Source organism: Amycolatopsis sp. NPDC058278, assembly GCF_042881395.1.
Taxonomy (GTDB): Bacteria; Actinomycetota; Actinomycetes; order Mycobacteriales; family Pseudonocardiaceae; genus Amycolatopsis.
Genome location: NZ_JBHVXZ010000004.1, coordinates 114,273 through 169,699, shown reverse-complemented (window position 1 = coordinate 169,699; position 55,427 = coordinate 114,273). Strand labels below are relative to the sequence as shown.

The window sequence follows — 55,427 nt, the reverse complement described above, 5'->3', positions numbered from 1 at the left end:
GTTCCTCGGCTCCTTCATCAAGCGGGTGGCCGCGGGACTGGCGGCCACCGCCTGATCAGCGTGTTACTCTCCCTGGGAGAGTGAGGAGGCACGCCGTGGGGCCCGATCCGTACGACCGCAACTGCCCGACCCGCCAGCTGCTCGACCGCATCGGCGACCAGTGGACGGTGCTGATCGTCGGCGCGCTCTCCGGGGGCCCGCTGCGGTTCACCGAGATCGGCCGCCGGGTGGACGGGATCTCCCAGAAGGTGCTGACGCAGACCCTGCGCAGCCTGGTCCGCGACGGCATCCTCACCCGCACGGCGTACCCAACGATCCCGCCGAAGGTCGAGTACGAACTGACATCACTGGGGCGCGACCTGTCCGAGCCGCTGGACGTGCTGGACCGCTGGGCCCGGCGGCACATGTCCTCGGTCCAGGAGGCCCGGGACGCCTACGACGCGGAGCACACGCCCGCCTCCGCGTAGTCACCCCGGCTGGACAGCTCCTGGACATTCCGTTCCGATCCGGGATCTGCCGCCCCGTCCGCGGGGACACTGTCGCGGTGCTCAACGAGACCGTGCCCGCGCCGGGCTGGGGAGTCGTTGCCGTCACCGCGTTGTTCGCCTTCGCGGTGTCGCTGACCTCGGTCGTCACGCCGCCCAGTGGCCGGCGGAGCCTCCTGCGCAACGCCAACGTCCTGGGCACCCTGTTCCACGAAGGCGGCCACGCGGTGGTGGCGCTGCTGGTGGGCGGCGACGTCTCCCGCGTCAAGATCGACAGTGCCGAAGGTGGCACCACGTGGTCGGGCGGCCATGCGGGCCTGGCCAGTGTCCTGGTCGCCGCCGCCGGCTACGCGATGCCGCCACTGGCCGGTCTGGGTGCGGCCGCCCTGCTGCACCGCGGGCGCGTCTCGGCGGTGCTCGTGCTGACCCTCGTGGCGTTGGTGTTCCTCCTGCTGCTCGCCCGGGATCTGCGCACCTTGATCATGATCGTCGCCGTGGGCGCGCTCGTGTACGCGGCCCTGCGCTATGCCCCGAGCTGGCTGCGCACCGCCATCGCCTACACCGAAGCTTGGCTGCTGCTGACCAGCGAGCTCGCCGGCGTGCGTGTGCTCGTCGTGAACCGCAAGAGCAGCGGGTTCTCCGGCCGCACGGACGACGCCGCCAAGCTGGCCAAACAGACCAAGATGCCGTCGCCGCTGTGGATCGGCGGGTGGTTCCTGCTCAACGGCTGGGCGATCTGGCACGCCGCGCCGCTGCTGTTTCGTTAGCGGGCCACCAAACCCGCCTCGTGGGCCAGCAACCCCGCCTGGGTCCGGTTCGCGCAGTCGAGCTTCACGAGCATCCGCGAGACGTAGCTCTTCACCGTCGCCTCGGCCAGGTGCAGCCGGGCGGCGATGTCCGCATTGGACAGTCCGGAACCAAGGCAGGCCAGGACGTCCCGCTCCCGCTCGGTCAGGCCCGCGGTCCGCCGCCGGGCGTCTTCGCCGCGTTCCCGGCTGTCCGAAGACAGCGCCACCAGCCGTCGCGCCGCCGACGGCGAGAGCACCGTGTGGCCGTCCGCGGCCACCCGGACCAGGCCGATCAGGTCCTCCGGGGGCGTCGACTTCACCAGGAAGCCCGCCGCGCCCGCCCGCAGCGCCCGGATCACGTAGGTGTCCGCGTCGAACGTCGTCAGGGCGACCACCGCCGGCGGGTCGGGCAGCGCCGTGATCCGCGCGATGGCCGTCAGCCCGTCCACGCCCGGCATCCGCAGGTCCATCAGCACCACGCGCGGCCGGTGCCGGACCACGGCCTCGACGGCTTCGGCGCCGTCGGCGGCCTGGGCGACCACTTCGATGTCGGCCGCCGAACCCAGGATCGTGCGCAGGTGCGCGCAGACCATCGGTTCGTCATCGACCACGAGCACCGGGATCACAGTGCGTGCCTTCCGCCGTCGGGACGTAGGCGGGCAGTATCGCACCGACCCGGAACCCGCCGCCGGGTCGCGGGCCCGCGTCGAAACGCCCGCCGACCAGTTCCACGCGCTGTCGCAGCCCGGCCAGGCCGGCCCCGGACCCGCTGTCCGCCAGCGCCGGGTCCGGCGGGTGCGCCGCCGCCGTGTTCCCCACCGAGACGTCCAGGCCGCCCGGGTGGTAGCGCAGGGACACCGTCGCCGACGCGCCCGGCGCGTGCTTGCGCACGTTCGTCAGCGCCTCCTGCACGAGCCGGTACGCGGTGCGCGCGACGGTGGGCGACACCTGCGCCGGATCGCCGTCCACCACGAGGTCCGTCGCCACCCCGACCGACCGGGACTCCTCGACCAGCCGGGCCGGATCGCCGGGCTGGTCCGGGCTGAGCGTCCGCGGCCCGGTCTCGGCGCCGTTGCGCAGGACGCCGACGAGGTCGCGCAGCTCGTCCAGCGCCAGCGCGCCTTCCCGGCGGATGTCCTCGGCCGCCGTCCGCGCCGCCGGGTCGGCCGACGTCACGCCGAGCGCGCCGGCGTGCAGCACCATCAGGCTGAGCCGGTGCGTGACGACGTCGTGCATCTCGCCCGCGAGCCGTCGCCGCTCCGCCGCCCGCGCCTGCTCGGCGAGCAGGTGCTGCTCGCGTTCGGCGCGTTCCGCCCGGTCGCGCAGGGACTGCAGCAGCTGCTTGCGGGCTTCGGTGTAGAGCGTGATCGCGACCGGCAGCGCGGTGCTGAGCAGCCCGAACGGCGTGGTGGCCCAGCTCGGCGCCCACGGCCGCATGGCCACGATCGCGAGGATCCCGGCCAGCCACAGCACGGTCCGCCGGTCCAGCACCCGCACCGCCTGGGCCAGCAGCACCGGGGTGATGGTCGGCACGGTCGTGAGCGCGATCGGGTGCACCGGCACGAGCAGCCCGGGCGCGAACAGGTCGGAGGCGAGCATCGCGAACGCCGCCACCGTGACGAGCCCGGCCACCAGCGCCGGGAACCGGAACAGCAGCACCAGCGAGAGGTCGCAGACCACCTGCAGCACCAGCCCCGCCGCCGGGCCGAGCACGCCGGTCGTCCGCTCGCCGAGGAACTGGTAGAAGACGTTGAGCCCGGCGAACGCCACCGCCGGCAGGAACAGCCAGAAGGCGTCGGCGCGGCTGGGCCACATCGGCGGCCGGGTGCGGTTCACGCGGCCACGGTAACGGCAGGCCAGGGCCCCCGCCCCGGATGCGCAACCAAAGTTGCGCCGGGCCGCCGGGGTGCGCAACGTTCGTCGCCGCGAACACCCTCCTCGTCCGGTTTCGCGGCGCCCCCGGAACCGGTGGACTGGGCACACACGACGAGGGACGGAAGTGAAATGAGCGAGCTGTCCTTACCCGCCCGGGCATACCTGCTGGCGTGCGACACCGGGCGCAACCGGCTGCCGGACCGGGAGCGCGTGGCGCAGCTGGTCCGGGCGGCGGCGCTGACGGACCTGGTGCTGCGCGGCCGGCTCACCGACGACGGCGGCCGCCCGGCGGTCGCCGGCGCCGGGGCCACCGGTCACCTGGTGCTCGACGACCTGCTCGCCGAGCTGGCCGCCGAACCGCACCGGAAGTGGCGCGCCTGGGTGCGCCGCGGCGCCCGCGGGACGCTGCAGTCCCTGGAGGCCCAGCTCGACGCGGCGGGCGTGATTTCGCTGCGGACGTCCCGCGTCCTGGGCCTGTTCCCGCGCCGCCGTCCCGAGGTCCGCGACGCGGCGACCGCGGCCGCGCTCCACGACCAGGTGGCCGCGGCCGTGCGGAGCGATGCGCCGGTGCCCGCGGACGTCGCCGCCTTGACGTCGCTGGCCGCGGCGGCCGAGCTCGGCGCGGTGCTCCCGCGCGGCGAGCGGCGCCGGCACCGCGAGCGGCTCGCCCGGCTGGAGGAGCAGGCCGGCGCCGCGGTCCCGGCCCTGCGCAAGGTGATCCGCGAACTCCAGGCGGCCCGCGCGGCCGCGATCTCCGCGGCTTCCGGCGGCGGAGGAGGCGGTGGCTGACGTCGTGTCGACCTCCTGATCACGCGTGTCGACCCCGGGATCACGCGTGCCGGCCCTTCCCGCACACGCCGGCTGTGCGCGGAGGGTCGGCACGCGTGATTGAGGAGCCGGCACGCGTGATCGGCGGGACGACACGGTCAGGGGGTGAAGAGGCGGTCGAGGTAGTAGTCCACTGTGGAGATCGCCTCGGCCGGGGTGCGGTGGCCCATCAGGATTTCCGAGCCCTGGGAGTCGGCGATCGCCCAGAGCAGGGCGGCCTCGGTCGCCGGGTCGGCCGACGCGGCGACCTCGCCCGCCTCCTGGGCCTGGCGGACCTGGCCGGCGAAGAAGGCCAGGAGTTCCGGCATGCCCTCGCCGAAGGCCTTCGCCATCGCCGGGTCCGCGACGGCGCGGATGAAGTACGCGACGCCGATCAGGAAGTCGGCTTCGCTGTCGGGGTCGCGCGGCAGGATCTCCACCAGGCACGCGCGGAGGATCGACCGCGGGGTCGGCGGTCCCTCGGCCAGCACCTTCGCGGTGATCCGCTCGCTGCGGAGCTTGTGGCGGTGCTCGAGGGCGTACCGCAGCATTTCGTCCTTCGTCTTGAAGTAGTGCTGGACCGACCCCATGGACATCCCCGCTTCGGCCGCGACCTGGCGCAGGCTGACGCCTTCCAGCCCGGCGCGGGTCGTCAGCCGCTGCAGCGCCTCGGCGATCTGCACCCGGCGCTGCTCGTGATCCACCTGTTTCGGCACGCCCGCTCCCGTTGTCATGCGATCGCATTGCGAAAACCTGGGTTCCGCCGTTACGATGCGATCGCATTGTAAAACAACCTCGGGGGGTGTCCGGTGGAGACCGGAGAACTACGGCTGCGGCCACCGCGCCACGCGCTCGACCGCCGCGCGATCGCCTGGTGGCGCACCCAGGGAGCGCTGGCGTTCGCGCCTGCCGTGCTCGTGCTCGGCGGCCTCGGCCTGCTGCTCCCGCCGGCCGTGTTCTGGCTGCTGGTCCCGGCCGCCGTGGTCGCCGTCTTCGGTGCGGCCTGGTGCGCGGTGCTGCCGCGGTGGTGGTTCGGCCTGCACCGCTGGGAGGTGACCGAAACGGCCGTCTACGTGCGCTCGGGGTTCCTGTGGCAGGAGTGGCGGGTGGCCCCGTTGTCGCGCGTCCAGACGGTCGACACGCTGCGCGGCCCACTCCAGCAGCGGTTCGGCCTGGCGACGGTCACGGTGACGACGGCCTCGGCCCGCGGCGCGATCCGGCTCCGCGGCCTCGACGCGCAGCTCGCGGCCGAGGTGGCGGAGCGGCTGACCGAGCGCACGGACGCCATCCCGGGGGACGCGACATGAGCCCCTCCGCGGCCGGCCCGGCGCACGTCCACCGCGACCCGGGCGGCTGGCGCCGGCTCGACCGGCGCACCCTGGGTGTCACCGCGATCCTCATGGCGGGCGTCGCCGTCTCCGCCGGCACCCCGATCGCCATCGGCACCCGATCGCTCTGGCTCCTCCCGGCCGCCGCGCTCCTCGTCGGCGCGGGCGTGCTCGCCGAGTACGTCCGCTGGCGGCACACCCGGTTCCGCTGCACGGCCGAGCGGCTCGAAATCGAGTTCCGGTTCGCCGTCCACACCCGCAAATCCCTGCTCCGCGAACGGATCCGCAGCGCCGACCTGACCGCCAACCCGCTGCACCGCGCGTTCGGCGTCGCCGCGCTGGCCATCGGCACCGGGCAGCAGGAGAAGATCACCCTCTCCCCACTGGCCAGGGCGGACGCCGAAGCCCTGCGCGCCGAGCTCCTGCACCGGCTCCCGGATCAGGCCACCGAGGACGGTCCACTCGCGACACTCGATCCGCGTTGGATCCGTTACGCACCGGTGTCTTTCGTCGCGCCGGCACTCGGCCTGGCCGCGTTCGGGACCCTGTTCAAGGTCGCGGACTGGTTCGGGGCAGGCGGCGGGCTGCTGAAGTGGCTGCTCGACCTCTTCGGCGACCTGCCGCTGACGGCGAGCATCCTGCTCCTGCCGGCACTGGCGGTGGTCGCCGGCGTGGCCGGTGCCGTGGGCCTGTTCACCGAGATGTGGTGGCACTACCGGCTGGACCGCGAACCCGGCGGGACCCTGCGCGTCCGCCGCGGGCTGTTCACCACCCGCTCGACCACCGTCGAAGAACGGCGCCTGCGCGGTATCGAACTGGTCGAGCCGCTCGGGGCCCGGCTCGCCGGTGCCGCCCGGGTGGACGCCATCGCCACCGGCATGGAGCGCGACGACGACAAGACCGAGTCCAAGACGCTCTTGCCCGCGGCGCCGCGGGCGGTGGCGCACGGCGTCGCGGCGAAGGTCCTTGGCGAGCGCATCGACGCGGTCGCGCTGGTGCCGCACCCGGTGGCGGCGCGCGGACGGCGGCTGCGCCGGGCGTCGGCGGCCGTGCTGGCGCCGGTGCTCGTCCTGCTGCTGCTCGGCACGCTGCTCACCGACGTCCTGCTCGTGCTCGGCGGGGCGCTCGCCGTCGTGGCGCTGCCGGTGGCCGTCCTGCTCGCCCTGGACGCCTACCGCGGCCTCGGGCACGGCTCGTGCGGCCGCTACCTGGTGCTGCGCGCGGGTTCGGTCCGGCGGAGCACGGCCGCGCTGACGCGGGACGGGGTGATCGGCTGGACCGTGCGGCAGTCGGTGTTCCAGCGCCGTCGCGGGCTGGCCACGTTCACCGCGACCACCGCGGCGGGCACCGGCGCCTACGCGATCCGCGACGCCGACGCCGCCGAAGGGCTCGCCTTCGCGGTCGAGGCCGTCCCGGGGGTGCTGGCGCAGTTCGCTTCGGTGCCCGCCGAAGCGACGCGGGCCTAGGTTCGGGGCATGGACGAATTCCGTGCCCTGCACGTCCCCGGCTCCCCACTGCTGCTGCCCAACGCGTGGGAGTTCGGCGTCGGCGCCTTCCTCGCCGCGCAGGGCTTCCGCGCCCTGGGCACGACCAGCCTCGGCGTCTCGGCGGCGGTGGGGGAGCCGGACGGGGCGCCGTCGACGCGTGACGCCACCGTCGCCCTCGCCGCCCGCCTGGCGCGGCTGGACGCGCTCGTCAGCGTCGACATCGCCGACGGCTTCGGCGCGGACCCGGCCGCGGTCGCCGATCTCGCGGCCGAGCTGGCCGACGCGGGCGTCGTCGGCGTCAACCTCGAAGACGGCCGGGCCGACGGCTCGCTGGCCCCGGTCGACGTCCAGTGCGCCCTGGTCGCGGCGGTCAAGGAGCGGGTGCCCGGCCTGTTCGTCAACGCCCGGACCGACACGCACTGGGCGGGCGACCGCACGATCGCCGAAGCCGAGCGGCGGGTGCGGGCGTACGCGGCGGCGGGCGCGGACGGCGTCTTCGTGCCCGGTCTCGCCGAACCGGCGGACGTCGAGCGCATCGTCGGCGTCGGCCTGCCGCTCAACCTGCTGTTCCAGCCCGGGAAGGGCACCGTGGCCGCGCTGGCGGAGCTGGGCGTCGCGCGGGTCAGCCTCGGTTCGCTCCCGTACCGGATGGCCCTCGCCGCCGCGGCCGAAACGGCGCTGGCCGTGCGCGACGGCCGTGAGCTGCCGCTGAGCCCACCGGCCTACGCCGACGTCGCCGCGCTGCTGCCGTAAATTCGGGTGAACCGGCCCGGCCCGATCTGCTTGGCTCGGGGCATGCGTGCCTTCGGAACCGACTTCGCCGCCCCGTCCGGATACCTCAACACGCCCAGCGTGGGCATCCCGCCCGCGCCGGTGGCCGAGGCCGTGGCCGAATCGGTGGAACGCTGGCGGACCGGGGCGACCCGGCCGGGGGAGTTCGACCAGTACGTCACGCGGGCGCGGGCCGGGTTCGCCCGGCTGCTCGGCGTCGAACCCGGGCGCGTCGCTAGCGGCGCGTCGGTCTCGCAGCTCATCGCCAACGTCGCCGCGGCGCTGCCCGCCGGCACCCGCGTGCTCACCGCCGAGGGCGACTTCACCAGCGTGACGTTCCCCTTCGCGGTGCATCCCGGCGTCACGGTGACCGAGGTGCCCCTGGACGAGCTGCCCGCGCGGGTCGAGGGGCACGACGTCGTCGCGGTGAGCGTCGTCCAGTCCGCCGACGGCCGGATCGTGGACCTGCCGGCGTTGCGGGCCGCGGCCGAGGCCGCCGGGGCGGCGGTGCTGCTCGACGCGACCCAGGCGGCCGGCTGGCTGCCGCTGGACGTCGCCTGGGCGGACTGGGTGGCCGGGGCGGGCTACAAGTGGCTCGGCTCGCCGCGCGGCAGCGCGTGGCTCGCGGTGCGGCCGGACGCGCAGGAGCGCACCCGCGCGGTCGCGGCGAACTGGTACGCGGGGGAGAACCCGTGGGCCACGGTCTACGGCCTCCCGCTGCGCCTGGCCGGCGACGCCCGCGCGTTCGACCTCTCGCCCGTCTGGCTGGCCCAGGTCGGCTCGGCGGTGGCCCTGGAGTACTTCGCCGGCCTCGACCTCGCCCAGGTCCAGGCGCACAACGTCGGCCTCGCGGACACGCTGCTGGAGAAGCTGGGACTGCCGCCGCGCGGGTCCGCGATCGTGGCGCTCGACGGCGACCCGGCCCGGGTCGCCGAGGCGGGCATCGTGTCGAGCGTCCGCGGCGGCCGGGTGCGGGTCGGCTTCCACCTCTACAACACCCTTGACGACGTCGAACGCGTCTTACCCGCATTCGAGTGAACCTGCGAACGCGCGTGAACTACCGTATGACCCCGTGGTTGGTGCGCATTTCACCCCAGGCCCGTCCGACACGGCCCCGCTGGGCGCGGTGCCCCCGCAGCCCCGGCCGCCCGTGCCGGGGCCGCCGGCTCGCAACACCCGGTCCCTGCTGCTCAGGGGAGCCGGGCTGGTCGCGATCGCCGTCGTCTCCGGGCTGCTGTGGTTCCTGATCCGGCACGACTCGACACCGGACCAGCCGGTCGCGCAGCCGCCGGCGCAGAACACCGGGAAGTTCAAGTTCACCCTGGTCGCGGGCCCGGCGAAGACGACGGATTGCGTCGAGAAGTCCTACGGCAAGACGAAGGCCTTCTTCCAGGACACGCCGTGCCAGTCGCTGGTCCGGGCGCTGTACACGACGGAGTCGGGTGGTGCGAAGGCGCTGGTGTCCGTGGCGCTGGTCGGCATGCCGGACTCGGCGAAGGCGAAGGCGCTCAAGGCACTGACCGAGCAGGACGAGACCGGCAACGTCACGGACCTGGTGAAGGACAAGACGTTCGCCGACGCCGGCACCCCGAGCGTGAGCGGCACGGACGCGGCGTACGCGTCGAAGGTCGAGGGCACGAACACGACGATCGTGCTGGCCGACTTCTACGCCAAGCACAAGGACAAGGACCTGATCGAGAGCATCGCCGACGACGCCCTCCGCCTGTCGGCCGACCTGCACTCCTGACCCGGGCGCCCGCTGCCGGGCGCCCGGACCGGGAGGATCAGCCGTTCTGGCCGGGCATGGCGATCGCCACCGGCTTCTCGCCCGCCTCCGCCCGCCAAGGTGTGCCGCGCCGCGACGCCGCCACCAGGGCGTGCAGCGCCGTCGTGCGCAGGCCGGCGTCGTCGGTGTGGTCGATCACCGCGAGCCACGCCGACGCACAGTCCGCTTCGGCCGTCGCCACCACCTGGGACGCCGACTTCGCGTCCGTCACCGGGGTCTTCGGCACGTACGCGGCCTCCGGCGCCACCGGGGTCGCCCCGGCCGCCGAGAGCGTCGTCTGCAGGTAGTCGCGGCGCAGGGCGTGCTCCGCCGCGCCGCTCTTCTGCGCGTCGCCGAACTCGCCCGGCAGGAACGCGCTGACCAGCCCGTACACCCACATCGCCGCGTGCTCGGCCGCCAGGGCCATCTGCAGCGGGTCCACCGCCTCCGGGGGCACCGCGCCGGCCGGGACCGTCCCCACCTTCGGGGCGTCCTCGCCCGGGCCCAGCGCGGGGGCGGTGCGCTGCAGCGCCGCGCAGCCCGCCGCCACCGCCGCGACCAGCCCGGCGCGGTAGCGCGGCAGCCCGCCGACGAGGTCTTCGGCCTGCTTGCGCGCGGCCGCCAGCCGCTCCTTCAGGCCGCCCAGCGCCGCGGGGGCCGGTGGCGCCGCGGACGGCGAAGGCTTGGGCCGGTTCAGCCGGTCCACTTCGGACTTCAGCGCGGCCGCGTGGGCCGCGCGCGCGTCGGCCAGCTGGCCGGCGATGTCGGCGTCCGCGCCTTTGGCCAGCGCTCGCGCGGCGTCGGCGTCCGCCTGGGCGGCGGCCAGCAGCGGCTGCAGCGGGTCGGGGCTCTCGTCGTAGCCGGGTCCGCAGGCGGCGAGGGGAACGGCCAGTGCGGCCAGCGCCCCCGCGCGGAGGGCGGCACGACGGGTCAGCTCGGTCGATCTTCCGGTCACGCCGCCCCATCCTGCCAGGCCCCGGGGCGGCCCCGCCGCTCGCGCGGGCCGAGCGGGCGACCGGATAAGCTGGTCCACCACCGACCCGCGTACCCCGACCCGAACCAAGGAGAGCCCCACGTGCCAGGAGAACTCGCCAGCCGGCTTCAGCCGATAGTGGCCGAAGCCGTCACCGCCGCGGGTTTCGACCTCGACTCGTTCGAGGTCCAGCAGGCCGGCCGGCGCCAGCTGGTCAAGGTCGTCGTCGACTCCGACGACGGGGTCGGGCTGGACGAGATCGCCGAGATCAGCCGCACGGTCTCGGCGACGCTCGACGAGAACGAGCACGTGCTCGCGAGCGCCTACACGCTGGAGGTCACCTCGCCGGGCCTCGACCGCCCGCTGACCCAGCCGCGGCACTGGCGGCGGGCGCGGTTCCGCCTGGTGAAGGTCAGCCCGGCGGAGGGTGCGCCCTTCGTCGGCCGGGTCGGTCACGCGGGCGAGGACGCCGCCCGCGTCCTGGCCGGCGGCAAGCTCCGCGACGTCCGCTACGCCGACGTGGCGAAGGCGGTCGTGGAGATCGAGTTCAAGCAGCCGCCCGCCGAGGACCTGAAACTGCTCGAAGACGACGCGTCCGGCATGATCGCTGCCGGTCAGGCCAAGACGGAGAAGGGGTCGAAGTGAACGTCGACATCGCCGCGCTGCGGGCGATCGAACGGGACAAGGACATCCCCTTCGAAACGGTGATCGAGGCCATCGAAACGGCCTTGCTCACCGCTTACAAGCACACCGAGGGCCACCAGCCGCACGCCCGCATCGACATCGACCGCAAGACGGGCCTGGTGCGCGTGCTCGCGCACACGCTGACCCACGACGGCCAGGTCGACGAGGAGTGGGACGACACCCCCGAGGGCTTCGGCCGGATCGCCGCCACCACCGCGCGCCAGGTCATCCTGCAGCGGCTGCGCGACGCCGAGCACGAGAAGACCTTCGGCGAGTTCTCCACCAAGGAGGGCGAGATCGTCGCCGGCGTCATCCAGCGCGACGCCCGCGCCAACGCGCGCGGCATGGTCGTGGTCCAGGTGGGTGACACCGAGGGCGTGCTGCCGTCCGGCGAGCAGGTCGCCGGGGAGTCCTACGAGCACGGCAGCCGGATCAAGGCGTACGTGGTCACGGTGTCGCGCAGCAACCGCGGCCCGCAGATCACGCTCTCGCGCTCGCACCCCAACCTGGTGCGCAAGCTGTTCGCGCTGGAGGTGCCGGAGATCGCCGACGGGACGGTCGAGATCGCCGCCGTGGCGCGCGAGCCGGGGCACCGCACGAAGATCGCGGTCAAGTCCACCGTGCCGGGCGTCAACGCCAAGGGCGCCTGCATCGGCCCGGTCGGCGCGCGGGTGCGCAACGTGATGAGCGAGCTGGCCGGGGAGAAGATCGACATCATCGACTTCTCCGAGGATCCCGCTCGCTTCGTCGGGAATGCGCTGTCGCCCGCCAAGGTTGTTTCGGTACGAGTCGTGGACGAGCGGACGAAGACCGCCCGCGTCGTGGTGCCGGACTTCCAGCTGTCGCTGGCGATCGGCAAGGAGGGCCAGAACGCCCGCCTCGCCGCCCGTCTGACCGGCTGGAGGATCGACATCCGCAGCGACGCCGCACCGGTGGACGACGAGGGTGATCAAGACCACGCACGTCCTTCGCGGCCCGCCGCGACAACCGGTTCGGCTGAGTGAAGGTCGAAGCGCTAGACTCAGGAGTGGTTCGAAGCCCGCGGCGGGTAGCCGAGCACCAGCCCCACCGGATTTCCCCGGTGCGGACCTGTGTCGGCTGCAAGCGGCGGGCCTTGATCGGTGAGCTGCTGCGCGTGGTCGCGGTGGCCGGGCGGGTGGTCGTCGACGAAGGTCGGCGGCTGCCGGGCCGGGGAGCGTGGCTGCACCCCGACCCGGACTGCCTGGCCAAGGCCGAGCGGCGGCGAGCCTTCCCGAGAGCCTTGCGGGCTCCCGGGGCGCTCGATGCCCGCGAAGTCCGCGAGCACGTCGGGCGCACCACACCGCACCACGATCCCGGGACGTCCCCGGGGTCGCGAGGATTCAAGGAAGCAGGTCGACCCGTCATGAGTCAGCCGTGAAGCTGAAGCCATGAGCGTCAGACAATAAGGACGAGGTCAGCGGGTTTTCCGCCTGGCCTCCCCTAGATGAGGAGAGTTGTGCCAGGCAAGGCCCGCGTACACGAGCTCGCGAAAGAGCTCGGCATCACCAGCAAGGACGTGCTCGCGAAGTTGAAGGAACAGGGCGAGTTCGTCAAGTCCGCGTCGTCCACGGTCGAGGCGCCCGTCGCCCGCCGTCTTCGCGACGCGTATGCGCCCAAGGGCGCCAAGAAGCCCACCCCCGGTCCGTCGGCGCGCCCCGGCCCGCCGGCCGCCAAGCCCGGCGCGTCCGCCCCGAAGCCCCCCGCGCCTGCCCAGCAGGCTCCGGCGGCCAAGGCGGCACCCGCCCCGGCCGAGTCGGCTGTGTCGGACACGTCGGCTCCGGCCGCACCCCAGCAGCAGGCGCCCGCGGCGTCGAAGCCGGCCACCCCGGGGCAGCGCCCCGGCCCCCGGCCCGGCCCGCGTCAGCAGCCCGCCGCACCCGCACCCCAGGAGCAGGTCCCGGCCGCGAAAGCGGACGCGCCCGCCGCTCCCAGGCAGGACACCCCGGCCACGCCCCCCGCGGGCGGCACCGGTTCGGTCGTCCCGCCGAAGCCGCAGGGCCCCAAGCCCGGCGGTCCCAAGCCCGGCCCGCGCACCCCGCGTGTCGGCAACAACCCGTTCGGCGTCGGTTCCGGCGCTCCGCCGCGTCCGCAGGGGCCGCGCCCCGGTGGCGGCCCGGGCGGCGACAACCGGCCCCCGCGTCCCGGCGGTGGCGCCGGCGGTGACCGTCCGGCCCCGCGGCCGGGTGGTGGCGCCGGTGGCAACCGGCCGAGCCCGGGCAACATGCCCCCGCGGCCGAACCCCGGCATGATGCCGGGCCGCACGCAGCGCCCGGCCCCCGGTCCCGGTGGCGGCGCCCGCGGTGGTCCCGGTGGCGGCGCCCGTGGCGGCCCCGGCGGTGGCGGCGGTCGTCCCGGTGGCGGTGGCGGCGGTTTCCGCGGCGGTCCCGGTGGCGGTGGCGGCGGCGGTGGCTTCCGCGGCGGTCCCGGTGGCGGCGGCGGTGGCGGCGGCTTCCGCCCGGGTGGCGGCGGCCCCGGTGGCGGCGGCGGTGCCCCGGCCGGTGGCGGCGGTTTCCGTGGCGGCGGCGGTGGCCGTGGTGGCCCCGGTGGCCGTGGCGGTACCGCGGGTGCCTTCGGGCGTCCGGGTGGTCCCTCGCGCAAGGGTCGCAAGTCGAAGCGGCAGAAGCGCCAGGAGTACATGGACAACATGCAGGCGCCCAGCGTCGGCGGCGTCCGCCTGCCCAAGGGGCAGGGCGAGACGATCCGGCTGCCGCGGGGTGCTTCGCTGACCGACTTCGCCGAGAAGATCGACGCCAACCCGGCTTCGCTGGTGCAGGTGCTCTTCCACCTCGGCGAGATGGTCACCGCGACGCAGTCCGTGTCGGACGACATCCTCGAGCTGCTCGGCGGCGAAATGAACTACCACGTTCAGGTCGTCAGCCCCGAGGAGGAGGACCGCGAGCTGCTGGGCACCTTCGACATCACCTACGGCGACGACGCGGGTGGCGAAGAGGACCTGCAGATCCGGCCGCCGGTCGTGACCATCATGGGTCACGTCGACCACGGTAAGACCCGCCTGCTCGACACGATCCGGAAGACGAAGGTCCGCGAGAGCGAGGCCGGCGGCATCACGCAGCACATCGGTGCGTACCAGATCGAGACCGAGCTCGAGGGCAACCCGCGCCTGATCACCTTCATCGACACCCCGGGCCACGAGGCGTTCACCGCCATGCGTGCCCGTGGTGCGAACTCGACCGACATCGCGGTGATCGTGGTGGCGGCCGACGACGGTGTGATGCCGCAGACGGTCGAGGCGATCAACCACGCGCAGGCCGCCAAGGCGCCGATCGTGGTCGCGATCAACAAGATCGACAAGGAAGGCGCGAACCCGGACAAGATCCGGCAGCAGCTGACCGAGTACAACCTCGTGGCCGAGGAGTACGGCGGCGACACGATGTTCGTCGAGATCTCCGCGCGGCAGAACATCAACATCGACGGTCTGCTCGAGGCGATCCTGCTGACCGCCGACGCCGCTCTGGACCTCCGGGCCAACCCGGACATGGAGGCCCAGGGTGTCGCGATCGAGGCGCACCTCGACCGCGGCCGCGGCCCGGTGGCCACCGTCCTGGTCCAGCGCGGCACGCTGCGCGTCGGTGACTCGGTCGTGGCGGGTGACGCCTACGGCCGCGTCCGCCGGATGGTCGACGAGCACAACGTCGACGTCACCGAGGCGCTGCCGTCGCGTCCCGTCCAGGTCATCGGGTTCACCTCGGTGCCGGGTGCGGGCGACACCTTCCTGGTGGTCGACGAGGACCGCGTCGCCCGGCAGATCGCCGAGCGCCGCTCCGCCCGGACGCGCAACGCGCTCAACGCGTCGCGTCGCAAGCGGGTCAGCCTCGAGGACCTCGACTCCGCCTTGAAGGAGACGAACAGCCTCAACCTGATCATCAAGGGTGACAACTCGGGTACGGTCGAGGCCCTCGAAGCCTCGCTGCTCCAGCTGGACGTCGGCGACGAGGTCGAGCTGAACGTGGTCCACCGCGGTGTCGGTGGCGTGACCGAGTCGGACATCGACCTGGCGACCGCGTCCGACGCGATCGTCCTCGGGTTCAACGTCCGCGCCCAGGGCAAGGCGACCGAGCGGGCCACCCGCGAGGGCGTCGACGTCCGGTACTACACGGTCATCTACCAGGCGATCGACGAGATCGAGCAGGCCCTCAAGGGCATGCTCAAGCCGGAGTACGAAGAGGTCGAGCTGGGCCGCGCGGAGGTCCGCGAGGTCTTCAAGTCCTCCAAGATCGGCACGATCGCGGGTTGCCTGGTCATGTCCGGCGAGATCCGGCGCAACGCCCGGGCCCGGCTGCTGCGCGACGGCACTGTCGTCGCGGAGAACCTGCCGGTCAGCTCGCTGCGGCGGTTCAAGGACGACGTGGTCGAGGTCCGCGAGGGCTACGAGTGCGGTCTGACGCTCGGTTCGTACGGCGACCTCAAGGTCGGCGACCAGATCGAGACGTACGAGCAGCGCGAGAAGCCCCGCGCGTAGAGGCTGGTTTGGGGAGGGGTGTGCTCGCGGAAACCGCTCACCCCTCCCCGCCTCTACCTTGTCCCTTGGGGGTCGAACCCCCAAACCCCCGCCAGGGGGCAAGCCCCCTGGACCCCCGGGTAGTCCCTACTACACCAAACTCACTTGCCTATGTTCGTCGGAGCCCTTGAGCTCGACATCCTGCTCGGCGACGTTCACTCGCTGAAGCAGAAGCGGTCCGTGGTCCGTCCGGTGCTGGCCGAGGTGCGCAAGCGTTTCGCCGTGTCGGTGGCCGAAGCCGGTCACACCGATCTGCACCGCCGGGCCCTCATCGGGGTGGCCGTGGTCGCCGAAGGTGGCGAGCACGTCCGTGACGTGCTCGACTCGTGCGAGCGGTACGTGGCGAGCAGGCCGGAGTTCGAACTGATCTCCGCCCACCGCCGGCTGCTCGGTCCAGACGATTAGATTTCTCTAGGAGAACGACATGGCTGATCCTGCTCGGGCCCGCAAGCTCGCCAAGCGGATCTCGCAGATCGTGGCGTCCGCGATCGAACACGAGGTCAAGGACACCCGGCTGGACTACGTGACCATCACGGACACGAAGGTCACCGGCGACCTGCACGACGCCACGGTGTACTACACGGTGCTCGGCGAGAAGCTGGACGTCCCTCCGGACTTCGCCGGCGCCGCCGCCGCGCTCGAATCGGCGCGCGGGATGCTCCGCACGAAGGTCGGGCAGGGCACCGGGGTCCGCTACACGCCGACGCTGACGTTCGTCGCGGACACCATCCCCGAGGAGTCGAAGCGGATCGAAGACCTGCTCGCGAAGGCCCGCGAGGCCGACGCGGAGGTTGCGCGCCGCTCCGCGGGAGCCCAGCACGCGGGCGAGCCCGACCCGTACAAGGCCCCCCGCGAACCCGAGGACGACGACGAGCTCGCGGAAGAGGAGAGCCGGGGCTGACCCGTGCTCTCCCGCCGCGGCCTGCTCGCCGGCAGCGCACTCGCGCTGCTGGCGGGCTGTTCGTCGGCTCCCTCGGGGCCACCTCCCGGTCCGCCGGCGGTGCCGGTGCCGACCGGTCCGGCACCTTTGTCCGATCCGGTGACGGTCCAGCGCACGCGCTCGGCCGCCCGCGGCACCGACGTCGACCTGGTGCTCATCACGCCGGAAGGCGTCCCGGCCTCGGGACTGCCGGTGTGCCTGGCCCTGCACGGCCGCGGCGCCCGGGCGCGGACGTTCCTCTCGCTGGGCGTCCCCGCGCTCCTGACGGCCGCGGTCCGCGCGGGAACACCACCGTTCGCCATCGCGGCGATCGACGGCGACCACTACTGGGTGAACGTCGGTTCGGACGACGACCCGCAGCGCATGCTCACCGACGAAGTCCCGGGCTGGCTGGCCGGCCGCGACCTGCGTCCGCCGTCGGCGGTGTTCGGCATTTCGATGGGCGGCTTCGGCGCGTTGCGGTTCGCCCGCGCCCACCCGGACCTGAAGGCGGTGGCCACGGCGAGCGCGGCCCTGTTCGTCAGCTGGCCGGACGCCCGCAGCCGCAAGGTCTTCGCGGACGAGGCGAACTGGCGCGACGCGGAACCGCTGCTGCACCCGGCCGAGCTACACCCCGGATCCCTCGGCGTGTGGTGCGGCGAGTCGGACCCGTTCCTGGGCGCGGACCGCAAGCTGGTCAAGGCCGTGAACCCGGCGGTATCGCGGTTTTCGCCGGGCAAGCACGACGACGACTACTGGCGCGGGGTGCTGCCGGACATCCTGAAGTTCGTGGGGGAGCGCCTGTCGTGACCGACCCATCCGGCTTGTCCAAGGCCATCCGGACCGACGCCGACTTCCCGCAGATGGGCTGGCACGACTGCCGTATCCGCGCCCTCGGCTTCGCCGAGCAGGCCTTCGCCTAAGCCACCATCGCGAAGGCGCTGTAGTACTCGCCGTCCATCGTCCGGGTGCCGCTGCGGTCCGGGCTGACCTCGGCGCCCACCCAGCCCTGGAACGCTCCCGCGTCGTCGATCACCTGCAGCAGTGGCCGCACGTGGCTGTTCGCCAGGTAGCACCCGTCGTACGACAGGCACTCGCACCAGAACTCGTAGCTGTTGCGGCGGCCGCCCAGGTCGCCGGTCAGGTAGTAGAACCGCCGGTCGCCGCTGTCGGCGAGCTTCTTCACGCACGCGTCGTACTCGGCGGTGCCCGGGTTCGGGCAGCAGGACGCCGCGTCACAACCCGCGTTCTTCTGCACGTACCCGAGGCACGAACCGTCCGTGCAGGCGTTCCAGCTGGGGCTCACCGTGAAGCTGCCCGCCGACCCGCGGGCCACCGTGGTGACCTTCAGCTTGTTCCAGCTGTGCGCCTCGTAGACGTACTTCCGTTCGGTCGCGCGGATCGCGCTCATCGACGCCTTGCTGGTCTGCGCGAGCGAGGCGTTGCTGCCGTAGGCGTAGCCGCCGGTGATCGAGTACGTGTCGCCGACCAGCTGCATCCGGCCCAGGCCCGGGTGCAGTTCGGAGACCGCCCAGGTCTCGCCGAGGTTGACCGCGGTCGTCGAGCCGTTGATCGTGCTGCTCGTCCAGGTGATGCTCACCTGCCCGGACGTCGAGTTGTAGGCGTAGGTGCCGGTGAAGTGGCCGTTCGGGTCACCGGTGAACCCCGGCGCCGTCTTGATCGGGCAGTTGTTGCGCGGGTTGGTGCCCGGCTGGAACTCGCCGCAGTAGTAGACGTCGCCGCTGCTGACCGGGACCGGGAAGTCGCGCTGGCTCCACGTCCAGAAGTTGTGCTGGACGGCGTTGCTCGACGGGTCGAACACCAGGTAGCCGAGCCGTAGGTAGTTGCTGCCGGCGGCGTCGGTGAACCCGGCGACGCTGACCACCCAGTTCTGCTTGCCCAGCGGCGGCGGCGCGGCGTGCGCGGCGGACGCGCCGAGCAGCAACGTCGAGGCGAGCACCGAGAGCACGACAGTCACGAAAACGCCGAATCGGCGGAAAACCCCCATCAACATGGCTGGATCGTAACTCATCAACGCGCTATTTCGAAGCGAAGAGAATCCCCTGCGAAACCTCGGCCTCGGGGTCCAGCAGCCATTCCGCGTCGACGGTGAACCCGGCGTCCCGCACCCGCCGCGCCAGCCACCACGGCTGCCGGAGGTGGACGTTGACCCGCATCGGGTGCCCGCCGTAACCCTGGGTCTTCAGCCGGGTTCCCACGCCGACGTGGTAGCCGATCATCAGCAGCCCGCCCGGCCGCAGCACGCGGTGGAAGTGACCCAGCGTCACCGGCACCGCCTCGTCCGGGACGTGGATCAGCGACCAGGACGCCAGCACGCCCGCGACCGACGCGTCCGGGAGCGGCAGGTCCGTCATCGAGCCCACCTCGAACCGCAGTTCGGGGTGTGACCGGCTCGCGAGGTCGATCATCCCCGGCGAGAGGTCGATGCCGGACGCGTCGACGCCCAGGGAGGCCAGGTACGCCGTGAAGTGCCCCGGGCCGCAGCCGACGTCCACCGCGGGCCCGTCGACCTGCGAGGCGAACAGTGTCAGCGCCGCCTTGAGGTACGGCTGCTCCTCGAGCGCGCGGGAAACGAACTCGGCGTAGCTCGAAGCCACCGTGTCGTACGAGGTGGCGGTGTCCGCGAGCCAGGTCATCGCGCGCGCAGGCCGTCGAGGACGATGCCGAGCGCGCGCCGCCAGTCCGGGGTGGCGGTCGCCGCGGCGAACACGATCGCGAGGTCGGACCCCCGGAAGTCCGGCCGCAACGCCCCTGCTTCCTGGGCGCGCGAGATGATCCGGTTCATCCGGGAACCGTTGGCCTGCTTGGCTTTCTCCAGTCCGGACGCCGGGTCGAAGGTCCGCGAGCAGATCTCGGTGAAGCCGCGGTCGGAGACCTGCATCAGCACCGAACGCTCGAGGAACAGGACAAAACCCTCCCACGGGTCCTCGCACGCGAGGGCCTCCTCCAGCACGAGCTGAGCTTCTTCCAGTGCCGGCAGGAAGGCGGCTTCGACGAGGTCCGCCCGCGTCGGGAACCGGTTGTAGAGGGTGCCGATCGCCACCTCGGCGCGCCGGGCGATTTCGTCGAGCGGGGCGTCGACCCCCTTGGCGCCGAAGACTTCCCGCGCCGCCGCGACCAGTGCTTCCCGGTTGCGCCGGGCGTCCGCGCGCAGGGGGCGTTGCTCGACGGTCACGCTGCGAGAGTACAGCTTCGGCTGCACGCTCGAGCGGCTCGCCCGGTTGCCTGCCTGATCGGAACCTCACAGTGCCCACCTCGGGCGCCGGCCGGGAGCACAATGGTGGCAGCGGGGGTGAACCCGCACCGAGACGGCCACCGAGGGGAGGTCGGTACCCATGCACTCCGACCTTTCCCCGTCCGGCCGCACCGGAGTCCTCCTGGTCGGCACCCGCGGGCAGCGGGGCCCCGGGGAGGTGCTGATCAGGATCAGGGGTGGCTTGGAAACCTTCCTTGCCTGGTCCGACACGGAGCTGCCGAAGGGCACGACCGTCCTGGTCGTGGAAACCCGGGGCCGGCGCACGGTCGACGTCGTGGCGTGGGACGCCTCGGATCCCGCTTCCTAGTGTTCGCAGAAGGACAGTCGATGTTCGGTTATCGCGTGCCTGCTCCCAACGAGGCGATGCTGATCTCGGGGGGCAACAGCAAGGGCGCGTCGCCGTTCCGGGTCGTCACCGGTCACGGTGCGTTCGTCATGCCGGTCTTCCGGAAAGTCCGGTTCCTCACGCTCGCCATGTGCGAGGCCGAAGTGACCGAAGTGTGCGTGACGAAGCAGGCCATCGCCCTCACGGTCCGGGCGGTGATCGCGTTCAAGGTCGGCAACGACACCGAGAGCATCGTCAACGCCGGCCAGCGGTTCCTCTCCGACCAGGACCAGATGTCCGTGCTGACCGGCCGGATCTTCGCCGGGCACCTGCGGTCCATCATCGGTTCGATGACCGTCGAGGAGATCATCACCGAGCGGCAGAAGCTCGCCACCGAGGTGCTGGACGGCTCGGCCGTGGAGATGGCGAAGATCGGGCTCACCGTCGACGCCCTGCAGATCCAGTCGATCGACGACATGAAGCTCGGCTACATCGCCGCGATGGCCGCGCCGCACAACGCCGCCATCCAGCGGGACGCGCAGATCGCCCAGGCCGTGGCGAACAAGACCGCGGCGGAGGCCGAGCAGGAGTCGCAGCGGACGCAGGCCGAGTACGCCCGGCAGACGTCGATCGTGCAGGCGCGGTACCGGGCCGAGGTCGAGGCGGCGCAGGCGCAGGCGGCCCAGGCCGGCCCCCTCGCGCAGGCGCGGGCGCAGCAGGAGGTCATCGACGCGCGCACGGAGCTGGCCCAGCGCGAAGCCGAGTTGCGGCAGCAGCAGCTGGTCGCCGAGGTCATCAAGCCCGCCGACGCCGAGGCCGAGCGGATCCGCATCCTGGCGCTCGCCGACGCGGAGAAGATGCGCGTGCAGGCGGAGGCGGCGGCGTCGAACAACCGGGTCGCGCTCGACCGGATGCTCATCGACCAGCTGCCGCAGATCGTCAAGGAAGCCGGGCGGGGCCTGGCGGGGGCGAACGTCAACATCCTCAACGGCGCCGACGGCCTCGGGGAGATGGCCGCGGGCCTCGTCGGCCAGGGACTGTCCATCTTGGACTCGGTGAAGCGCGGGCTGAGCACGTCGCCGGCGCCGGCCGCCGCGCCGGAAGCGAACGGGCAGCTGCCCAAGCCGGGTGAGCTCACCGCCTCCTGAAAGCGCTTTGTCGACTAGGAAGCGGGTTTGGCCGCGACGACCAGGTCACGCAGGATGGCCTGGTCCACCCGGTGGGCGAACTCCTCCCACGGCCCGCCCTCGCGGACGTCGAGGCCGGCCTTCCGGAGCACCTCGACCAGCTCCTCCCGCGGCAGCACGGTCGTGTTCCACGAAATCCCGAGCGCCCCGCCGGGTTTCAGCACCCGCGTCCACACCGGGACGGCCGCGGCGAGCAGGTCGCGCGGGCTGCGCTGCAGGCCCGTCTCGCGGTGGCTGCCGTGCTGGACGCCGTACGGCGCGTCGGTGACGATCACGTCGCAGGAGTTCGCCCGCAGCACCTCGTCGGTGGTCAGGGTGTCGGCGTTGAAGTAGGTCAGTTTGCGTGTGTCGCCCGCTTTGTACGCTTCCTTGTCCAGCGCGTACTCGATGTCGAGCCGCCGCCCGAGCCGGGCCTTGTTGCGGCGCAGCTGCCCGGACTCGGCGGTGTGCTTCACGCGCTTGTTCCGCAGCCACGTCTTGATGAACGCCTCGTAGGCCTCGAAGTCCTTGGCGTCGACGTCCAGGCCGGTCGCGTGCAGGCCGTACATCATCGCCTGGTTCAGCGTGGTGCCGCGGCCGCACAGCGGGTCGAGCAGGTACTTCGGCTTGTCCGACAGCAGCCCCGCCGGGTCCGCGGTCGCCAGCAGCGTCACGTTCACCAGCAGCTTGGTGAACAGCTCGTTCGTCTTGCCCGCGTACTTCTGGATGGTCAGCAGGTCCGAGTCGGCCTTCGCCAGCGGTGTCACGGGCACCGGACGGAGGACGCCGTCACCCAGCTCGAACAGCGCGTACAGCGACGAGACGTTCGACAAGAGCGCGAGATCGCTTTCGCCGAGGGGTGCCGAGCTGGTGAAGCGCACGTAGCCGACGCCGCCGAGCTCGACCTCGTCGATCGCGGACAGCTCGGCCGCCAGGCGCGCGCCGAACACCGCCAGCTCGGCGCGCAGCAGCGCGGGGGAGGAGGCGGCGTAGACCCGGTTGGCCGAGGGGTAGACCAGCATCGCGTACTCAGGCATCCCGCAGAGCGTAGCGTGACGCACCGTGACCCCTACTTCGGCGCAGGACATCCGGGACGCGGCGGCACTGCTCGCGCCGGCCACCGACGTGACGATCCTCGGCCACGTGCGGCCGGACGCGGACGCGCTGGGCAGCGCGCTCGCCCTCGGCCGGGCCCTGCGGCAGCGCGGCGCCCGCGTGCGTGTCTCCTTCGGCGAGCCCGACGAAGCCCCGGAGACGCTGCGGTGGCTCGACGAGGACGGCCTGCTCACCCACCCGGACGCCCTCCCGGACGCCGAGGAGCTGCTCGTCTGCGTCGACACGCCGACGCCGAAGCGGCTCGGCCGGCTCGCCGGGCGGGTCGAGCTCGCCGGCGCGGTGCTGGTGATCGACCACCACGCGACCAACACGTACTACGGCACCTGCCACGTCGTCGACGAGAGCGCCGAGGCCAGCGCGGTCCTCGTGTTCCGCGTCCTGGAGGAGCTGGGCGCCGAGCTGGACGAGCCGATCGCGCGCGGGCTCTACGCGGGGATCGTCACCGACACGAGCGGGTTCCGCCGGGCGAGCCCGGAGACGCACCGGATGGCGGCCCGGCTGCTCGAAGCGGGGGCCGATCCCGAAGCGATCGTGCGCCGGATCGTCGACGAGCGCCCGTTCGCCTGGCTGCCGATGCTCTCGTCGGTGCTCCGCGAGGCCCGGCTGGAGCCGGAAGCCGCGCAGGGCCGGGGTTTCGTGCACGCGGTGGTCGGCGTCGACGTGGCCCGTACGGTGCGCGCCGAAGAGGTCGAGTCGGTCATCGACGTCGTCCGCTCGGTGCGCGAAGCGGCCGTCGCGGCGGTGCTCAAACAGGACCCGGCGCACCCGGGGCAGTGGCAGATTTCGCTGCGTTCCGTCGGGATCGACGTCTCGGCGGTGGCGGCCGGGTTCGGCGGCGGCGGGCACCGGCAGGCCGCCGGCTGCACGATCGCGGGCTCCGCCGACGAGGTCGTCGCGGGCCTGCGCGACGCGCTGGAGCGGGCGCCGCTGCTCTGACGGTCCGGTCGGGTTCCCGCCGGCCGGAACTGTCGGTGGCGGTGGTTAGAGTCCGGTTCGTGGCGAACGTGGAGGAGATCGAGCGGGTCCCGGCGAAGCGCGTGCTCGGCTTGGCCGTGCCCGCGCTGGGGGTGCTGGCCGCCGAGCCGCTGTACGTGCTCGTCGACACCGCCGTGATCGGCCACCTCGACGCGTTGTCGCTGGCCGGGCTCGCGCTCGGCGGCGTCGTGCTGGCCCAGGTGTCGAGCCAGCTGACGTTCCTGTCCTACGGCACGACGTCCCGCACCGCGCGGCTGCACGGTGCCGGCCGCCGCGCCGACGCGGTGCGCGAAGGCGTGCAGGCGACGTGGCTGGCGGTGTTCGTCGGGCTGGTCGTGCTGGCCGCGGGCCAGCTGCTCGCCTGGCCGATCGCGCGGGTGCTTTCGGGGAGCGACGAGATCGCTTCCGCCGCCGTGTCGTGGCTGCGGATCGCGTTGTTCGGGGCGCCGCTGATCCTGGTCACCATGGCCGGCAACGGCTGGATGCGCGGGGTGCAGGACGCCGCGAAGCCGCTGCGGTACGTGCTGGCGGGCAACGGGATCTCGGCCGTGCTGTGCCCGGTCCTCGTGTACTGGGCGGGGCTGGGGCTGGAGGGTTCGGCGATCGCGAACGTCGTCGCGCAGGTGATTTCGGCGTCGCTGTTCTTCATGGCGCTGGGGCGGGAGAAGGTCGGCCTCCGGCCGGACTTCAAGGTGATGCGGGCCCAGCTCGGCCTCGGCCGCGACCTGGTGCTGCGCAGCATGGCGTTCCAGGCGTGCTTCGTCTCGGCGGCGGCCGTCGCCGCCCGGACGTCGACCGAGGCCGTCGGGGCGCACCAGGTGGTGCTGCAGCTGTGGACGTTCCTGGCGCTGGTGCTGGACTCGGTGGCGATCGCCGCGCAGTCGCTGGTCGGGGCGGCACTGGGGGCGAACTCGGCCCGGCGGGCGCGCGGAGTGGCGTCGCAGATCACCGGGTACGGGCTGCTGCTGGGGTGCTTCCTGTGCGTGCTGTTCGCCTCGTTGTCGTGGGTGCTGCCGCACGCGTTCACGTCCGACCCGGGCGTGCTGGCGGAGATCCCGCACGCGTGGTGGTTCTTCGTGGCCCTGCAGCCGATCGCGGGCGTGGTCTTCGCCCTGGACGGCGTCCTCCTGGGCGCGGGCGACGCGGCCTTCCTCCGCAACGCGACGCTCGGCAGCGCGGCCCTCGGCTTCCTCCCGCTGATCTGGGCATCCCTCGGCTTCGGCTGGGGCCTCACGGGCATCTGGACCGGCCTCTCGTGCTTCATGCTCCTCCGCCTGGCCGCGGTCCTGGTCCGCTGGCGTTCCGGAAACTGGGCGGTGACCGGCGCCACCCGCCCGACCTGAACCCGGATCCGGCGTGATCAGGCCCGTAACTCGCGTGATCGAAGCCGTAACTCGCGAGTTCCGCCCCCGATCACGCGAGTTACGGCTTCAATCACGCCAGATCCGCCTCTGAGCACGGGTGATGGGGGTTACCTGTGGGGAAAACCACCCGGGTCGCCGCTATGGTTCGTGGTTGCTTAGGCGATACAAGTAGTGGGGACGGCAGCGCAGGCGTCCGGACGAACGAACGCCGAAACCCTGGAGGAACCCGTGCCCGCCACCGGCCGCGCCACCGCCCGGTCCTGGCTGATCTGGCTCGCCGCCGTCACCGTCTACCTCCTCGCCGTCTTCCACCGGACGTCGTTCGGGGTCGCCGGGCTGCAGGCCGCCGAGCGCTTCGGCGTCGGCGCGGCCGCGCTCGGCACCTTCACCGTCCTGCAGGTCGGTGTCTACGCCGCGATGCAGATCCCGACCGGCGTCCTGGTCGACCGCTACGGCCCCCGCCGCGTCCTCACCGTCGCCGTGCTGGTCCTCGGGGCCGGTCAGCTCCTGCTCGGCGTCGCCCATTCCTACGGCCTCGGCCTGCTCGCCCGCGGGGTACTCGGCCTCGGCGACGCGCTCACCTTCGTCAGCGTCCTGCGCCTGGTCGCGGCCCACTTCCCGGGCCGCCAGTACGCGCTGCTGACGTCGTTCACCGCGGCCGTCGGCTACATCGGCAACCTCGCCGCCACCGTCCCGCTCTCGCTGGTGCTCGACGGCGCCGGCTGGACCCCCACCTTCCTGGCCGCCGGCGCCGTCACGGTCCTCTACACCGTCGTCGTGGCCCTCCGGGTCCGTGACGTCCCGGCGGGCGAACAGCCGCCCGTCCGTGACGAAGTCCGCCCGCGCGAGCTGGCCGGCCGGGTCGCCGAAGCCTGGCGGACGCCGGGGACGCGCCTGGGCTTCTGGGTCCACTTCAGCACGATGTTCGCCCCGAACGCCCTGACGCTGCTGTGGGGCGTCCCCTGGCTGGTGCAGGGCCAAGGGCAGTCGAAGGCGACGGCGAGCGCGCTGCTCACCGTGTTCGTCTTCGGCTCGATGGCGGGCGGCCCGCTGCTGGGCGGTCTGATCGGCCGCCGCCCGTCGCTGCGGATGCCGCTGGTCGGCGGCTACATCGGCGGGGCCGCGCTGGTCTGGGCGGTGCTGCTGGGCTGGCCGGGCCCGGTGCCGCTGCCGGTGCTGGTGCCCGCCTTCGCGTTCCTCGCCCTCGGCGGCCCCGCGTCGATGATCGGGTTCGCCCTCGCCCGCGACTACAACCCGCTCAGCCGCGTCGGCACGGCGACCGGCGTGGTCAACGTCGGCGGCTTCGTGGCGACGACGATCGCCGCACTCGCCGTCGGTGTGCTCCTGCAGGTGACCGGCGGGAACTTCCGGTGGTCGCTGCTGGCGCTCGTCGCGGTGCTGGCCTTCGGCACGTTCCGGCTGCTGGTGTGGTGGCGCCGGACCCGCACCCACCTGTTCCTCGCCGAGGCCCGCGGCGAGGAACTGCCGGTGCGCATCACCCGCCGTCGCTGGGACGCGGCCCTCCCCGAGACGCCGATCGTCGCCGCCTGATCACCCGCGCCGGGGGACCAGCCAGCACAGGCAGAAGGGGTGTCCGGCCGGGTCGGCGTACACCTGGAAGTCGTCCCCGGACGTGCTGCCGGCCGCGGCTTTCAGCACCGTGGCGCCGAGCGCCATCACCTCGTCATGTGCTTCGGCGAAGTCCTCGACCCACAGGTCGAGGTGCACCTGCTGCTTCGACGGCCCGTCCGGCCACTGCGGCGGCGTGTGGTCGGGCGCGAGCTGGACGCCGATCCGCGGCGCCCCGTCCACCAGCACCATGTGCCAGTCGCCGTCCTCGCTCACCTCCCCGCCGAGGACCCCGGCCCAGAAGCGGCTTTCGGCGGCGAGGTCGGCCGCGTCGAAGGTGACGACCTGGTGGTTGATCCGCATGACCCCCAGTCTGCCGGAATCACCGCCTGCAGCAGCTGGGGCGCGACCGCGAACCCGCGCCGCCGGTAGGCGGGCACGGCCCGCGGCGACGAGTGCACGGTGACCCGCTCCAGCCCCAGCTCCCCGGCCAGCCGCAGGACGCCGTCGATCAGCCGGCCGCCGAGGCCGCCGTCGCGGGCTTCCGGCACGACGTACACGCTCTGCACGTCACCGCCGGCCCGCGAGAACGCCGTCGGGGTCGGTACGCGCGAGGTCACCGCCAGGAACGCCATCCCGAGCACCTGCCCGTCGCGCACGACGACGAGGCAGTGGTGGGTGGCCGCGTTCTCCCGCGCCCACGCGGCGAACTCGCGCACGAACGCGTCGCGGCCGTCGGCGGGGAGGCCGTCCCGCTCGGCCACCCAGCGCCACCGGAGCTCGGCGACCGCTTCCAGCTCGGCGGGCCGCGCGGCCCGGACTTCGATCTCCGTCACGCCTCCATCGTGGCCATCCGAGGCGTCATCCGTTCCACGACAAGCGGCCGCTAGGGTTTGCCGCGTGTCGAGCCCGAAACCGCCCCGCCGTCCCGCCCCGCCTCCCGGCCTGCTCATCGTCGACAAGCCCGCCGGCATGACGTCGCACGACGTCGTCGCGCGCGCCCGCCGGATCATGGGGACCCGCAAGGTCGGGCACGCCGGCACGCTCGACCCGATGGCGACCGGCGTGCTGGTGCTCGGCATCGAGCGCGCCACCAAGCTGCTCGGCCACCTGGCCCTGGACCGCAAGACCTACCTGGCCACCCTGAGCCTCGGCAGCAGCACAACGACCGACGACGCCGAGGGCGAAGTCCTCACCACCGCGGATACGCGGAAGACACGGGACGAAGACATCGCCAACGGCATCGAAAAGCTCACCGGCGACATCCGGCAGGTGCCCAGCGCGGTCAGCGCGGTCAAGATCGACGGCAAGCGCGCCTACGCCCGCGTCCGCGCCGGCGAGGACGTCGTCATCCCGGCCCGCCCGGTCACCGTCTACCGCTTCGACGTCCTCGCGATCCGCCACGAAGAGGACCACGTCGAGGTCGACGCCGTCGTCGAGTGCTCCTCCGGCACCTACGTCCGCGCGCTGGCCCGCGACCTGGGCGCGGACCTCGGCGTCGGCGGCCACCTGAAGGCCCTCCGGCGCACCACGGTCGGCCCCTTCACCCTCGCCAAGGCGAGGACCCTCGACCAGCTCGAAGAGCAGCCCGAACTGAGCCTCGACCTCGACGCCGCCGTCGCCGCCGCCTTCCCGCGGCGCGACCTCGACGCCGCCACGGCGAAAGCGGTCCGCCACGGCCAGCGCATCCCGGCGGCCGGCGTCGAAGGCACGTACGGGCTCTTCGGTCCCGACGGCCGGGTGCTCGCCCTGGCCGCCGACGAACAGGGTGTGTCCCGCGCGGTGGTCGTGTTGCTGCCCGCCTAGGGTGGGCTCGAGAGACGGGAGTGTGACGTGCTTCGGTGGCGTGGGCTGGGGGATCTCCCCGGCAGCTGGGGCCGGTGCGTGGTCACCATCGGCGTGTTCGACGGTGTCCACCGCGGGCACCAGGAGCTGATCAGCCGGACGGTGGCGGCGGCCGCCGAGCGCGGCCTGCCGAGCGTCATGCTGACGTTCGACCCGCACCCGTCCGAGGTGCTGCGCCCGGGCAGCCACCCGGCGCAGCTGACGACGTTGCGGCGCAAGGCCGAGATCGTCGAGGGCCTCGGTGTCGACGTCTTCTGCGTGCTGCCGTTCACCCTCGAGCTGTCCCGGCTGCAGCCGGAGGAGTTCGTGCACGAGGTGCTGGTCGACCGGCTGCACGCGGCCGCGGTGATCGTCGGCGACAACTTCACCTTCGGCGCCAAGGCGGCCGGCGACGTCGAGCTGCTCCGCACCCTCGGCCGCCGGTTCGGCTTCGCCGCGTTCGGCGCCGAGCTGCAGGGCAAGGAACTGTCCGAAGAGGACCAATCGGCGATCACCTTCTCGAGCACCTACGTCCGGTCGTGCATCGACGCCGGGGACGTGGTCGCCGCCGCCGAAGCGCTCGGCCGCCCGCACCGCCTCGAGGGGATCGTCGTCCGCGGCGACGGCCGGGGCCACGAGCTCGGCTACCCGACGGCGAACCTGTCGACCCCGCGCTTCGCCGCCGTCCCGGCCGACGGCGTCTACAGTGCGTGGTTCACCCGTTCGGCCGACCCGGCGCGCCGGCTGCGCGCCGCGGTCTCGGTGGGCACCAACCCGACGTTCTCCGGGCGCGAGCGGACCGTCGAGGCGTTCGTCCTCGACGTCGACGAGGACTTCTACGGCCAGCACGTGGCCATCGACTTCGTGACGCGGCTGCGTGACCAGGTGCGGTTCGCGGACTCGGCGGGGCTCGTCGCGCAGATCGACGACGACGTGGTCGAGACGAGAAAGGCACTCGAACTGCCCCCGGACGCCCTGACCGGGGAGGAATAGGGGATTCCGCGTCCACGCACGTGAGCGCGATGGCAAGATGCTCACGGACGGTGTGCGCGAAAAAAGGAAATAAGGGGAGCGGGAGACTGGTGGAGGACCACAAGATCGTCCAGCGGAACATCGCGTTGCAGCGTGAGTGGTACGGGGAGCCGCTCGGCGACCGCGTGCGCCGGCTCGTCGTCGCGTTCGACGTTTCGCAGGCGTTCCTGGCCGAGGTCCTCGGGATCAGCGCCCCCATGCTCAGCCAGGTGATGAGCGGGCGGCGGGCGAAGATCGGCAACCCGGTCGTGCTGGCCAGGATGATCATGCTCGAGCGCAAGATCCTGGTGCCCGAGGTCGCCGCCGGCAACCGCGAGGCGATGCTGGCCGCGATGGAGGACGTCCGCGACTCCCGCCCCACCGTCGGGCGCGACAACATCCCGGTGGTCAACGAAGACCAGAAGGTCCTCGCCTACCTGCGCGACCTGGCCGAGGACGAGGACCTGGGCGAGGCCGCCAAGCGCCTCGACGACGAGTTCCCGGCCATCGCCGACCTGCTCCGCCGGGCGGGCCACGGCGCCTGATGCCGGTCCTGTTCAGCGCGCTGCTCCCGCCGGACGACGTCGCCGAGGCGATCACAGCGGCGATCGGAACCACCGACGACGGCCTCCGCTGGGAGCCGCCGGAGCGGTGGCACATCACCCTCGCCTACTACGGGCCGGACGACGTCGAAACCCGCGCCGCCTGGCTGGGCACCCGGCTGGCCGGGCGCCCGGCGGTCGACGTCCGGCTGGAAAAGGCCGCGACGTTCCCCGGGGTGCTGTGGTTGACTGTCGCCGGATCGGAGCTGGCGCCGCTCGCGCACGCCGCGGGCGCCGACGCCGAACCGAGGCCCTACCGGGCCCACCTGACGCTCGCGCGGTTCCCCCGGGAAGAACCCGGGCGCGCCGCGCGTTGGACCGAATGCCTCGGTGGTTTCACGAGCCGGCGGTGGCGGGCCGCGGAAGTGGCGCTGATGACCAGCGAGCGCGAGCCGGGTGGTCCCCGGTACCGCGTGGCCCGCGCCTTCGAGCTGGGCGGCGCCTGAAGACGCTGTTCAGCGGGCTGGTAACCTCACGAGCGGGTCCGGCTGCAGTCCGTGGCGGCCGTGACCGTCTTCCCGGCGTGCATCCACGTCCGGGGCCGCACGGCACTGATCATTTCGAGGAGTAACACAAGTGGCGCTGTCCACCGAAGAGAAGAAGTCGATCCTGGCCGAGTACGGCGTGCACGACTCGGACACGGGATCTCCCGAGGCCCAGGTCGCGCTGCTGACCAAGCGGATCGTCGGCCTCACCGAGCACCTCAAGGCTCACAAGCACGACCACCACTCGCGTCGCGGGCTCCTGCTGCTGGTCGGCCGTCGCCGCCGGCTGCTGAACTACGTGATGAAGGTGGACATCGAGCGTTACCGTGCGCTGATCCAGCGCCTCGGCCTGCGCCGATAGCTGCAACCGAGGGGGAGTGACCACCGGGTCGCTCCCCCTCGCCGCAGAGCTTCAAAAGAAGAACGGCGCGAGCGCGCCCGGGGAATCCGTCCGCCGGTCCTCGGTAGTGGCTTCCGGGAAGAGTCCCGGGGGCTTCGATCGAAGACCGGCATCACTCCTCGAGCGTCCTCAGGCGAAATGGGTCCCAGGGTGGGAGACTCGCGTCGTACGAAGGAACCAAAGAGGAGAACAATCTATGACCGACTCCACCGGAGTCACCGTGCACGAGACCGAAGCTGTGATCGACAACGGCCGGTTCGGCACCCGCACCGTCCGCTTCGAGACGGGCCGCCTGGCCAAGCAGGCCGCCGGCGCCGTGGTCGCGTACCTCGACGAAGAAACCATGCTGCTTTCGGCGACGACCGCGTCGAAGCACCCGAAGGACCACTTCGACTTCTTCCCCCTGACGGTGGACGTCGAGGAGCGCATGTACGCGGCCGGCCGCATCCCCGGCGCGTTCTTCCGCCGCGAAGGCCGCCCGTCGACCGACGCGATCCTGACCTGCCGCCTGATCGACCGGCCGCTGCGCCCGTCGTTCACCGACGGTCTCCGCAACGAGATCCAGGTCGTCATCACCGTCCAGAGCCTCAACCCGGACGACCCGTACGACGTGCTGGCCATCAACGCCGCGTCGGCGTCGACCCAGATCGCCGGCCTGCCGTTCTCCGGCCCGGTCGGCGGCGTGCGCGTCGCGCTGGTCGAGGACCAGTGGGTCGCGTTCCCGACCTGGTCGCAGCTGGAGAAGGCGACCTTCAACATGGTCGTCGCCGGCCGCATCGTGGGCGAGGACGTCGCGATCATGATGGTCGAGGCCGAGGGCACCGAGCACACGCTCGACCTGATCGCCGCGGGCGGCAAGGCGCCGGACGAGGCCGCGGTCGCCGCGGGCCTCGAGGCCTCGAAGCCGTTCATCAAGGTGCTGTGCGAGGCCCAGCAGAAGCTGGCCGACGTCGCCGCCAAGCCGACCGGTGAGTTCCCGGTCTTCCTGGCCTACGAGCAGGACGTCTACGACGCCGTCGCGGCGATCGCCACCGACGACCTGGCCCGTGCGCTGCAGATCCCGGGCAAGCAGGACCGCGACGCCGCGACCGACGAGGTCAAGGCCGCCGTGCTGGAGAAGGTCGGCGTGGGCGAGGGCGAGGCCTTCGAGGGCCGCGACAAGGAGATCGGCGGGGCGTTCAAGGCCCTGACGAAGAAGATCATGCGCCAGCGGGTCCTCACCGAGAAGATCCGCATGGACGGCCGTGGCCTCACCGACATCCGGTCGCTCTCGGCCGAGGTCGCCGTGATCCCGCGGGCGCACGGCTCGGCGCTGTTCGAGCGCGGCGAAACCCAGATCCTGGGCGTCACCACGCTGAACATGCTTCGCCTGGAGCAGCAGATCGACTCGCTGTCCCCGGAGACGCACAAGCGCTACATGCACCACTACAACTTCCCGCCGTTCTCCACCGGCGAGACCGGCCGCGTCGGTTCGCCGAAGCGCCGCGAGATCGGCCACGGCATGCTCGCCGAGCGCGCCCTGGTGCCGGTGCTGCCGAAGCGGGACGAGTTCCCGTACGCGATCCGCCAGGTCTCCGAGGCGCTGGCCTCGAACGGCTCGACCTCGATGGGCTCGGTCTGCGCGTCCACGATGGCGCTGTACAACGCCGGCGTGCCGCTGAAGGCGCCGGTCGCGGGCATCGCGATGGGCCTGGTCTCCGACGAGGTCGACGGCGAGACCCGCTACGTGGCGCTCACCGACATCCTCGGTGCCGAGGACGCCCTGGGCGACATGGACTTCAAGGTCGCCGGCACCAAGGACATCATCACCGCGCTGCAGCTGGACACGAAGCTCGACGGCATCCCCTCCGAGGTGCTCGCCGCCGCGCTGAAGCAGGCGAAGGACGCCCGTCTCACCATCCTGGAGGTCATCGCCGAGGCGATCGACAGCCCGGACGAGATGAGCCCGTACTCCCCGCGCGTCACCAGCGTGAAGATCCCGGTGGACAAGATCGGCGAGGTCATCGGCCCGAAGGGCAAGATGATCAACTCGATCACCGAGCAGACCGGTGCCGACATCTCCATCGAGGACGACGGCACGATCTACGTGGGCGCGGCCGACGGCCCGTCGGCGGAGGCGGCGATCGACCTGATCAACGCCATCGCCAACCCGCAGCTGCCCAAGGTCGGCGAGCGCTTCCTCGGCACCGTGGTGAAGACGGCCGCGTTCGGCGCGTTCGTCTCGCTGCTGCCGGGCAAGGACGGCCTGGTGCACATCTCCAAGCTGGGCAACGGCAAGCGGATCAACAAGGTCGAGGACGTGGTCAACGTGGGCGACAAGCTCCGCGTCGAGATCGCCGACATCGACAACCGCGGCAAGATCAGCCTGATCGTGGTCAAGGACGACGAAGCGGCGAAGCCCGCCGAGGGTGACGCTGCCCCGGCCGACGCCGAGAAGGCCGACGCCAAGTAAGGCCGCAGTTCAGCGAATATCGGTCCGTGAAGGCCACCTCGGGGACTCCCGAGGTGGCCTTCACGGCAAGGTGAGTAAGGAACCCATGGCACGGCAGGTTTCCGGGCACGAACAGCCCGTCGGCACCACCCGCACGCTCGAGTCCACCCCGGACGGTGCGGTCGTCAAGCGCAGCGTCCTGCCCGGCGGCCTGCGGGTGATCACCGAGCGCGTCCCCGCGTCCCGCTCGGCCACGGTCGGGCTGTGGGTCGGCATCGGGTCCCGCGACGAGCCCGCCTCCGTCGCCGGCGCCGCGCACTACCTCGAGCACCTGCTGTTCAAGGGCACCAAGCACCGCGACGCCACGCAGATCGCCGAGGAGATCGACGCCGTCGGCGGTGAGTTCAACGCCTTCACGGCGAAGGAGCACACCTGCTACTACGCGCAGGTGCTCGACGCCGACCTCCCGCTCGCCATGGACCTGGTCACCGACGTCGTGTTCGAGGCGCTGTGCACCGACCGCGACATGGACATGGAGCGCAGCGTCGTCCTCGAAGAGATTTCGATGCGCGACGACGACCCCGAAGACCTGCTGCACGAGACGTTCGTGACGGCGATCCTCGGCGAGCACCCGCTCGGCCGCCCGGTGCTCGGCACCGAGAAGTCGATCGTGGAGATGTCGCCCGCGGCCCTGCGGAACTTCTACAAGCGCCGCTACACGCTGCCGCGGATGGTCCTGTCCGTGGCCGGGAACATCGACCACAACCACGTGCTGCGGCTGGTGCGCAAGGCCCTCGGCGAGCGCCTGGACGGGTCCGCGACGCCGATCGCGCCGCGCGAGGGCCGCGCCCGGATCAAGACCGTGCCGAAGCTGGCCCTGCACACCGACGACACCGAGCAGGCGCACGTCATGCTCGGGCTGCGCTCGCTGTCGCGCCACGACGACCGCCGCTTCGCGCTGTCGGTGCTCAACGCGGCCCTCGGCGGCGGCATGTCGTCGCGGCTGTTCCAGGAGATCCGCGAGCAGCGCGGGCTGGCCTACCAGGTGTATTCGTCGGTCGCGAGCTACGCCGACACCGGGCACATGGCCGTGTACGCGGGCTGTCAGCCGGAGAAGCTCGGCGACGTCGCCGGCGTCATCCGCGAGGTGCTCGAGAAGGTCGGCGTCGACGGCCTCACCGACGCCGAGGTGGCCCGGGCCAAGGGCCAGCTGCGCGGCGGCCTGGTGCTGGGCCTGGAAGACACGTCGTCGCGGATGTCGCGGATCGGCAAGAACGAGCTCAACTACGGCCGCTACCTGGGCGTCGACGACACGATCGCCCGCATCGACGCGGTGACCACCGACGAGGTGTGTGCGCTCGCTCGCACTTTGTTCGCGCGGCCCGGTGGCGTCTCGGCGGCGGCGGTGGTCGGGCCGTACGCTCACGCCGACGACCTTCCTGACGACCTGCACGAGGTGATCGCTTCATGACCATCAACGTCGGTGTGCTCGGTGCGCGCGGCCGGATGGGTGCGACGGTGGTGAACGCCGTCGAAGGCGCGTCGGACATGAAGCTCGTCGCCGCGCTGGACGCGGGCGACGACTTCGCCCCGCTGGCCGACGCCCAGGTGGTCGTCGACTTCACCCACCCCGACGCCGTCATGGGCAACCTGGAGTACCTGGTCGCGCACGACATCCACGCGGTCGTCGGCACCACCGGCTTCAGCGAGTCCCGGTTGGCCGACCTGCGTGCGCTGCTGGAACCGAAGCCCGCTCTGGGTGTGCTGATCGCGCCGAACTTCGCTCTTGGCGCGGTTCTGGCCATGCGGTTCGCGGCCCAGGCGGCGAAGTTCTACGCCTCGGCCGAGATCATCGAGCTGCACCACAACCGCAAGGCCGACGCGCCTTCGGGCACCGCCGCGCACACGGCCCGGATGATCGCTGCCGCACGCGCGGAAGCGGGCGTCACACCAGGCCCGGACGCGACGACCTCGGAGCTCGACGGCGCCCGTGGCGCCTCGGTCGAGGAGGTGCGGGTGCACTCGGTCCGCTTGCCGGGCCTGGTCGCGCACGAGGAGATCCTGTTCGGCGGTGAGGGGGAGACCCTGACGATCCGTCACGACTCCCTCGACCGGACATCGTTCATGCCGGGCGTGCTGCTCGGCGTGCGTGAGGTCCTGCACCGTCCCGGCCTGACGGTCGGCCTGGAAAACGTCCTCGACCTGTGATGGCCCGCCGGTGAAAGCTCGCAACGTGGCGCTGCTGCTGACAGCGGCGCTGGTCGTGTACCTGTTCCTGCTGGCGGACCGGGCGTTCGCGCTGTTCAAGACGGGGACGGGCGTCGGCATCGCGCTGGGGGCCGGCGTGCTGCTGCTGCCGGTCCTGGGCGTCTGGGTCGTGGTGATGACCTGGCGCAACGGCCTGCAGGTCCAGCGCCTGTCCCGGCGGTTGGACGCCGAGGGTGAGCTCCCGGACGTCTCGGACCTCCCGCGTCGGCCTTCGGGCCGCGTGGACCGTGAAGCGGCCGACGCGTGGTTCGAGCAGCGCCGCGCGGAGGTCGAGGCCGATCAGGAGAACTGGCGGGCCTGGTACAAGCTGGCGTACGCGTACGACATCGCGGGCGACCGCCGCCGGGCGCGCGAGACGATGAAGAAGGCCGTGGAATTGGAAGCCGCCGACCGCTAAGTCCTTCAGGTGTGGCAATTCGCTGACAGTTGTCGTTCATTCGGGAAATGAGCGGGCTTCGTACTATCGGCCGCATAAAACCGACTTCGTCTTCTCCTGGTTCACGGGCGTTGTCCGCGTCGCTGCGCGAAGTGCGCGAAGCGCGGAAGTTCGGATTGCGCGAGCTCGCGCGGGCGCTCGAGGTCGACCCGCGGTTGCTGTCCCAGTGGGAGCTGGGGGTCCGGGTGCCGCCGGTCGAGGAGGTGGCGCGGATTCTCGGGTACCTGCGGGTGGATCGGGCAGTGACCAACCGGATTCTGGCTTTGGTGCAGCACGTGAGGAACCCCAACTGGCTGGACTCGAACCCGTCGGACTTGCCCGCAGCGCTGACCGGGGTGATGCAGTGCGAGCGGTCGGCCAGCTTGATCACCAACTGGTCCCCGTTGATCATCCCGGGCTTGCTGCAGACTCCCGACTACGCCCGCGCATTGCTCGCCACTTCCGACATCAAGGTCGAAGAAGCCGATGTGCGGCTGGTGGCCCGCCTGAAACGGCAGCGCATTCTCTCCGGCTCTCAGCCGGTTCGGCTCAAGGCCATCATCTCCGAACTGGCGATCCGTGAGGTGGTCGGCGATGCGGGCGTCATGTCGGACCAGGTCGACCACCTGCTCCGCTTAGCTGTTACATCTAACATTTCAGTGCGGATCGTGCCTGCTGACGTGGGGTATCACCCGGGCAAGGGCGGCATGTTCGCGCTCTACGAGTTCCCCAGTGACCCGGCGATCGTCCTGCTGGAACATCACCACGCCAGCGCCTTCATCAACGAGTTGGACGCTATCGCCAGCTACCGGAGGCTGGTAAAGCTGTTGTCGGGCAAAGCTTTGAGCGAGGAGAACTCGCGGGTCCTGCTGCAGGAGATGGCGCGATAGGGGGCATTGTGTGCGCGTGGCGTAAATCGAGTTACACCGCAAAAGACGAGTGCGTCGAGGTTTTCCTCGCCGACACGGTCGGTGTGCGGGACACGAAGGCCCGTCACCTGGGCCAACTCACCGTCTCGCGCGCCGCCTGGACCGCGTTGATCGCAGCGTGCTCAGTGGTGCAGCCAGCCCGCGAACACCGCGGGTGAAGCCGCTATCAAACTGAAGCGGATCCACCTTCCGGCGAGCCCCGTGGTCAGGAAGGTCGCGAGCCGCATCCGCACCAGGCCGGCCAGCACGCTCGTCGCCATGAACGGGGGCAGGCCGACCAGGGAACTCACGCCGTACGTCCCGGCCATCCAGTGCGGGTGCCGGTGGCAGCGCTCGCGCAGCCGCTCGACCCAGCCGCGAATCCGCTTCGTCCGCAGTTGCCAGCGCACGCGCCGGGGCGTCATCGGACGCTCCCGGTGCAGCCGGTCGTGCAGCGGCTTCGGGAGCTTGATCGTCCCGCGCGCGGCCAGGTAGTACAGGGTCTTCCCGGCGATCTGCCCCACGGCCACCGCCGCCCCGAGCCACAGCCAGTGCAGTCCCGGCTGGCTCGCGCACAAGCCGAGCAGGAAGACTTCGGCGTTGATCAGCGGCACGATGGCCGAACCGAACGCGACGCCCAGCGTCAGCAGGATCCAGCTCATCGTGTCACCTCCTGAAAATCGCTCGCGTTCTTCCAAGTTATCAGTTCGAAATCGCTACGCACTGGTGTTGGCCCCACCTTTCGGCCGGTGGTCCGCACCAGAAGATCACCTGCCGGACGGCTTCCCGTCACTCGCCGCCGGGACACTGACGGGGTGGCCGCCGAGCAACCCCGTACGCCCGCTGATCGATTCGGCGCGTTCTGCCGGGCCGTCGTGCGCGTGCTGCCACTGGGTCTGTCGCGGTTCGTGGCGCCGACGTTTCTCGGGTTCTGCCTGATCAACGGGTTCACCTTCGGCGTCGACCTCGCGCTGCTGACCGTCTTCCACGGCGTGCTCGGCTGGCCGGTGTGGCTGGCGATCACGCTGGCGTACGCCGGTGCGTTCGGGCTGAGCTTCGCGCTGAACCGGACGTTCAACTTCCATTCCCACGCCGCCGTCGGAAGCCAACTGGCGCTTTACATCCTTGCGATTGCTGTCAATTACGCGGTCTTCCTGCTGGGTGTGGGGGCGGGACTGACGGCGCTGGGCGTCGAATACCACGTCTCGCGGCTGCTCGCGGGCGCGGGCGAAGGCGTGTTCATGTACGCCGTGATGCGCTGGGTGATCTTCCGGGACTCAGCTCAGGCTGAGGTCGAGGGTGCCGGTGAGCCGGACCTCGCGGAGGGTGCGCTCGCCGGTGTCGAGGGTGCGGACGGTGCCGTCGGGGTTCCAGCCGGCCCGGCGGTAGAAGCCGAGCGTGGCGTGGTCGCCCTGGGCGACCCAGGCGATGCCGCGGGAGGCACCGTCGGCCCGCAGGCCCGCGGCGGCCGTCGCGAGTAGCCGGCCGGCGTGCCCGCGGCGCCCCCAGCGCGGCTCGACGAGCAGGGTGGCGATCAGCCCGGTCGTCTCGGCGTCCTCGGGCAGGCTCCCGTCGGCCTGGGCGACCTCGTCTTCGGGGGCGCGGCCGGCGACGCAGAAGCCGACGGTGAACTCGCCCTCGGTGGCGACGTAGACGAGGCTGCCGGGGTAGTCGATGGTCTCGGTCCAGGTACCGGCGAGGTCGGTGGCGTCCAGCTGCGCGAGGGCTTGCTTGCCGAGCAGGTCCTCGTAGGCGGCGTGCCAGGTTTCGCGCTGGATGCGGGCGATCTCCGCGGCGTCGGACAGATCGGCGGGACGGACGGCGGCGTCGCTCATGGGGCAGAAATTAGCGCAGCTCCTCCGCCGGGGGCGGTGGTGGGGCACGGATGGTGCCGGTTTTGTCGGTGGTGGGTGGCACCATGAGCTCACCATGCAAACGATCAGCGTCTCGACGGCCCGGAAGACGTTCCTGGCCGCACAGGGCTTCACCGACCCGCGTCCGTCCGGCGTGCCTTCGCGGCAGCACCTGAAACGGGTGTTGTCGCGAGTCCAGCTGCTGCAGCTGGACTCGGTGAACGTCGCGGTCCGGGCGCACTACATGCCGGTGTTCTCGCGGCTGGGCGCGTACGACCCGGCGCTGCTCGACGAAGCGGCGTGGGCCCACTCGGCCCGGCGCCCGCGGCTGCTGGTGGAGACGTGGGCGCACGAGGCGAGCCTCCTCCCGATCGAGGACTGGCCCCTGATCCGCTCGGGCGCCAAGCGCGACGGCTGGTGGCGGCACTACGGGCCGTTGATCGAGAAGTCCCCGGGCCTGGTCGACGAGATCCTGTCGGTGGTGAAGGAGCTGGGCCCGATCGGCGCGGGCGGCATCGAGCGGGCGGTGGAGGCGGACGCCCAGCGGCGCGGCCCGGGCTCGTGGTGGGAGCGGTCGGAGGTCAAGCGCGTCTGCGAGTACCTGTTCGGCATCGGCCAGCTGACCACGGGCACGCGCCGGTCGTTCGAGCGGCTCTACGACCTGACCGAGCGGGTCGTCCCCCCGGAGATCCTGGCCCGGTCGGTATCCGCGGAGGAGGGCGCGCGGGGCTTGATCTCGCGGTCGGCGCGAGCCCTGGGGGTGGCGACGGAGACGGACCTGCGCGACTACTACCGCCTCGGCCCGGCCCCGGCCCGCCAGGCGGTGGCGGAGCTGGTGGAGGCGGGGGAGCTGGAACCGGTAGCGGTCCGCGGCTGGAAGCAGGTGGCGTATCGGCATGCAGCGGCCCGGACGCCGCGGACGGTGACGGGCCGGGCGTTGCTGTGCCCGTTCGACCCGCTGATCTGGGAGCGGGCCCGCACGGAGAGGCTGTTCGGGTTCCACTACCGCATCGAGATCTACGTCCCGGAACCGAAGCGGGTGTACGGGTACTACGTGTTCCCGTTCCTCCTGGACGGCTCGCTCGTCGCGAGGGTGGACCTGAAGGCCGATCGGGCGGCGGGGGTCCTGCGGGTCCAGGGGGCATTCGCGGAGGAGGGAGCCGACGTGGCCCGCGTCCTCCCGGAGCTGGCGGCGGAGCTGAGCCACATGGCGGAGTGGCTGGGCTTGTCGGGAGTGACGGTGGGCGCGCGGGGCGACCTGGCAGTGCCGCTGGCAAAGCTGGTCCGCTGACGCCCGACCGCACCGGCCCAGCTCCCCAAGGCGACCTTGGGTGCGTTCAACGCACCCAAGGTGGCCTGCGATGCATCACGGCGTCTCGCGGCCGAACCGAAGAGAGGCCGGATCCCGCCCCGCGCTCGGCGTCGTTGCGGGAGCCGATGTCGTCCGGTCGATCCGCAGATCCGGCGAACACCCCTGCGCCACCAGCCGCGACCCAGCCACCGCTCCCGCCAGCGCCGTCGCCGCCAGTGCCGCCGCCACCCGGGTCCGGCCGCGCCGTCGGGAGGCCCTGATCGCCCGCGCCAACCCCGGCACCAGCGAGGCCCGCGGTGGAACCGGCTCCAGCAGCTCCACCGTCGTCTCCCGCGGCACCATCGAAAGCATCCCCGGCATCCCCGCGAACGAAGCCACCGCCGCCGCGCACGAAACGCAACACTCCAGGTGCCCCTCGTACTCCCGGCGCTCGGCAGGGGACAGGGCGCCGAGGACGTACGCCGCGTCCCAGTCGCGGTACGGATCGCTCAACGCCTGGTCAACCCCCTCTCCTGCAACGCCAGCCGCAACGCGCGCAAGCCGTAGAACAACCTGGAGCGCACCGTTCCCTCCGGCACCTCCAGCTCCACCGCCAGCTCGGCGACCGACTGCCCCATGTAGTACGCGCGGACGATCACCGTCCGGTGGTCCGGGGTCAGCTGCGTCAGCACGTCCGTGATCACCCACGCGTCCAGCGCGGAGTCGATCGGGTCGGTGCGGGACTCCTCCGGGACACACGGCGAACGCACCTCTCGGCGCGAGCGCGCACTCCGGCGCTCGTCGATCACGACGTTGCGCGCCACCGTGAACAGCCACGCGCGCGACGCCGGCTCGCCCTGCTCGAGGATCTCCGGGCTGTTCCACAGGCGCAGCAAGGATTCCTGGACGACGTCCTGGGCGAGCTGGTCGTCGCCGGTCAGGCGCAGGGCGTACCGCCACAGGGCCGGGGCGTGCTCGTCGTGCAGCGCCTGCAGCAGCGCCGTGTGTGTCTCGTTGATGGCGCACCCGCCCCGGTCAGCGCCCGAACACCGGTTCGCGTTTGCCGAGGAACGCCCCGGTACCTTCACGCATGTCAGGACTGGTGAACGCCGCTCTGAACGCGGCGAGCTCCAGCTCCAGGCCGTCCTCCACCGGACGCCCACGGCCGGCGTTCAGAGCGCTCTTCGCCAGCGCCACCGCGGCGGGCGAGTTCCGCGACACCGCCGTGATCGTCGCGCGGGCCCCGGCGAGCATGGCTTCGCGGCTGTCGAACAGCTCGGTGACCAGCCCGATCCGCTGCGCCTCCGCCGCGTCGACGTGCCGGCCGGTGAAGATCAGCTCGCGGGCGCGTCCCGGCCCCACCAGCCGCGGCAACCGGACGCAGCCGCCGAACCCCGGGATCAGCCCGAGCAGGACCTCCGGCTGGCCGAAGACCGCCTTCGGCGTGGCGTAGACGAAGTCGCACGCGAGCGCGAGTTCGCAGCCGCCGCCGAGCGCGTAGCCGTCCACGCAGGCGATCACCGGCACCGGCAGCCCCTCCAACGCCCGGGTGACCTCCTGGCCGAGTGCGCCGAACTGCGCCCCCTCCTCGGGATTCAGCGCCGCCATCTCCCGGATGTCGGCTCCCGCGACGAACGCCGGCCCCGGCGCGCCGGTCAGGACGACGCCCGCGACCGCCGGGTCTCCGCCCAGCGACGAGCACACCGCGATCAGTTCGGTGAGCACCTGGGACGACAGCGCGTTGCGTGCCCGCGGCCGGTCCACGGTCACGGTCGCGACGGGCGCCTGCAGATCGACTACGACGGTCCGGTCCATGCTGTCTCCCTCACGAGTCCCAGATCGCGCCGAAGGCCGGAATCCCGCGGGCTTCCAGCGCCTCGACGACGTGCCACGTTGTCTTCTTGTTCGAAATGCAGATCACTGCTTCCGCGTCGAAGTCCCGGTGCGCGCGCAGGGCGAGTTCGACCAGATCGGGTTTGCCGGCGCCGTCGGTGTCCCACACGACGGCGTCCGGCTGCACGGCGAGTATTTCGTCGACGAGCTCGTCGCCGTAGGTGCGCCGGGGGTGGCGGGTCGACCAGACGAGCCGCGCGGGTGTCTCGCCGGAGAGCAGGTGCGGCAGGCACGGGCCGATCCCGCTGCCGGTCGCCACCCAGACCACCCGGCGGAACAGCTTGTCGATGTTGCCCACCCCGGCGGTCGGGATGCCCTTCACCCACAGGTGCGACGGCAGGTCGTCGATCAGGGCGCCGGTCCAGTCGCCGGCCCGGGACACGGTCAGCCGGAACCCGGCGCGCCCGGGCGCGGGCACGTTGGCGAAGGAATGCCACTCCAGCAACGGGTTCCGGCTCAGCGCCGTCGACGAGCCGGCGAACGGCGTCACGCCGTAGTCGAACGACAGCAGCGCCACGTGCGGCGACGGCCGGGAAATCCGCACCGGCACCCGCCGCAGCCGCAGCCACGGCAGGGCCACGCTCGTGACGACGACCAGCAGCACCCAGAACGGGCCCGAGCCCGCGAAGGCCGCGCCGCCCAGCAGCGCCGAGTGGACGGTGAACAGCACCAGCAGCGCCCAGCCGCCGAACCGGTGGGAGCGCTCGAACAGGTCGTGCCGGCGCGCCCGCACCCGGGGCAGCGCGAGCACGATCACGACGGCGAGGACGGCCACGATCGCCCAGCTGGTCACCAGCAGGGCCGCCGGCCCGCCGCGGGCGGTCAGCACGCCGGTGAGCACGAGGAACCAGGCGGTGGCGCAGAGCGTGCCGCCGACGTGCAGCCCGCCGAAGTGGTAGACCTTGCCCAGCGTCCAGCGCAGCCGCAGCGAACGCCGCACCGGCGCGGCGGTGGCCAGCCGGAACAGCAGGTTGATCACCAGCTGCTGGCGGATCAGCACGGCCAGGGTCAGGTTGCCCAGCACCAGCCAGGTCAGGACGCCGACGTCGAGCGGGCCGGCGGTGGCGGCGACGGCGTTGCCCGCGACCACCGCCGCGGCCAGCCGGTTGTGGTGGGTCCACGGCCGTCGCTTCAGCCGGGCCCGCACGGATTCCGGCGTGGCCGGGAGCGTGGCGGTCATGCCACCGTCTCCGCCGGCTCGCGGCTGTCCAACCGCGACAGCAGGGCGCGCCGGTCGACCTTGCCGCGTTCGGTGAGCGGCAGGTGGTCCACCGGGACGATCATCGCGGGCACGCTGTAGTACGGCAACGCGGCTTCGGCCGAACGCCGGATGCGCTCCGGCTCGGCGGTCGAAGGGGTCACGAAGCCGACGAGCCCGCCGTCGTAGAGCACCGTGGTCGCCCGTTCGCAGCCCGGGGCCCGCTCCAGCGTCGCGGTGACCGCGTCCAGTTCGACGCGGAAGCCGCGCACCTTGACCTGGTCGTCGGTCCGCCCGTGGTGCTCCAGCTGGCCGTCGGTGGTCCACCGGACGAGGTCCCGGGTGCGGAACATCCGGTGCGCGCCGCCGAGGAAGGGGTCCGGCCGGTAGCGCTCGGCGGTGAGGACGTCGTTGCCGGCGTAGCCCGCCGTGACGCACGCGCCGCCGGCCCACATCTCCCCGGCCTGCCCGATCGCGCACGGTCTCAGCTCGTCGTCGAGCACGTACACCGTGGTGTTCGGCACCGGAGGGCCGATCGTCAGCCCGCCGAGCCGGGGATCGTAGCGCTGCACGGTGTTGACGATGGTCACTTCGGTGGGGCCGCAGGCGTTGTGGAAGCTCGCCCGCCGCGACCAGGCCTCGGCCAGCGCGGCCGGGCACCGCTCGCCCGCCACGGCGACGGTCCGCACCCGCGGGCACGCCCTCGGATCCACTGTGGACAGTACGCCGGGGGTGGCGATGAGGACGTCGGCCGCGCGGGCGGTCTCCTCGATGTCCTTGCCGCGGATCACCAGGCAGCCGCCGTGGGAAAGGGACCCGAGGATTTCCCAGGCGGCCATGTCGAAGGCGATGTTCAGCAGCTGCGCCACGCGGTCGCCGGGCCGGATGCCGAGCGAGCCCGGTGCGGTCAGCAGGACGTTGCCGAGGTTCGCGTGGGTGACCCGCACGCCGTTGGGCCGTCCGGTCGTGCCGGACGTGAAGATCACCATCGCCGTGCCGGCCCCACCGGACGGGGGAGGGACGCACCGGTCGGGCGGTGGGTGCTCGCCGTCGATGGCGACGACCCGGCCGAGGCCCGCGGGCAGCGCGCCGGCGTGCTCGCGCGTGGTCAGGACGACCTCGATGCCCGCGGTGGCCACGATGTGCCGCAGCTGCGGTGCGGGCGTGATCCGGATGTCCTGCGGCACGTACGCCGCGCCCGCGCGCAGCACGGCGAGGATGCCGACCACCATCGGGATCGACCGCGTGAGGAACAGGCCGACGTGGTGCCCGGGCCGCACCCCGAGCCCGGTGAGCGCGGCAGCGAGGGACGCCGACCGCCGATCGAGTTCGGCGTAGGTGAGTGATTCACCCGAGTGCATCACGGCCGGTGCGTCCGGACGGGCCCGCGCCTGCGCCAATACGGCGTCATGAATTCGGCGGAACGGCACTCCGGCGGCTTTTCCGGTGCCGAACCGCTGGAACAGCACGCGGTCGGCGGCGGTCAGGCCCTGCAGCGAGGAGGGGCGGATCAGCGCGGTCACTCGGTCACCTTTCGCCAGGCCGGCGCGGTCAACCGATGGGAACGAGACAGCCTCGCGATTTGTTCAAGGCGAACCCGAGAAAATCAGCGATTCTCCGGCTGTAACCGGGTGAAACGTAATTTCGACGGATTCACCCTTCGTTCGCCGGATTTCTGCGGGACGCTTTCTCTGGTATTTCGCGCGAACGGGCCGTCCCCGGCACCCCCACCGGGAACGGCCCGTTCATCCCCCTGTTCAGCCCGCTGCGCGCGTCACGACGGCGTTGCCGGTGCCCGTGCGGGCTCGGACCTTCAGCTTCACGCCGCCCTCGGGAGCGGAGTCGGCGACGTCCAGTTCGCTGGAGACGCGGCCGGCGCTGGAGGTCAGGTCGACCTCGGCGGACGTCCCGCCGCGGATGCCGATCCGGACCTCGCCGGAGCCGGTGATCAGGTCGAGCGTGCCGGAGCCGGCGTCGGCCACCGACAGGTCGCCGCTGCCGGTGCGGGCCATCACCTCGCCCGAGACCGCGCCCAGCCAGACGTCGCCGGTGCCGGTGGCCAGCGTCGCGGACCCGCTGATCGACGACGCCTCGACGTGGCCGCTGCCGCTGCGCAGCTGCAGCCCGCCCAGCGTCGGGCCGAGCTTGACGGCGCCGCTGCCGGTGCGGATGGTGGCCGAGCCGTCGGCGCGGTCGAGCTTCACCTCGCCGGAGCCGGTCAGCAGGTCGACGCGGCCGGCCGAGCCGGTGACGGTGACGTCCGCCGCGCCCGCCCGCACCTCGACGTGTGAGCCCGCCGGTGCGTGCACCTTGACCGCGAGTGCGGCGTTGCGCAGCTGCCAGGCCTTCGGTGCCTGGACGACCAGGCGGTTGCCGAGCTTTTCGATCCGGCTCTGCCGCACGGCTTCGGCCGGGGAGGTCGCCGGGTCGACGCCCAGCTGGTCGCCGAAGCGTTCGCCGACCCAGGACAGCAGGCTGTTGACCCCCGCCACCCACGGCTGCTGCTCGCCCTGGTCGTGCCGCAGCTCGACGCGGGCGCCGGAGTCGCCTTCGAGCACGACCTCGACGCGGCCGATCGTGACGCTGACGTCGAGCTCCAGCGGGACGTCCGTCTCGAACTCGTCGATCCGGACCAGTTCGTCGTTCGGCTCTTCGGCCGGTGTGGTCTGTTCTTCACTCATCGTCTCGTCCCCTCAGCCTTCGACCCAGCCGTGCAGGTGCGACCCGCTCCCGCCGCGGTCGCCCTTGCTCTGGTGCTTGTGGCCCCCGCCGCCGAGCGCGCCGTGGCCCAGTGCGCCCTGCACCGCCTGCGAAACGAAGGTGTTCAGCGAGATGCCCTGCGCGGCGGCCGCGCGTTCGGCCTGGCCCTTGATCTGCTCGACCAGCCGGAGGGTGATCCGGCTGATGTCACCACCGTCGATCGGTGGCGGTGGTGTGGTGTCACGTGGTGTCGCACGTGACGCCGGCTCCTCGGCGGTCCCGGTGACGACCACCCGCACGTCCCGGCCGTCGAGCCGGACGTCCACCACCTGGCCCGGCAGGGCGGCCGTGACCTCGGCGGCGAGGTCGGCGAGGGCGTTCATCAGCGTCAGGCGGACGGCGGGCTCGAGCGCGGAGGACAGCAGCGCGGCCGCCCGCCGGGTGTGCTCGTCCCCGGCGGCAGCCGTGTTCGCGAGGTCCTCGCGAAGGTTGGCGATGTACGGCGTCAGGTCCATGACACCACTATGACGTCATCGGTGATGTCAGTCAAGGCGGCGGTGGTGTCACGTGTCCCCCGGGAGTGACCGCCCTCACGCGGTTAGGCTGCGCGGAAGCCGGAGAAGGAGTGCTGACGTGACCGGAACCGTGTCACCCAGAGTGCAGCTGATCGCGAAGACGGAGTTCTTCCCGCCCGGGGACGTGCCGTGGTCGACCGACGCGGACGGCGGGGAAGCGCTCGCCGAGTTCGCCGGCCGCGCCTGCTACCAGTCGTGGAAGAAACCGAACCCGGCCACCGCGACCAACGCCGGCTACCTCGAGCACATCATCGACGTCGGCCACCTTTCGGTGCTGGAGCACGGTTCGGTGACCTTCTACATCACCGGCATCTCCCGGTCCCTGACCCACGAGCTGATCCGGCACCGCCACTTCTCCTACTCCCAGCTTTCGCAGCGGTACGTCCCGGAGCGCGACGCCGAGTTCGTCGAGCCGGAGATCATCGCCGACGATCCGGTGCTGCACGAGAAGTTCCTCGCCGCGACCCGGGCGAGCGTCGAGGCCTACACCGAGCTGCTGGCCGGGCTCGAGGAGAAGTTCGCCGACGTCCCGAGCGCGACCCTGCGCCGCAAGCAGGCCCGCCAGGCCGCCCGCGCCGTGCTGCCGAACGCGACCGAAACCCGCATCGTCGTGACCGGGAACTACCGCGCCTGGCGGCACTTCGTCGCGATGCGGGCGACCGAGCACGCCGACGTCGAAATCCGTGAGCTGGCCGTGGAGTGCCTGCGGCAGCTGCAGAAGGCCGCGGCGAACGTGTTCGCGGACTTCACCATCTCGACGCTGCCGGACGGCACCGAGATCGCCACGAGCCCGAAGGTGCTGGAAGGCTGATGAAACGACTCGCGATCGACGTCCGGCCCGGCGAGTACGCCGTCGTGCGGCTGCCCGCGGACGCCGCGGTGCCCGCCGAGCTCTTCGAGCCGGGCGACGCCCTGGTTTCGGTGACGCGGACGCCCGAAGAACTGTCGGTGATCTGCCCGGCCGGCCGCGAGCCGGGCGGGGCCGCGGCGGCCGAGGACGGCTGGCGGCTGCTGTCGGTCCGCGGCCCGCTGGAGTTCACGCTCACCGGCATCATCGCCGCGCTGGCCTCGGAGCTGGCCGCCGCCGGGGTCGCGCTGTTCTCGATCTCGACGTTCGACACCGACCACATCCTGGTTCGCGCCGCCGACCTCGGCGACGCGGTCGCGGCGTTGCGCGAAGCCGGCCACGAGGTCGCCCATCCCTGACTTTTCACCGCCGCCGATCCGGGTACCCGGGTGCCGGGGTGGGAGCGGTCACCCTTGAAAAACAAAGTTTGGCACGCCTAAACTTCGGTTTAGGGTCCCCGACATCCGGTTTTCGAGAGGTGGCGTCATGGCTGTGACCGAGGCTGTCCGGCCGAGACTGGTGACCCGCCTGCGCACCGGGTCGGCCCTGCTCGGGCCGGCGTTCGTCGCCGCCATCGCCTACGTCGACCCGGGGAACGTCGCCTCGAACATCAGCGCCGGCGCCCGCTACGGCTACCTGCTGGTCTGGGTGATCGTCGCGGCGAACCTGATGGCCGTGCTGGTGCAGTACCTGTCGGCGAAACTCGGGCTGGTCAGCGGGATGTCGCTGCCGGAAGCCCTGCGCGCCCGCCTGTCCCGTCGCGCCCGGCTGGCCTACTGGGCGCAGGCGGAGATCGTCGCCATCGCCACCGACCTGGCCGAGGTGGTCGGCGGCGCGATCGCGCTCAACCTGCTGTTCGACCTCCCGCTCATCGTCGGCGGGCTGATCACCGGCGCGGTGTCGCTGACGCTGCTGGCGGTCCAGGACCGCGGCGGCCAGCGCACGTTCGAGCGGGTCGTCACCGGGCTCTTGGCGGTGATCGCGATCGGCTTCCTGGCGAGCCTGTTCGTCGAGCCGCCGTCGGCCGCGGAGACCCTCGGCGGCCTGGTCCCGCGGTTCGACGGCGCGGGCAGCATCCTCATCGCGGCGGCCATGCTCGGCGCGACGGTGATGCCGCACGCGGTCTACCTGCACTCGGGCCTGGTCCGCGACCGCCACGGCTGTCCCGAGGGCCGCCAGCGCCGCCGCCTGCTGCGCGCTACGCGCGCCGACGTCGGCTTGGCGATGCTCCTGGCGGGCGCGGTGAACCTGGGCATGCTGCTGCTGGCCGCGACGAACCTCCAGGGCCAGGCGGGCGTGGACAGCATCGAGGGCGCGCACGGCGCGGTCTCCTCGGCGCTCGGTCCGGGCGTCGCGCTGCTGTTCGCCATCGGCCTGCTGGCCTCGGGCTTGGCCTCGACGTCGGTGGGCGCGTACGCCGGCGCGATGATCATGCAGGGGTTGCTGCACAAGCGGATTCCGCTGGTCCTGCGGCGTCTGGTGACCCTGACGCCGGCGATCGTGGTGCTCGCGCTGGGCGTCGACCCGAGTGCGGCACTGGTGGTCTCGCAGGTGGTGCTTTCGTTCGGGATCCCGTTCGCGCTGGTGCCGTTGATCCGGCTGACGGCCGACCGTGATGTGATGGGGGCGGACACGAACCGCCGCTCGACGACGGTCGCGGCCTCGGTGATCGCGGCGATCATCATCGCTCTCAACCTGGTGCTCATCTACCTCACGGTCACCGGTTGACCCACGGAACGGGGAAAACGCGGCCATGGCCTGGACCTTCGCCCTCAACGTCGAATGCGGGGATCGCGAGACCCACGCCCGCGACCTCGCGCGGCACTTCGACGGCTGGCCGGCGGGCGTCTTCAGCCGGGACACCGCCTGGTGGTGCGGGATCGCGCCGGAAGGCCTCAGCCGCAACGGCGCGCACACCGACGAGGAAGCGGCGGCGATGACCGCGGCCGGCCGCCGGCTCTACTGGCTGCTCCGGATCGCGCCGCCGGTCTACCGCTACGCGCTCGCCGGCATCAAGACCGAACGGTTCCGCAGCTACGACGAGCTGATGGCGGAGAAGGACCTGACGATCTTCCCGGGGCTCGTCGTCGCCGAGGACATCTGGATCCGGACGGGCAAGCGCGCCGAGTTCAGCGACTTCGCCCCCGGCTACCGCTGGCTTCCCTACCACGGCGAAACCCGCCGCTGACGCACCGGCCGACACGCGTACGCAGCCGGCCGACACGCGGACGCAGCCGGACGACACGACCGCGGGCAGCCCGGTTCACCGTGTCGTCCGTCCGGGTACGCGTGTCGTCCCTCCGGGTACGCGTGTCGTCCGTCCAGGTACGCGTGTCGTCCGGCCGGGTACGCGGGCCGGGCGTTTCGCGGCACGAATTGCGCGGAACCCGCGGCGCTCCGCGACGGTCGGACTAGCATCTGCGCGACCGCCGCCCGAAGGAGCACCGTGACCGACGAACAGACCCGGCCCTACCCGCCACAGGCACCCAGCACGCCTGGTCAGCGGGTCGTCGCCGGCCGCTACCTCCTGCTCGGCGAACTCGGCCGGGGCGGCATGGGCGTCGTGTGGCGGGCGCAGGACCAGGTCATCGGGCGGCCGGTCGCGGTGAAGGAACTGCGGCTGCCCGACGCCGAGTCCGCCGCCGTCTTCTCCGAACGCGCCCTGCGCGAGGTGCGCACCGGCGGGCGGCTCAACGACCCCGCCATCGTCACCGTCTACGACGTCGTCACCGACGGCGGCACCACCTTCATCGTGATGGAGCTCGTCGAAGCGCCCAGCCTCGCCGACCTCGTGCGGCAGCGGGGCCCGATGCCCGCCGCGCAGGCCGCGCAGCTGGGGGAGCGGGTGCTCGCCGCGCTGCAGGCCGCCCACTCCGCCGGGATCGTGCACCGGGACGTCAAGCCCGCGAACATCCTCGTCGCGCCGGACGGCCGCGTGAAGCTCACCGACTTCGGCATCGCCCACGCCGTCGACGACCCGCGGCTGACCACCAGCGGCATGATCGTCGGCTCGCCCGCGTTCATGGCGCCGGAGCGCGTCGAGGGCCGGGAAGCGCTGCCCGCGTCCGACCTGTGGTCTCTCGGGGCGACGCTGTTCTTCGCCGTCGAAGGCTCGATCCCGTTCGAGCGCGCGACCACCGCCGCGACGCTGCACGCGATCATGACCGAGATCCCGTACCTCACCCGCGGCCAGGGCCCGATCGCCGCGGCCATCCTCGGCCTGCTCGTCACCAACCCGGACGCGCGGCTGACCGCGGCGCAGGCCCAGAACCTGCTGACCACGGCGCAGGGCATGCGGCCCACCCCACCACGCGGCACCGCGATGCTCGGCGCCACGGCGCCGGAGCCGCCGAAGAAGAAGCCCCACCGCGCCCTCTGGCTCACGGCCGCCGCCGTGCTGGTGGTCGCCGCCCTGGTCGGCGGCTTCTTCGCGGGCAAGGCCTACGAGACGCCCGCCACCGACGAGCAGAAACAGCCGACCATGACCTACGGCGTCAACGGGCAGCTGCACACCGACATCCGCGGTTACTACCGGTGCTACAACACCCCGGTGCAGGACGGCTCGATCATCAGCGACGAGGACAACAAAACCGAGTGCGGCAACGCGCACACGCTGGAGGTCTACGAGATCGGGAACCTGCTGTCGGTCGAGAACTGGACCTCCGACGACGCCAAGGTCGCGGCCTACCCCGGTCTGGACGCCGTGAAGACGGGCGCCGAGGCGGCGTGCGCGACCGCGTTCCGGTCTTCGATCGTGCCCGAAGCCCGGCGGCCGGACCTCACCTTCCGCGCGCTCGTCCCCACTCAGCCGGAGTGGGAAGCCACGCCGGCCAAGAGCGAGGAACCCGCACGCGAGTTCTACTGCCTGCTCGCCCGGGCCGACGGCGGGCCGATCACCGCGCCGATCGTGACCAAGGTCAAGTAGAAGTTCCGCGACGAGCGGCCGACCCCGGGAAATCCTCCTGGTGACCAGGTCGGCGCGGTTTTCGTCGGACCGGCGAGGTACCGTCTCACCATGTCCAACCCACCTACCGCAGCGCCCGGACGGCCGTTCGGGCGCGTGCTCACCGCGATGGCCACCCCGTTCGACGCCGAGGGCGCGCTGGACCTGAAGCGGGCGCAGGAGCTGGCCGAGCACCTCGTGGAGCTGGGGAACGACGGCCTCGTGGTCAACGGCACCACCGGCGAGAGCCCGACCACGAGCGACGCGGAGAAGCAGCAGCTCATCCGCGCCGTGGTCGAGGCCGTCGGCGACCGCGCGACCGTCGTGGCCGGCGCGGGCACCAACAACACCGCGCACAGCATCGAGCAGGCCAAGCAGGCCGAAGAAGCCGGGGCGCACGGCCTGCTGGTCGTCACGCCGTACTACTCGCGGCCCAGCCAGGCCGGGCTGTACGCGCACTTCACCACCGTCGCCGACAGCACTGGGCTGCCCGTGCTGCTCTACGACATCCCGCCGCGCTCGGTCGTCCCGATCGAGGTCGACACGCTGCTGCGGCTGGCCGAGCACCCCCGGATCGTCGCGGTCAAGGACGCCAAGGGCGACCTCATCGCCGGCTCCGAGGTCATCGCCAACACCCACCTCGCCTACTACTCCGGCGACGACGGCCTGAACCTGCCGTGGATCTCCGTCGGCGGCGTCGGCGTGGTGAGTGTGATCGGTCACGTCGTCGCGGGCCGGATCCGCGCCATGATCGACGCCTACGAGAACGGCGACACCTCCACCGCGCGCACCAACCACCGCGGCATGCTTCCGGTGCTGCGCGCGATGTCCCGGGTCGGCGGGGTCGCCTTCAGCAAGGCGGCGCTGCGGCTGCGCGGCTTCGACATCGGCGACCCGCGGCTGCCGATCGTCGCGCCGACCACCGAGCAGACGGCCCTGATCGCGGCTGATCTTGCCCAGGGCGGCGTGCCCCTGGGCGACACGGCGGCCCAGGCCTGGCATGGTGAGCGGGTGGCACAAGCAGATTCGCGAGCGGCCTACATCGCGCCGACCTCGCACACCAGCGTTGGGACCCTGCCTCGGTGAGCTCACTTCTCCTAGGTCCAGGCCCCACCAACGCCCCGCCCGCACTGCCCGAAGGAGCCCTGCGCGTCGTCGCGCTGGGCGGCATCGGCGAAGTCGGGCGCAACATGACCGTCTTCGAGTTCGGCGGCCGGCTGCTCATCGTCGACTGCGGGGTGCTCTTCCCCGAGGACGACCAGCCCGGCGTCGACCTGATCCTGCCCGACTTCCGCGCGATCGAAGACCGCCTCGACGACATCGAAGGCCTGGTGCTCACCCACGGGCACGAAGACCACATCGGTGCCGTCCCGTTCCTCCTGCGCCTGCGGCCGGACCTGCCGATCTACGGCTCGAAGTTCACCAACGCGCTGCTCGCGGCCAAGGCCAAGGAGCACCGGCAGCGGCCGAAGCTGATCGAGGTCCGCGAGGGCGAGCGCCGCGACGTCGGCGTGTTCAACCTCGAGTTCTTCGCGGTCAACCACTCCATCCCGGACGCGCTGGCCGTGGCCATCCGCACCCCGGCGGGCGTGGTCCTGCACACCGGCGACATCAAGCTCGACCAGCTCCCGCTCGACGGGCGCCTCACCGACCTGGCCGGCTTCTCCCGGCTCGGCGACGAGGGCGTCGACCTGTTCTGCGTCGACTCGACCAACGCCGAGGTGCCCGGGTTCGTCATGCCCGAGCGCGACATCGGCCCGGTCCTCGACGACGTCATCCGCAAGGTCGACCAGCGCGTGATCGTGGCCTGCTTCGCCAGCCACGTCCACCGCGTCCAGCAGGTCCTCGACGCCGCCCAGCGCCACGGCCGCCGGATCGCGTTCGTCGGCCGGTCGATGGTCCGCAACATGGGCATCGCCGCCGACCTGGGCTTGCTCAACGTGCCGGAGGGCCTGCTGGTCGACCTCGACCAGGCGAGCACCCTCCCGGAAAGCAAGGTCCTGTTCGTCTCGACGGGTTCGCAGGGCGAGCCGCTCTCGGCGCTGTCGCGGATGGCGCGCGGCGAGCACCGGCAGATCTCGATCCGCGCGGGCGACACCGTCGTGCTGGCCAGCTCGATGATCCCGGGCAACGAGACCGCGGTGTTCGGCGTGGTCAACGGCCTGACCCGGCTCGGCGCGAACGTCGTCCACCAGGGCAACGCCAAGGTGCACGTGTCCGGGCACGCGTCGGCGGGCGAGCTGCTCTACCTGTACAACGCGGTGCGCCCGAGCAACGTCATGCCGGTCCACGGCGAGTGGAAGCACCTGAAGGCCAACGCCGAGCTGGCCATCCGGACCGGCGTCGCGCCGGACAACGTGGTGATCGCCGAGGACGGCGTGGTCGTCGACCTGGTCGACGGCAAGGCGTCCCGCACCGGCCGCGTCGAGGTCGGGCACGTCTACGTCGACGGCCTTTCGGTCGGCGACGTCGGCGAGTCGACCCTGTCCGACCGCCTGGTGCTGGGCGAGGGCGGGTTCATCTCGATCAGCGTCGCGGTGGATTCGAGCACCGGCCGCCCGGTCAGCGCCCCGACGGTGTCCGGCCGCGGCTTCTCCGACGACCCGAAGGCGCTCGCCGCCGTCGTGCCGCTGGTGGAGATGGAGCTGGCGCGCACGGAGGCCGAAGGCATCACCGACACGCACCGGATCGCGCAGGCGGTCCGCCGGGTGGTGGGCCGCTGGGTGGCCGACACGTACCGCCGCCGCCCGATGATCGTCCCGACGGTCATCCCGGTCTAGCCCTGCCCCGAGGCGGTCTTCGGTGCGTTCGCCGCACCGAAGGCCGCCTTCGGCATGAGTTCGCCGTCCTGTTAGGCCGTCCGGCCCACGAGCTGCTGCTTCGCTGCGGGATAACCTTGATCCCCACCCGCCTCGCGCAGAGAGGCCGCGCCGATGGGACGTCATTCGGACGGCAGACGACGCCGGCTGCTCGTGCCTGCCCTGGCGACCGGTCTCGTGCTCGTCGTCGGAGCCGCCGCGTGGGTGACGGTGACGACCGTGCGCGCCCGGCCGGCGTGCGAGCAGCCCGCGAAGGTCCTCGTCACCGCGTCCGCGGACATCGCGCCCGCGCTTTCGCTCGTCGCACACGGTCTGGACCTGCAGTGCGGCAGCATCGAGGTCCAGACGCGGGAGGCGACGCCGGCGGCCGAGCGGCTCGCCCTGTCCGACGGCAGCCCGCGGCCGCAGGTCTGGGTGCCGGATTCCACGCTGGCGCTGCGGCGCGCCCACCAGCTCGGTGCCTCCGACGTCCCCGAAACCGGGGCGTCGGTGGCGAGCTCGCCGGTGGTGCTCGCGGTCGCCGCGGACGTCGTCAAGGGCCTCGGCTGGCCCGATCGGGCGCCCTCCTGGACGGAGGTGCTGGCCGCGCCCGGGGTCGTCCCGGGGATGTCCGACCCGTCGCGCGACGCGGTCGGCGCGGTGGCGCTGCTCGGCCTGCGGGACAGCGTGAAGGCGTCGCCCGAGCCGTCGGCCGCGTATGTGGCGACGCTGCGGCGCTTCTCGGCCAACACGCTCGGCGCGGAGACGGAGCTGATCGCGCGGCTGCCGGGCTCGAGCGACGGCGGGGGCACGGCCGCGGTGACGGCGTTCCCCGCGTCGGAGAACTCCCTGCTGCGCCACAACGTCGAGGACCCGAAGTCCCCGCTGGTCGCCGTCTATTCGACGGCGGTGCCCACCTTGGACTACCCGTTCGCGGAGCTGGGCGGGATCACCCCGCAGCAGCGCCCGATCGTCGAGGCGCTGCGCGACGCGGTGCTCGGCGACGCGGGAGCGGACGCGATCGCCCGGACGGGCCTGCGCGCGGCGGGTGGCCAGGCGCTGCGCAACCACCCCGACGACCCGAGGGTGCTGCCCGAGGGCATCCGGACGGCGAACCTCCCGCCCGCGCCGGTGGTCGACGAGCTGCTCAACCAGTGGGCGGGGGTCAACCTGAGCGCGCGGGTCCAGGTGCTTATCGACGTGTCGGGATCGATGAACGCCCAGGTCCCGGGGACGGCCCTGAACCGCATGCAGGTGACGATGGAGGCGGCGGCGAAGGCGATGCACCTGTTCAAGCCGGCGACCCAGCTGCGGATGCTGGCGTTCTCGACCCGCCTGGACGGCGACAAGGACTACCGCGAGCTGCTCCCGATGGCCTCGGTCGCCCAGCACCTGGCGAGCGGAGCCCTGGACAAGCTGGCCCAGGTCAAGGCCACGCCGGACGGCGGAACGGGCCTGTACGACAGCGTCCTGGACACGTACCGCACGGCCCGCCGCGAGTGGGAGCCGGGGCGGCTGAACCTGGTGATCGTGATGACGGACGGCCGCAACGAGGACCCACGCGGGATTTCCCGCGCGGACCTGCTGGCCGAGCTGGCGAAGCTCCAGGACGCCCGCCGCCCGATCCCGCTGATCGGCGTGGGCATCGGCCCGGACGCGGACAAAGCGGAACTGGACCAGCTGACCGCGGCAACGGGAGGGCAGGCGTTCCTCGCCCCGGACCCGGCCAAGATCACGGATGTGTTTTTCGGGGCGCTGTCCCGCCTCGCCG

General features: G+C 72.1%; 59 protein-coding genes and 2 pseudogenes (2 of these 61 cut by a window edge). 42 read left to right on the top strand and 19 right to left on the bottom strand.

Annotated features, from left to right (window positions below):
* From ACFVYA_RS03490 to ACFVYA_RS03480, 3 genes are all read left to right on the top strand, one after another.
* Window positions 1-55 carry the final stretch of an SRPBCC family protein gene (locus ACFVYA_RS03490; protein ID WP_387041911.1) on the top strand. The gene continues 368 nt to the left of window position 1, outside the view, so only the last 55 of its 423 coding nucleotides appear in the window; its start codon lies beyond the left edge, outside the window; it ends in the stop codon at window positions 53-55.
* 40 nt (window positions 56-95) lie between these two features.
* The gene (locus ACFVYA_RS03485; protein WP_285993572.1) at window positions 96-467 is read left to right on the top strand and encodes a helix-turn-helix domain-containing protein; all 372 of its coding nucleotides are present in this window, start codon (window positions 96-98) and stop codon (window positions 465-467) included.
* 77 nt (window positions 468-544) lie between these two features.
* Window positions 545-1,252 carry a M50 family metallopeptidase gene (locus ACFVYA_RS03480; RefSeq protein ID WP_387041908.1) on the top strand — a complete coding sequence of 236 codons (708 nt, stop codon included), beginning with the start codon at window positions 545-547 and terminating at the stop codon, window positions 1,250-1,252.
* On the opposite strand, the gene ACFVYA_RS03475 is transcribed toward ACFVYA_RS03480, so the two are convergent.
* Together ACFVYA_RS03475 and ACFVYA_RS03470 are read right to left on the bottom strand one after the other, a co-directional pair.
* Window positions 1,249-1,899, bottom strand: a complete 651-nt coding sequence (locus ACFVYA_RS03475) for a response regulator transcription factor (RefSeq protein WP_086844009.1) — start codon at window positions 1,897-1,899, stop codon at window positions 1,249-1,251. The two genes, ACFVYA_RS03480 and ACFVYA_RS03475, sit on opposite strands and share 4 nt — an antisense overlap.
* Window positions 1,874-3,088, bottom strand: a complete 1,215-nt coding sequence (locus ACFVYA_RS03470) for a sensor histidine kinase (RefSeq protein WP_387041944.1) — start codon at window positions 3,086-3,088, stop codon at window positions 1,874-1,876. Before ACFVYA_RS03470 ends, ACFVYA_RS03475 begins: the two co-directional genes overlap by 26 nt.
* A gap of 189 nt (window positions 3,089-3,277) precedes the next feature.
* On the opposite strand from ACFVYA_RS03470, the gene ACFVYA_RS03465 reads away from it, so the two are divergent.
* Entirely contained in the window at window positions 3,278-3,937 is a 660-nt protein-coding gene (locus ACFVYA_RS03465; RefSeq protein ID WP_387041904.1) for a GPP34 family phosphoprotein, read from the top strand.
* Between the two features lie 137 nt (window positions 3,938-4,074).
* Here the strand turns inward: ACFVYA_RS03465 and ACFVYA_RS03460 are convergent, their stop codons facing one another.
* The gene (locus tag ACFVYA_RS03460) at window positions 4,075-4,671 is read right to left on the bottom strand and encodes a TetR/AcrR family transcriptional regulator (protein WP_285993568.1); all 597 of its coding nucleotides are present in this window, start codon (window positions 4,669-4,671) and stop codon (window positions 4,075-4,077) included.
* A gap of 93 nt (window positions 4,672-4,764) precedes the next feature.
* Between ACFVYA_RS03460 and ACFVYA_RS03455 the strand changes: the two genes are divergently transcribed.
* From ACFVYA_RS03455 to ACFVYA_RS03435, 5 genes are all read left to right on the top strand, one after another.
* The gene (locus ACFVYA_RS03455) at window positions 4,765-5,262 is read left to right on the top strand and encodes a PH domain-containing protein (RefSeq protein WP_387041901.1); all 498 of its coding nucleotides are present in this window, start codon (window positions 4,765-4,767) and stop codon (window positions 5,260-5,262) included.
* Complete coding sequence (locus tag ACFVYA_RS03450) at window positions 5,259-6,749, top strand: PH domain-containing protein (RefSeq protein ID WP_387041899.1); 1,491 nt, start codon at window positions 5,259-5,261, stop codon at window positions 6,747-6,749. Before ACFVYA_RS03455 ends, ACFVYA_RS03450 begins: the two co-directional genes overlap by 4 nt.
* Before the next feature lie 9 nt (window positions 6,750-6,758).
* Window positions 6,759-7,523, top strand: coding sequence for an isocitrate lyase/phosphoenolpyruvate mutase family protein (locus ACFVYA_RS03445; RefSeq protein ID WP_387041896.1), 765 nt, complete (start codon window positions 6,759-6,761; stop codon window positions 7,521-7,523).
* 42 nt (window positions 7,524-7,565) lie between these two features.
* Window positions 7,566-8,579, top strand: coding sequence for an aminotransferase class V-fold PLP-dependent enzyme (locus tag ACFVYA_RS03440; protein ID WP_387041894.1), 1,014 nt, complete (start codon window positions 7,566-7,568; stop codon window positions 8,577-8,579).
* Window positions 8,580-8,691: 112 nt separating this feature from the next.
* On the top strand, window positions 8,692-9,288 hold the full coding sequence (locus ACFVYA_RS03435) for a hypothetical protein (RefSeq protein ID WP_387041942.1): 597 nt from the start codon (window positions 8,692-8,694) through the stop codon (window positions 9,286-9,288).
* A gap of 37 nt (window positions 9,289-9,325) precedes the next feature.
* Here the strand turns inward: ACFVYA_RS03435 and ACFVYA_RS03430 are convergent, their stop codons facing one another.
* A complete protein-coding gene (locus tag ACFVYA_RS03430) occupies window positions 9,326-10,261 on the bottom strand; it encodes a ferritin-like domain-containing protein (protein WP_387041892.1) in 936 nt (311 codons plus the stop codon).
* 120 nt (window positions 10,262-10,381) lie between these two features.
* Between ACFVYA_RS03430 and rimP the strand changes: the two genes are divergently transcribed.
* From rimP to ACFVYA_RS03395, 7 genes are all read left to right on the top strand, one after another.
* Window positions 10,382-10,924 (top strand): ribosome maturation factor RimP, encoded by a 543-nt coding sequence (gene rimP / locus ACFVYA_RS03425; RefSeq protein ID WP_387041889.1) that lies wholly within the window; start codon window positions 10,382-10,384, stop codon window positions 10,922-10,924.
* Window positions 10,921-11,967 carry a transcription termination factor NusA gene (nusA, locus tag ACFVYA_RS03420; RefSeq protein ID WP_285993561.1) on the top strand — a complete coding sequence of 349 codons (1,047 nt, stop codon included), beginning with the start codon at window positions 10,921-10,923 and terminating at the stop codon, window positions 11,965-11,967. Before rimP ends, nusA begins: the two co-directional genes overlap by 4 nt.
* Window positions 11,968-12,044: 77 nt before the next feature.
* Window positions 12,045-12,362, top strand: a complete 318-nt coding sequence (locus ACFVYA_RS03415) for a YlxR family protein (protein WP_387041887.1) — start codon at window positions 12,045-12,047, stop codon at window positions 12,360-12,362.
* A gap of 78 nt (window positions 12,363-12,440) precedes the next feature.
* Window positions 12,441-15,464: a translation initiation factor IF-2 gene (gene infB, locus ACFVYA_RS03410; protein WP_387041939.1), complete on the top strand. Its 3,024-nt coding sequence runs from the start codon at window positions 12,441-12,443 to the stop codon at window positions 15,462-15,464.
* A 150-nt stretch (window positions 15,465-15,614) separates the two neighbouring features.
* The gene (locus ACFVYA_RS03405; RefSeq protein ID WP_285993558.1) at window positions 15,615-15,908 is read left to right on the top strand and encodes a DUF503 domain-containing protein; all 294 of its coding nucleotides are present in this window, start codon (window positions 15,615-15,617) and stop codon (window positions 15,906-15,908) included.
* 19 nt (window positions 15,909-15,927) lie between these two features.
* Window positions 15,928-16,404: a 30S ribosome-binding factor RbfA gene (rbfA, locus tag ACFVYA_RS03400; protein ID WP_285993557.1), complete on the top strand. Its 477-nt coding sequence runs from the start codon at window positions 15,928-15,930 to the stop codon at window positions 16,402-16,404.
* Window positions 16,405-16,407: 3 nt separating this feature from the next.
* The gene (locus tag ACFVYA_RS03395) at window positions 16,408-17,232 is read left to right on the top strand and encodes an alpha/beta hydrolase (protein WP_387041884.1); all 825 of its coding nucleotides are present in this window, start codon (window positions 16,408-16,410) and stop codon (window positions 17,230-17,232) included.
* 109 nt (window positions 17,233-17,341) lie between these two features.
* On the opposite strand, the gene ACFVYA_RS03390 is transcribed toward ACFVYA_RS03395, so the two are convergent.
* Genes ACFVYA_RS03390 through ACFVYA_RS03380 form a run of 3 tightly spaced genes read right to left on the bottom strand, consistent with a single transcriptional unit; the run spans window position 17,342 to window position 19,618 of the window.
* Entirely contained in the window at window positions 17,342-18,436 is a 1,095-nt protein-coding gene (locus ACFVYA_RS03390; protein WP_387041882.1) for a hypothetical protein, read from the bottom strand.
* Between the two features lie 25 nt (window positions 18,437-18,461).
* Complete coding sequence (locus tag ACFVYA_RS03385; RefSeq protein ID WP_387041879.1) at window positions 18,462-19,079, bottom strand: class I SAM-dependent methyltransferase; 618 nt, start codon at window positions 19,077-19,079, stop codon at window positions 18,462-18,464.
* Complete coding sequence (locus tag ACFVYA_RS03380) at window positions 19,076-19,618, bottom strand: TetR/AcrR family transcriptional regulator (protein ID WP_387041877.1); 543 nt, start codon at window positions 19,616-19,618, stop codon at window positions 19,076-19,078. Before ACFVYA_RS03380 ends, ACFVYA_RS03385 begins: the two co-directional genes overlap by 4 nt.
* A 160-nt stretch (window positions 19,619-19,778) precedes the next feature.
* Here ACFVYA_RS03380 and ACFVYA_RS03375 point away from each other — a divergent pair, with 160 nt between their 5' ends.
* Together ACFVYA_RS03375 and ACFVYA_RS03370 are read left to right on the top strand one after the other, a co-directional pair.
* Window positions 19,779-20,006, top strand: coding sequence for a hypothetical protein (locus tag ACFVYA_RS03375; RefSeq protein ID WP_003084005.1), 228 nt, complete (start codon window positions 19,779-19,781; stop codon window positions 20,004-20,006).
* Window positions 20,007-20,026: 20 nt separating this feature from the next.
* The gene (locus ACFVYA_RS03370; protein ID WP_285993551.1) at window positions 20,027-21,172 is read left to right on the top strand and encodes an SPFH domain-containing protein; all 1,146 of its coding nucleotides are present in this window, start codon (window positions 20,027-20,029) and stop codon (window positions 21,170-21,172) included.
* Window positions 21,173-21,186: 14 nt separating this feature from the next.
* On the opposite strand, the gene ACFVYA_RS03365 is transcribed toward ACFVYA_RS03370, so the two are convergent.
* Entirely contained in the window at window positions 21,187-22,227 is a 1,041-nt protein-coding gene (locus tag ACFVYA_RS03365) for a TRM11 family SAM-dependent methyltransferase (protein WP_387041872.1), read from the bottom strand.
* A gap of 25 nt (window positions 22,228-22,252) precedes the next feature.
* Between ACFVYA_RS03365 and ACFVYA_RS03360 the strand changes: the two genes are divergently transcribed.
* From ACFVYA_RS03360 to ACFVYA_RS03350, 3 genes are all read left to right on the top strand, one after another.
* A complete protein-coding gene (locus ACFVYA_RS03360) occupies window positions 22,253-23,242 on the top strand; it encodes a bifunctional oligoribonuclease/PAP phosphatase NrnA (RefSeq protein WP_387041869.1) in 990 nt (329 codons plus the stop codon).
* Between the two features lie 59 nt (window positions 23,243-23,301).
* Window positions 23,302-24,624, top strand: a complete 1,323-nt coding sequence (locus tag ACFVYA_RS03355; protein WP_387041866.1) for an MATE family efflux transporter — start codon at window positions 23,302-23,304, stop codon at window positions 24,622-24,624.
* A gap of 249 nt (window positions 24,625-24,873) precedes the next feature.
* Window positions 24,874-26,196 (top strand): nitrate/nitrite transporter, encoded by a 1,323-nt coding sequence (locus ACFVYA_RS03350; protein WP_387041864.1) that lies wholly within the window; start codon window positions 24,874-24,876, stop codon window positions 26,194-26,196.
* On the opposite strand, the gene ACFVYA_RS03345 is transcribed toward ACFVYA_RS03350, so the two are convergent.
* Window positions 26,197-26,577 (bottom strand): VOC family protein, encoded by a 381-nt coding sequence (locus tag ACFVYA_RS03345; protein ID WP_387041861.1) that lies wholly within the window; start codon window positions 26,575-26,577, stop codon window positions 26,197-26,199.
* 17 nt (window positions 26,578-26,594) lie between these two features.
* Window positions 26,595-27,050: pseudogene (locus tag ACFVYA_RS03340) on the bottom strand (GNAT family N-acetyltransferase); the annotation flags it as partial.
* A 64-nt stretch (window positions 27,051-27,114) separates the two neighbouring features.
* On the opposite strand from ACFVYA_RS03340, the gene truB reads away from it, so the two are divergent.
* From truB to ACFVYA_RS03285, 11 genes are all read left to right on the top strand, one after another.
* The gene (truB, locus tag ACFVYA_RS03335) at window positions 27,115-28,020 is read left to right on the top strand and encodes a tRNA pseudouridine(55) synthase TruB (protein ID WP_285993544.1); all 906 of its coding nucleotides are present in this window, start codon (window positions 27,115-27,117) and stop codon (window positions 28,018-28,020) included.
* A 27-nt stretch (window positions 28,021-28,047) separates the two neighbouring features.
* Complete coding sequence (locus tag ACFVYA_RS03330) at window positions 28,048-29,031, top strand: bifunctional riboflavin kinase/FAD synthetase (protein ID WP_387041858.1); 984 nt, start codon at window positions 28,048-28,050, stop codon at window positions 29,029-29,031.
* 89 nt (window positions 29,032-29,120) lie between these two features.
* Complete coding sequence (locus tag ACFVYA_RS03325) at window positions 29,121-29,594, top strand: helix-turn-helix transcriptional regulator (protein ID WP_285993542.1); 474 nt, start codon at window positions 29,121-29,123, stop codon at window positions 29,592-29,594.
* Window positions 29,594-30,097 (top strand): RNA 2',3'-cyclic phosphodiesterase, encoded by a 504-nt coding sequence (thpR, locus tag ACFVYA_RS03320; RefSeq protein WP_387041854.1) that lies wholly within the window; start codon window positions 29,594-29,596, stop codon window positions 30,095-30,097. Before ACFVYA_RS03325 ends, thpR begins: the two co-directional genes overlap by 1 nt.
* Before the next feature lie 130 nt (window positions 30,098-30,227).
* A complete protein-coding gene (gene rpsO, locus ACFVYA_RS03315; protein WP_003084034.1) occupies window positions 30,228-30,497 on the top strand; it encodes a 30S ribosomal protein S15 in 270 nt (89 codons plus the stop codon).
* Between the two features lie 235 nt (window positions 30,498-30,732).
* Window positions 30,733-32,988 carry a polyribonucleotide nucleotidyltransferase gene (locus ACFVYA_RS03310; protein ID WP_387041849.1) on the top strand — a complete coding sequence of 752 codons (2,256 nt, stop codon included), beginning with the start codon at window positions 30,733-30,735 and terminating at the stop codon, window positions 32,986-32,988.
* 85 nt (window positions 32,989-33,073) lie between these two features.
* The gene (locus ACFVYA_RS03305; protein WP_387041846.1) at window positions 33,074-34,438 is read left to right on the top strand and encodes a M16 family metallopeptidase; all 1,365 of its coding nucleotides are present in this window, start codon (window positions 33,074-33,076) and stop codon (window positions 34,436-34,438) included.
* Entirely contained in the window at window positions 34,435-35,175 is a 741-nt protein-coding gene (dapB, locus tag ACFVYA_RS03300; RefSeq protein ID WP_387041843.1) for a 4-hydroxy-tetrahydrodipicolinate reductase, read from the top strand. Before ACFVYA_RS03305 ends, dapB begins: the two co-directional genes overlap by 4 nt.
* Before the next feature lie 10 nt (window positions 35,176-35,185).
* Window positions 35,186-35,632, top strand: coding sequence for a tetratricopeptide repeat protein (locus ACFVYA_RS03295; RefSeq protein WP_285993537.1), 447 nt, complete (start codon window positions 35,186-35,188; stop codon window positions 35,630-35,632).
* Window positions 35,633-35,742: 110 nt separating this feature from the next.
* Window positions 35,743-36,540, top strand: coding sequence for a Scr1 family TA system antitoxin-like transcriptional regulator (locus ACFVYA_RS03290; RefSeq protein ID WP_387041839.1), 798 nt, complete (start codon window positions 35,743-35,745; stop codon window positions 36,538-36,540).
* 8 nt (window positions 36,541-36,548) lie between these two features.
* Window positions 36,549-36,737, top strand: coding sequence for a DUF397 domain-containing protein (locus tag ACFVYA_RS03285; RefSeq protein ID WP_387041835.1), 189 nt, complete (start codon window positions 36,549-36,551; stop codon window positions 36,735-36,737).
* Here ACFVYA_RS03285 and ACFVYA_RS03280 read toward each other — a convergent pair.
* Complete coding sequence (locus ACFVYA_RS03280; RefSeq protein ID WP_285993535.1) at window positions 36,702-37,220, bottom strand: hypothetical protein; 519 nt, start codon at window positions 37,218-37,220, stop codon at window positions 36,702-36,704. The genes ACFVYA_RS03285 and ACFVYA_RS03280 overlap by 36 nt on opposite strands.
* A gap of 87 nt (window positions 37,221-37,307) precedes the next feature.
* Between ACFVYA_RS03280 and ACFVYA_RS03275 the strand changes: the two are divergent.
* Window positions 37,308-37,769 (top strand): annotated as a pseudogene (locus ACFVYA_RS03275) (GtrA family protein); the annotation flags it as partial.
* Between the two features lie 66 nt (window positions 37,770-37,835).
* Here ACFVYA_RS03275 and ACFVYA_RS03270 read toward each other — a convergent pair.
* The gene (locus ACFVYA_RS03270) at window positions 37,836-38,393 is read right to left on the bottom strand and encodes a GNAT family N-acetyltransferase (RefSeq protein ID WP_387041832.1); all 558 of its coding nucleotides are present in this window, start codon (window positions 38,391-38,393) and stop codon (window positions 37,836-37,838) included.
* Window positions 38,394-38,487: 94 nt separating this feature from the next.
* On the opposite strand from ACFVYA_RS03270, the gene ACFVYA_RS03265 reads away from it, so the two are divergent.
* The gene (locus ACFVYA_RS03265) at window positions 38,488-39,702 is read left to right on the top strand and encodes a winged helix-turn-helix domain-containing protein (RefSeq protein WP_387041829.1); all 1,215 of its coding nucleotides are present in this window, start codon (window positions 38,488-38,490) and stop codon (window positions 39,700-39,702) included.
* Window positions 39,703-39,777: 75 nt separating this feature from the next.
* On the opposite strand, the gene ACFVYA_RS03260 is transcribed toward ACFVYA_RS03265, so the two are convergent.
* From ACFVYA_RS03260 to ACFVYA_RS03230, 7 genes are all read right to left on the bottom strand, one after another.
* On the bottom strand, window positions 39,778-40,215 hold the full coding sequence (locus ACFVYA_RS03260; protein WP_387041826.1) for a zf-HC2 domain-containing protein: 438 nt from the start codon (window positions 40,213-40,215) through the stop codon (window positions 39,778-39,780).
* Window positions 40,212-40,790, bottom strand: coding sequence for a sigma-70 family RNA polymerase sigma factor (locus tag ACFVYA_RS03255; RefSeq protein WP_387041823.1), 579 nt, complete (start codon window positions 40,788-40,790; stop codon window positions 40,212-40,214). The genes ACFVYA_RS03260 and ACFVYA_RS03255 overlap by 4 nt, the downstream gene beginning before the upstream one ends.
* On the bottom strand, window positions 40,738-41,517 hold the full coding sequence (locus ACFVYA_RS03250; protein ID WP_387041821.1) for an enoyl-CoA hydratase/isomerase family protein: 780 nt from the start codon (window positions 41,515-41,517) through the stop codon (window positions 40,738-40,740). The genes ACFVYA_RS03255 and ACFVYA_RS03250 overlap by 53 nt, the downstream gene beginning before the upstream one ends.
* A 10-nt stretch (window positions 41,518-41,527) precedes the next feature.
* Complete coding sequence (locus tag ACFVYA_RS03245) at window positions 41,528-42,775, bottom strand: hypothetical protein (protein WP_387041819.1); 1,248 nt, start codon at window positions 42,773-42,775, stop codon at window positions 41,528-41,530.
* Entirely contained in the window at window positions 42,772-44,316 is a 1,545-nt protein-coding gene (locus ACFVYA_RS03240) for an amino acid adenylation domain-containing protein (protein ID WP_387041818.1), read from the bottom strand. Before ACFVYA_RS03240 ends, ACFVYA_RS03245 begins: the two co-directional genes overlap by 4 nt.
* Window positions 44,317-44,550: 234 nt before the next feature.
* Complete coding sequence (locus tag ACFVYA_RS03235; RefSeq protein ID WP_387041816.1) at window positions 44,551-45,474, bottom strand: DUF4097 domain-containing protein; 924 nt, start codon at window positions 45,472-45,474, stop codon at window positions 44,551-44,553.
* Window positions 45,475-45,486: 12 nt separating this feature from the next.
* Window positions 45,487-46,008 carry a toxin-antitoxin system HicB family antitoxin gene (locus ACFVYA_RS03230; RefSeq protein ID WP_387041812.1) on the bottom strand — a complete coding sequence of 174 codons (522 nt, stop codon included), beginning with the start codon at window positions 46,006-46,008 and terminating at the stop codon, window positions 45,487-45,489.
* A 118-nt stretch (window positions 46,009-46,126) separates the two neighbouring features.
* On the opposite strand from ACFVYA_RS03230, the gene thyX reads away from it, so the two are divergent.
* The 8 genes from thyX to ACFVYA_RS03190 form a co-directional block, all read left to right on the top strand.
* Window positions 46,127-46,879, top strand: a complete 753-nt coding sequence (gene thyX / locus ACFVYA_RS03225; protein ID WP_285993526.1) for an FAD-dependent thymidylate synthase — start codon at window positions 46,127-46,129, stop codon at window positions 46,877-46,879.
* Window positions 46,879-47,274, top strand: a complete 396-nt coding sequence (locus tag ACFVYA_RS03220; protein WP_387041808.1) for an ACT domain-containing protein — start codon at window positions 46,879-46,881, stop codon at window positions 47,272-47,274. The genes thyX and ACFVYA_RS03220 overlap by 1 nt, the downstream gene beginning before the upstream one ends.
* 127 nt (window positions 47,275-47,401) lie before the next feature.
* Window positions 47,402-48,643, top strand: coding sequence for an Nramp family divalent metal transporter (locus tag ACFVYA_RS03215; protein ID WP_387041805.1), 1,242 nt, complete (start codon window positions 47,402-47,404; stop codon window positions 48,641-48,643).
* Window positions 48,644-48,668: 25 nt separating this feature from the next.
* Window positions 48,669-49,103: a hypothetical protein gene (locus ACFVYA_RS03210; RefSeq protein ID WP_387041802.1), complete on the top strand. Its 435-nt coding sequence runs from the start codon at window positions 48,669-48,671 to the stop codon at window positions 49,101-49,103.
* 258 nt (window positions 49,104-49,361) lie between these two features.
* On the top strand, window positions 49,362-50,840 hold the full coding sequence (locus ACFVYA_RS03205; RefSeq protein ID WP_387041799.1) for a serine/threonine-protein kinase: 1,479 nt from the start codon (window positions 49,362-49,364) through the stop codon (window positions 50,838-50,840).
* A gap of 90 nt (window positions 50,841-50,930) precedes the next feature.
* A complete protein-coding gene (gene dapA / locus ACFVYA_RS03200) occupies window positions 50,931-51,944 on the top strand; it encodes a 4-hydroxy-tetrahydrodipicolinate synthase (RefSeq protein ID WP_387041796.1) in 1,014 nt (337 codons plus the stop codon).
* A gap of 44 nt (window positions 51,945-51,988) precedes the next feature.
* Window positions 51,989-53,638 carry a ribonuclease J gene (locus tag ACFVYA_RS03195; protein WP_387041937.1) on the top strand — a complete coding sequence of 550 codons (1,650 nt, stop codon included), beginning with the start codon at window positions 51,989-51,991 and terminating at the stop codon, window positions 53,636-53,638.
* 153 nt (window positions 53,639-53,791) lie between these two features.
* Window positions 53,792-55,427 carry the 5' portion of a substrate-binding domain-containing protein gene (locus ACFVYA_RS03190; protein WP_387041794.1) on the top strand. 8 nt of this gene lie beyond the right edge of the window, so the window shows 1,636 of its 1,644 coding nt (coding positions 1-1,636); the start codon lies at window positions 53,792-53,794; its stop codon lies beyond the right edge, outside the window.

Coding starts and splice junctions, on each gene's coding strand:
- ACFVYA_RS03305 (WP_387041846.1), top strand. CDS start 33,074: ATGGCACGGCAGGTTTCCGGGCACGAACAGCCCGTCGGCACCACCCGC.
- ACFVYA_RS03450 (WP_387041899.1), top strand. CDS start 5,259: ATGAGCCCCTCCGCGGCCGGCCCGGCGCACGTCCACCGCGACCCGGGC.
- ACFVYA_RS03390 (WP_387041882.1), bottom strand. CDS start 18,436: ATGTTGATGGGGGTTTTCCGCCGATTCGGCGTTTTCGTGACTGTCGTG.
- ACFVYA_RS03345 (WP_387041861.1), bottom strand. CDS start 26,577: ATGCGGATCAACCACCAGGTCGTCACCTTCGACGCGGCCGACCTCGCC.
- ACFVYA_RS03385 (WP_387041879.1), bottom strand. CDS start 19,079: ATGACCTGGCTCGCGGACACCGCCACCTCGTACGACACGGTGGCTTCG.
- ACFVYA_RS03265 (WP_387041829.1), top strand. CDS start 38,488: ATGCAAACGATCAGCGTCTCGACGGCCCGGAAGACGTTCCTGGCCGCA.
- ACFVYA_RS03230 (WP_387041812.1), bottom strand. CDS start 46,008: ATGGACCTGACGCCGTACATCGCCAACCTTCGCGAGGACCTCGCGAAC.
- ACFVYA_RS03465 (WP_387041904.1), top strand. CDS start 3,278: ATGAGCGAGCTGTCCTTACCCGCCCGGGCATACCTGCTGGCGTGCGAC.
- ACFVYA_RS03245 (WP_387041819.1), bottom strand. CDS start 42,775: ATGACCGCCACGCTCCCGGCCACGCCGGAATCCGTGCGGGCCCGGCTG.
- ACFVYA_RS03470 (WP_387041944.1), bottom strand. CDS start 3,088: ATGTGGCCCAGCCGCGCCGACGCCTTCTGGCTGTTCCTGCCGGCGGTG.
- ACFVYA_RS03370 (WP_285993551.1), top strand. CDS start 20,027: ATGTTCGGTTATCGCGTGCCTGCTCCCAACGAGGCGATGCTGATCTCG.
- ACFVYA_RS03375 (WP_003084005.1), top strand. CDS start 19,779: ATGCACTCCGACCTTTCCCCGTCCGGCCGCACCGGAGTCCTCCTGGTC.
- ACFVYA_RS03210 (WP_387041802.1), top strand. CDS start 48,669: ATGGCCTGGACCTTCGCCCTCAACGTCGAATGCGGGGATCGCGAGACC.
- ACFVYA_RS03445 (WP_387041896.1), top strand. CDS start 6,759: ATGGACGAATTCCGTGCCCTGCACGTCCCCGGCTCCCCACTGCTGCTG.
- ACFVYA_RS03270 (WP_387041832.1), bottom strand. CDS start 38,393: ATGAGCGACGCCGCCGTCCGTCCCGCCGATCTGTCCGACGCCGCGGAG.
- ACFVYA_RS03440 (WP_387041894.1), top strand. CDS start 7,566: ATGCGTGCCTTCGGAACCGACTTCGCCGCCCCGTCCGGATACCTCAAC.
- ACFVYA_RS03310 (WP_387041849.1), top strand. CDS start 30,733: ATGACCGACTCCACCGGAGTCACCGTGCACGAGACCGAAGCTGTGATC.
- ACFVYA_RS03405 (WP_285993558.1), top strand. CDS start 15,615: ATGTTCGTCGGAGCCCTTGAGCTCGACATCCTGCTCGGCGACGTTCAC.
- ACFVYA_RS03220 (WP_387041808.1), top strand. CDS start 46,879: ATGAAACGACTCGCGATCGACGTCCGGCCCGGCGAGTACGCCGTCGTG.
- ACFVYA_RS03365 (WP_387041872.1), bottom strand. CDS start 22,227: ATGCCTGAGTACGCGATGCTGGTCTACCCCTCGGCCAACCGGGTCTAC.
- ACFVYA_RS03250 (WP_387041821.1), bottom strand. CDS start 41,517: ATGGACCGGACCGTCGTAGTCGATCTGCAGGCGCCCGTCGCGACCGTG.
- dapB (WP_387041843.1), top strand. CDS start 34,435: ATGACCATCAACGTCGGTGTGCTCGGTGCGCGCGGCCGGATGGGTGCG.
- dapA (WP_387041796.1), top strand. CDS start 50,931: ATGTCCAACCCACCTACCGCAGCGCCCGGACGGCCGTTCGGGCGCGTG.
- ACFVYA_RS03235 (WP_387041816.1), bottom strand. CDS start 45,474: ATGAGTGAAGAACAGACCACACCGGCCGAAGAGCCGAACGACGAACTG.
- ACFVYA_RS03215 (WP_387041805.1), top strand. CDS start 47,402: ATGGCTGTGACCGAGGCTGTCCGGCCGAGACTGGTGACCCGCCTGCGC.
- rbfA (WP_285993557.1), top strand. CDS start 15,928: ATGGCTGATCCTGCTCGGGCCCGCAAGCTCGCCAAGCGGATCTCGCAG.
- thpR (WP_387041854.1), top strand. CDS start 29,594: ATGCCGGTCCTGTTCAGCGCGCTGCTCCCGCCGGACGACGTCGCCGAG.
- ACFVYA_RS03280 (WP_285993535.1), bottom strand. CDS start 37,220: ATGAGCTGGATCCTGCTGACGCTGGGCGTCGCGTTCGGTTCGGCCATC.